Below are 55,944 nucleotides of genomic sequence, written 5' to 3'. Positions count from 1 at the left end.
GCCGATCGCGTCGCCGAGCAGCGCGCCGGCCAGCGTGAAGGCGTTCCACAGGACGTAGGTTCCGAGCCCGGCGGCCCAGAACCCGCGCCGCGTCTCGTCGGGGTCGCCCTCCTGGGCGACGGCCGTGGCGGTGGACTCGTCGATCGTGACGTGCGCCTGGAGGGGGCGCAGCGCCCACGGGGGCTTGAGCAGGGCATTCATCTGTATGCCGTACAGCGCGTTGCGGACACCGAGCAGGGCGGCGGTCGACAGCGCCGTCACGGTCGAGCCACCCGCACCGACCACCCCGATGAACCCGAACTGCGACCCGCCGGTGAACATCAGCAGCGACAGCGCGCACGTCTGCCAGATGCTCAGGCCCGCGCCGACGCCCAGCGCGCCGAAGGACAGGCCGTAGAGCCCGGTCGCGGCGGCGATGGACAGCCCCATGCGCACGGCGGGGGTCATCGTGGGCATGGCGGCACCCTCGCACAGCGGCACCGGCCTGGTCCCTCGGCGACCGTGTCGTGGGATGACACGGACGGCCGTTGACCTTAGTGTCAAGGAGGTTGACAGCCCTGGGCCCCGAACGGCCCATCCGCGGATCGGAGAGGTGCCATGACGGACGCCGACGAGACGTCCTTCGCGAGCCGGTTGCGACGTGCTCGGCTCGAGGCCGGGCTTTCTCAGGGCGAGCTGGCCGGGCAGGACCTCTCCATCAGCTATGTGTCCCACCTCGAGGCGGGTCGTCGCGAGCCGACGCCACGGCTCACCTCGCTGTTCGAGCGGCGGCTGGAGCTGCCCCGTGGCTACCTGGCGGGGGAGTCCTGGGGGCAGGGGCGCGACGAGGAGGTGCCCGAGGTGTCCACGGCAGATCTGGCAGCCCTCGCGTCACGGGTGGGGCGGATGCGGTCCGGCTCGTCGACGGAGGACCTCGCGGCCGAGGCCCGCCGCGCCGCGGAGCTGGCGCTGGGCCACGACCGGCCCGAGATGTGGTGGGCCATGACGATCGTCGAGGTCAGGGCCCTGATGCACATCGGTGACTACACGGCGGCGGCGGACGCGGCCACGGCCCTCACGGCCCACCCCTGGGTGCAGTCGCAGCCCGCGCTCGCGGCCGAGGCGCACACGCTGGCCAGCAAGACGAGCCGGCGGGCGGTCGACCGCACCTCGGCGACCCACCACGCGCACCGGGCGCTCGAGGCCAGCGCCGACGTCGGGGACCCCGCCCTGCGCGCCGAGGCCGTCATCGCGGCGCTGGCCACGCAGGCCCTGCCCGGCGACGGCCTGCTCGTCGAGCTCGAGACGCTGCACCACCGGCTCGCCGGCACCCACCTCGGTGGGCTCGTCGCCTGGACCATCGGCACGCACGCCTTCGAGAGCGGCGACGTGCGGGACGGGCTGCGGTGGCACAAGGTCGCCGCGACCGAGGTCAACCCCGACGTCGACCACCGCGACTGGGCGCGCTTCGTGGGCGCGACGTGCTGGATGCGGGTGAGCCGCCGCGTGGACGACGACGTGCCCGAGCTGATCACCCTGGCCCGCCAGCACCTGACCTGGCTGGGCTGCACCGACGAGCTCGCCGACCTCGCGCGCACCGAGGCGCAGTGGCACGAGCAGCACGACCGGCACGAGGACGCGCGCCGGGTGCTCGACGACGCGCTGCGGCTCCCGGGGCTGGCCGGGCTCGCGCGGGGGCGGCTGCGGCTCGACCGGGCGCGGACCCTGCGCAGCGCCGGCGACCAGGAGGAGGTGGCGCTCGAGGCCCTGTCCGCGGCGCGCGACCTGACCCTGGCGGGCGACGCCGAGGGGGCCCGGGTGGCCTGGCAGCTCTACGACGAGGTGTCGACGACCTGAGCGCCGCGCCCGCCACGGCGTAGGGTCGAGGATCATGCGAGGCGAGTACAAGGTCCCAGGCGGCAAGCTGGTCGCGGTCGAGCTCGAGACCGTCGACGGGAGGATCAGCGAGGCCCACGTCTCCGGGGACTTCTTCCTCGAGCCCGACGAGGCCCTCGAGGACATCAACGCCGCCCTGGTGGGGCTCCCCGCCGACGCCAGGGCGGACGACGTCGCCGCGTCGATCGCGTCGCGGCTCCCCGACGACGCCCAGCTCATCGGCTTCTCGCCCGAGGCGGTCGGCATCGCGGTCCGACGCGCGCTGGGTCACGCCTCCCGCTGGGAGGACCACACCTTCGACCTCATCGCGCCCGTGACGCTGGACCCGCGCATGCACGTCGCGCTCGACGAGGTGCTGGCGGGCGAGGTGGCTCGCGGCGAGGCCGGGCCGAGCCTGCGCTTCTGGGACTGGGACCGGCCGCTGGTCGTCATGGGCAGCTTCCAGTCCTACCGCAACGAGATCGACGAGGAGGGCCGCCGACGGCACGGGATCGACGTCGTGCGGCGGATCACGGGCGGCGGCGCGATGTTCATGGAGCCGGGCAGCTGCATCACCTACTCCCTCGTCGTGCCGGCCTCGCTCGTCGAGGGGCTGAGCTTCCAGCGCTCCTACGAGTTCCTCGACGACTGGGTGATGGGCGCGCTGGCCGAGCTCGGCATCCGGGCACGCTACGTGCCGATCAACGACATCGCCTCCGACCAGGGCAAGATCGCGGGCGCCGCGCAGCGCCGGCTCGCCGGAGGGGTCGTGCTGCACCACGTGACGATGGCCTACGACATCGACGCCGACAAGATGCTCGAGGTGCTGCGCATCGGTCGGGAGAAGATGTCGGACAAGGGGACTCGCTCCGCCAACAAGCGCGTCGACCCGATGCGTTCGCAGACCGGGCTGCCGCGGGAGCAGATCATCGACTCCTTCCTGCGCTCCTTCGAGAGCCGGTATGCCGTGACGCGCCGGACCTACACGCAGACCGAGCTGGACGCGGCCGCGACGCTCGTGGAGACCAAGTTCAGCACGCCGGCGTGGACGCACCGGATCCCCTGACCGGGGTCGACGCCACGACGTCACGTCGGGGCAGTACCGTGCGACCTATGCGTCTCATCCTCGTCCGCCACGGGCAGACCACGTCCAACGTCGACGGCCTGCTGGACACGGCGCGCCCCGGGGCGGACCTCACCGACCGTGGGCGCGAGCAGGCGGAGGCCGTCGTCCCCGCGCTCGCCGACGAGCCCGTCGACGCCATCTATGTCTCCAGCCTCGTGCGCACCCACCAGACCGCGGCCCCGCTGGCGGCCGCGCGGGGGATCACGCCGATCCAGCTCGACGACCTGCGCGAGATCAGCGCCGGCGACGTCGAGATGCGCGGCGACCGCGAGGCGGTCCGGACCTATCTCGAGGTCCTCTACTCCTGGGCGCGCGGCGACCTCGACGCCGGGATGCCCGGTGCCGAGTCGGGTCACGAGGTCCTCGGCCGGTTCGACGCGGCGGTGGAGGAGGTGGCGGACTCCGGCGCCGAGTGCCCCGTCGTGGTCAGCCACGGGGCGGTGCTGCGGCTGTGGACCGCGATGCGCTGCGCCAACCTGACGGGCGAGTTCCTGGCCGACCGGCTCATCAGCAACACCGGCGTGATCGTGCTCGAGGGCGGGCCCGACCTCGGGTGGACCTGCCTGACCTGGGAGGGCGACCCGGCCGGGGGCGAGCAGCCCGGCGACGAGGCCAACGACGGCCCCACGGCGTGACCGGTGCGGGAGCGCCGCGCCGGAACGCACGCCTGCGGCGGGGCGTCATACGAGGTATGACGACCACCACCCGCCCTGCCGCCGCTGCCGTCGGCACGGCGCTGCTCGCGCTCGTCCTCACCGCCTGCGGCGCCGACACGGGCTCGCCGCCGGCGACGAGCGGCCCCACCAGCCGGTCGACCTCGACCAGCGCCACCACCAGCGCGACAGCGACCACCAGTGCACCGACCACCAGCCCGGGAGGCACCATGACCTCGCCCCTCGTCCCCACGACCGACGTCTCCGACAACGGCAAGCCCACCGCGACGCTCACCGTCACCGGCGCCGTCACCGAGGGCGTCGAGCCCCGCTGCCTCGTCCTGACCGACCAGGCCACCGGTGAGACCTACCAGCCGATGGGCGGCGGTCTCAAGGTCGGTGACCGGGTCACCGTCGAGGGGCACGAGGCCAAGGGCGTCATGACGACCTGCATGCAGGGCAAGCCCCTGCGGATCACCCGGGTGGTCAGCCGCGAGGGCTGAGCGCGCACCGGCCACCAGACGCAGACGATCCCGCCGCCCGAGGAGGGCGACGGGATCGTCTGCGTGCAGGATCCGCGTGCAGGATCCGCTCGGTCAGCCGCCGGAGACGGCGCTCGCGAGCTTCTCGAGGGACTCCTCGAGGTCGTGCTGCGGGACCAGCGGGAAGTGGATCTTCTGCAGGAGCTGCTTGTCGGTGACCTTGCTCCAGTCGTAGGTCAGCGTCACGAGGGTGCTGTCCTGGCCCTGGGGCTCGAGCTCCCACATCCACTCCCAGCCCTTGGGCTCGGTGCCGGCGGGGGCGGTCTGCCAGGCCACGAGCTTGTTGTCGAGGTAGCCCGTGACGTGGTTGTCGGTCTGGTAGTCGCCGCCCATGTGGTCGCCGTGCATGTTCATCGTGAACACCTGGCCGGTGGCGGTGATGCGGTCGGTCTTGGAGTCGCTGCGGACGAAGCCCGAGCCGTCGAGCTCGGCGTGCCGCGACGGCAGCGTCAGGACCTCGAAGATGTCCTTGGCCGGCGCGTCGATGGTCCGCTGGACGGTGATCTTCTTGTCGTCAGTCATGCGGTCCCCTTACCCACGGGATGGTCGACATACGCCAGGTGTCGCGAGTCCGGCGCCCAGCCGTTGACGTTGGTGGCGCCCTGCCCGCCGAAGATGTCGGCGAGGACGTGCACGGGCAGCGCGGGGGTGCCGACGCGGGGGTCGGCGAGGTCGAGGAGCCGCATCTGGGCCGGCAGGTTGGGGGGGTGCTGCTCCACCCCGGGCTCGTAGGCGAGATAGGCCAGCCAGCGACCGTCCGGCGACGGGTGCGGGAACCAGCTGACCCGCTCGTCGTGGGTGAGCTGTTCGAGGTCGGTGCCGTCGGGGCGGACGCGATAGACCTGGGAGTGGCCGGGTCGCGTGGCGCGCAGCTCGCTGTTGAACCACACCCGGTCGTCGTGGCCCTCGCCGGGCCCGCCGGGACCGAGCTCGGTGCCGTCGCAGGCCGTGGTGTCGGTGAGCAGGGTCAGCTCGCCCGAGTCGAGGTCCAGCAGCCCGACATTGGTCCGTATGACGTCCCCGCTGCCCAGCCGGCCGCTCAGCACGGTCAGCCCGAGCACCCGCCCGTCCCGGCTCTGCCCGTGCAGGTAGTAGCGCAGCGGCTCGGAGCCCGGGTCGGGGGTGAGCCGCTGCGGCTCCCCGCCCTGCCGGGGCACGCGATAGACGTGGCCGTCCGCGGTGAGCAGGTGGTGGCGGCCGTCGGGGGAGACGAGATGGTCGTTGTTGGCGTTGCGGATCGAGCCCGTGTCGACCTCGGCGAGCGGGCCGTCGGGGCGCAACGACCGGGTCAGCGGCAGCACGTGCAGGCGCCCGGCGGCGTTGACGACCAGGTGCCGCCCGTCCGGCGCGAAGCTCGGCGCCTCCAGCACGAGCTCGTCGCTCTCGAGCAGGACGCGACGGGTGTCGTCGACGACGTCGTGCAGCCACACGACGCTGCGCTGACCCGGCAGGAGCGGACGGCCGAAAGGTGGAACGAACCCCACTGAAGACCCCCTAAGATTGACAGAAGGTGACGAGTTGGACACGGAATGATCACGCCGCGCCCGAGCGCCTTCCGTGGCCCCCGGGCGGCAGGACAATCGACCTGTCACACCCGTCACTGTGACACCACACGACCGCTGTCCGCACAGGATGGACGAGCGGTCCCGAGGGACTCCGGGGGGTCAACGGCATGCACCAGCTGACCGATGCAGAGCGAATGCGTCGTCGTCGCCGTCGTCGCGTGACGGCCTTCGTGACCTTCCCCGCCGTGCTGATCGCCACCGCCGGCGTGGGCAGCGCCGCCGGCATGGGCTGGCTCGACGCCCCCCAGCGGGACACCTGCCAGCCGACCGTGGTGCCGGCACCCGCCCGAGCGTCCTTCGCGACCAACGTCCTCAACGCGTCGGGCAAGCCCGGCGTGGCCGGCCCGGTCCACGCCGAGCTCGGCAAGCGCGGCTTCAAGGTCGGTCGGCTGGGCAACGACACCGAGCTGCGCGCGGTGACCCCGGAGGGCGAGATCCGCTACGGGCGCAAGGGATACGACCAGGCGCTGCTCATCCAGCAGCAGGTGCCGGGGGCCCGCATGGTCGAGCTGCCCGAGCGCTTCGACACCGTCGTGGACGTCGTGATCGGCACGGACTTCCGCGGGCTGGCCCCGCGTCCGCCGCGTCCGCCGGCCCGCCCCGGCCAGTTCACGCTCAACGTCTACAACACGACCTACTACGAGAACCTCGCCACCAACACCATGAACGACATGGTGAGGCGCGGGTTCAAGCAGGGCGGCGTCTCCGCCGACCCGCAGAAGTCCTGGGTCACCGAGGTCGCGGTCATCCGCTACGGCGAGAACGGCGACCTCAACGCCAAGCTCGTGCAGGAGCACGTGCCCGGCAGCACCCTGCTGCGCGACGACCGCAAGGACGCCTCGGTCGACCTGCTGCTCGGCATGAAGTGGAAGGGCCTGACCCCGCAGGACCAGGTCCCTGCGATCCCGCCGGAGCCGCCGAAGGTCGTGCCCACGGTCTCCCGCCCCTGCGCGAGCTGAGGTCAGCGGCTGCTGAGGTCAGCGGCCCTGGTCGCTGCGGTCGCGGACGAGCCTCGTCGCGACGACCACGGCGGCCGCGAGCACGACGGCGAGGAGCACGTGCAGGTCGGTGACCTGCGCCTGCCAGCCCTGGACGCGTGACTGCCACGCGAGCTGCGTGCCGCTGTCCGTGAGCGCCGGCAGCAGCGTCGTCCCGTCGCTGAGGACGAAGGTCAGGCCGATCAGCACGAAGACGCCGCCCGCCAGCAGGCTCGTCGTGTGCGTGCGCAGCGGCCCCAGCGTGACGGGGCGGCCCCGCAGCCAGCGCTGGTCGCGCAGCCCCGCCCGGTCCCACAGCAGCGCGAGGACGGCCAGGGGGATCGTCATACCGGCGGCATAGGTGGCCATGAGCAGGGCGCCGTATGCCGGGGAACCGCCCGCCATCGAGATGGTGAGGATGGACCCGAGCAGGGGACCGGAGCAGAACCCCGACAGGCCGTAGAGCGCGCCGAGCGCCAGGACCGACACGGTGGAGCCGGCCGGCCCCAGGCGCAGGCGACCCCTGGCGCGCTGGGCCGCCCCGAGCTCGAAGCCGCCGCCCGCCGCCACGAGCAGGCCGAGGGCGATGACGACGAGGCCACCGACGCGGGTGGCGGTCGTGCGGTGGACGGTGAGCAGGCTGCCCACCGCGCCGACACCAGCCCCGAGGGGTGCGAGGACGAGCACCAACCCGAGGTAGAACGCGAGGACGCGGCGCAGCAGCACCACCGGACGCTCGAACGCGAGGGCGAAGAAGGACGGGAGCAGCAGCGCCGAGCAGGGGCTGACCAGGGACAGCAGCCCGCCCAGGAGGGCGCCCAGCAGTCCGATGCCGGTCACGGGTGAGGCTCAGCCCTGCTGGGCGGCGGCCGCGGCCTGGTCGATCACCTGGGTGAAGACCTCTGCGGGCTGCGCCCCCACCACGGGTGTGCCGTTGATCACGAAGACCGGCGTGCTCGTCGCGCCCAGCTGGCGGGCGACCTGGGTCTCGCGGCCCACCGCCTCCTCGACGGCGGAGGACGTCATGGCCTTCTGGAAGGCAGCGAGGTCGCGCACCCCCGCCGTCCTGGCGAAGCCGAGGAGCCTGTCGTCGGTGAGGTCAGGGTGACCTGAGGTGGGCGAGGCCGCGAACAGCGCGTGGTGGAACTGCCAGAACCTGCCCTGCGCGCCCGCGGCCCGCGCGGCCTGGGCCGCCCGCTGCGACTTGTCGCCGAAGATCACGAGGTCGTGCCACTCGATGCGCAGCACGCCGGCGTCGACGTACTTCTTGACCAGCTCGGGCTGGGTCTCCAGGGCGAACTTCGCGCAGAAGGGGCACGCGTAGTCGGCGTACTCGATCATCACGACCGGGGCGTCGACCTTGCCCAGGGCGAGCGGGTCGCCGGGGATGCGGCGGGCCGTGTCGGTGACCTTGCCCTGGGTGGTGGGGGAGGACGGCGTCGCCGGCCGAGAGCCGGCCTGCTGCGTGGCGCCCGGCTGGGCCGGGGCCGCTGCCTGCTGGGCCGGGGGACGCAGGAGCAGCATGCCGATGATGACGACGGCGACGACGAGCAGGACCGACAGGACGACGACCTCACGGCTGCGCGTGGCGGAGCGGCGCGGCGGGCTGGACTGGCTGGTCAAGAGGGCCTCCCGGGTGGCACAGATCCTCCACAGGATAGGCGGCGGCGCTCTGGGGGCTGCGGCGCCCCTCCTGCGGCGTCCCCGCGAGGCAGCGTGGCGTCCGTCATACCGGCCTGTCGGTCCTCGCTGCTAGCGTCCGCGATGAGACCGAGCCAGACCGACGACGCCGTCAGCCAAGGAGCGACATGCGCAGCGCCAAGGACTTCTTCGCCCCCCTCGCCGTGGGGGCGCCCGCACCCCTGCGGGAGGTGCCCGCGCGACCCTCGCGGGCGATCCACTTCTTCGACCCGAGCAACGCCAAGATGGCCGCCAAGATCCCCGCGATGGTGGGGCAGGTCGACGTCCTGCTCGGCAACCTCGAGGACGCGGTCAAGGCCGACAACAAGGAGGCCGCGCGCCAGGGCCTGGTGGACATCGGCAAGGCGACGGACTTCGGGCCGACCCAGCTGTGGACGCGCCTCAACGCCCTCGACTCGCCATGGTTCCTGGACGACATCACCACCCTCGTGGCCGAGATCGGCGACAGGCTCGACGTCGTCATGATCCCCAAGGTGCAGGGCGCCGAGGACATCCACTACGTCGACCGGCTGCTCGCCCAGCTCGAGGCCAAGGCCGGGCTGCAGCGCCCGATCCTCGTCCACGCGATCCTCGAGACCGCGCGCGGCATGGCCAACGTCGAGGAGATCTGCGGCGCCTCCCCGCGCATGCAGGGCATCTCCCTCGGCCCCGCCGACCTCGCCGCCGACCGCCGCATGAAGACGACGCGCGTCGGTGGCGGCCACCCCGGCTACCTCGTCCGGCAGGACCCGCCACGCGGCGCCGACGGCACCTCGCAGGTCGACGCCGACCGCAGCACCTACCAGCAGGACCTGTGGCACTACACGATCGCGCGCATGGTCGACGCCTGCGCGATGCACGGGATCTACGCCTACTACGGGCCGTTCGGCGACATCACCGACGTCGTCGCCTGCGAGGACCAGTTCCGCAACGCGTTCCTGCTCGGCTGCGTCGGCACCTGGACGCTGCACCCCAAGCAGATCGAGATCGCGCGGCGCGTGTTCAGCCCGTCGGTCGAGGACATCGCCCACGCCTACAAGGTCAAGGAGGCCATGGGCGACGGCACGGGCGCGGTCATGGTCGACGGCAAGATGGAGGACGACGCGTCCCTCAAGCAGTGCCTGGTCATGGTCGAGCTCGCCGAGCAGCTCGCGGCGATAGACCCCGACCTCAAGAGCGCGTACGACGAAGCCCGCGCCGCGTCCGTCGGCGGACCCGACCAGCAGGAGAAGTGAGATCCCATGGCTGACACCGTCTTCCGCCCCCGCCGGTCCGTGCTCTACATGCCCTCCTCCAACGCGCGGGCGCTGGACAAGGCCAAGACCCTGCCGTGCGACGCGCTGATCCTCGACCTGGAGGACGCCGTCGCTCCCGACGCCAAGGAGGCTGCGCGCGAGGCCGCGTGTGCCGCGGCACGCTCGGGGGAGTACGCCCGCCGCGAGCTGACCATCCGCATCAACGGCATCGGCATGCCCTGGCACGAGGATGACCTGCGCGCCGCCGCTGCTGCTGGGCCCGACGCGATCGTCGTGCCCAAGGTCGGCTCCGCCGACGAGGTCCGCACGCTCGTGGCGGCGATGGAGGACGCCGGGGCACCCGACCGCACCACGTTGTGGGCCATGGTCGAGACCCCGGGGGCCATGCTGCGCGTCGAGGAGATCGCCTCGGCGTCCGACCGGCTCAGCGTGCTCGTCATGGGCACCAACGACCTGGTCAAGGAGCTGTATGCCGAGCACGTGCCCGGACGCCAGCCGCTGCTGGCCGGTCTCGGGCTCGCGCTGCTCGGTGCACGCGCCGCGGGCAAGGCGATCCTCGACGGCGTCTACAACGACGTCAAGGACACCGAGGGCTTCCTCGCGGAGTGCGCGCAGGGTCGTCAGCTGGGCTTCGACGGCAAGACGCTCATCCACCCCGGTCAGGTCGCCGGCGCCAACGAGGCCTTCGCCCCGTCGTCGCAGGCGGTCGAGGACGCCCGCGGCATCCTGCAGGCGTGGGAGGACGGCCAAGGCTCCGGCGTCGTGACCTACAACGGCAGGATGATCGAGAACCTCCACGTCGAGTCCGCCCAGCGCGTGCTCACCATGCACGAGGCGATCACCGCCCTGGAGGCTGAGGCCTCCTAGATCCCGGCGCACCTCGGACCCCGCCGTCCCCCAACGGCCAGGCCTATGCTCGACGGGTGTCGTCCCCCGTCCTCGCGACGAAGCTGTTCGTGCCGGCGCGGCGCCCGAGGCTGGTCCCGCGCCCACGGCTGGCAGCGCGGCTGGACGGCTCTCTCGAGGGCGGTCATCGCCTGACGCTGGTGTCCGCGCCGGCGGGTTTCGGCAAGTCGAGCCTGCTCGCGGACTGGGCGGCGCAGCTGGCGCGGCGGGAGCCGCCGGTCCGGGTCGGGTGGATGAGCCTTGGCGACGAGGACGACGATCTCGCCGCCTTCCTCGCTCTGCTGGCGGCCTCGCTGGCGGGCCTGGACATCCAGGTCGACGGTTCGGCCCTGGGGCGGCACCGTGACGCGACGGCGGCGGCATCCGCCGTGATCGATGCCGTGGTCCGTGCCGACGCCCTCAGGCCGGGCGCCGTGCGGGTGCTGGTGATGGATGACGTCCACCTCGTGCGCGCCCCCGAGGTGCACCAGGCGGTCGCCTTCCTCGTGGACCACCTGCCCGCGGGGCTGCACCTGGTCCTCTCGACCCGCTCCGACCCGCCTCTCGCCCTGGCGCGGCTGCGCGCACGCGGCGAGCTCATCGAGCTGCGTGCGGCCGATCTCCGCTTCACCCGGGCCGAGGCGGAGGACTTCCTGGTCGCGGCGATGGGGCTGACCCTGGACGCCCACGACGTGGATGCCCTCGAGGGCCGGACGGAGGGCTGGATCGCCGGTCTGCAGCTGGTGTCCCTGGCCCTGGGTGGCCGGTCGGGTGGTGGCCAGGCCCACGACTTCGTCCGTGACTTCGCGGGCAGCCACCGCTTCGTCCTCGACTACCTCACCGACGAGGTGCTCGACCGTCAGCCCGCCCCGGTGCGGGAGTTCCTGCTGCGCACGGCAGTCCTGGACCGGCTGTGCGGCCCCGCGTGCGACGCACTCACGGGCCGGACCGACGGCACCGCGATGCTCGAACGGGTCTGGGCCGACAACCTGTTCCTCGTCTCCCTCGACGACGATCGCTCGTGGTACCGCTACCACCACCTGTTCGCCGACGTTCTACGCGCACGACTGAGCGCCCAGGAGCCTGACCTGGTGGCGGACCTGCACCGGCTGGCCAGCCGATGGTTCGCCGCCAACGGATACCTCGTGGAGGCCGTGGGGCAGGCGTTGGCGGGCTCGGACGACGAGCGCGCCGCCTACCTGGTCGAGGACGCCGTTCCCCTGCTGCGACGGAGCCGCCAGGACAGCCTCCTGCTCGGCTGGATCCGGGCTCTCCCACGGGCCCGCGTTCGCGTCAGCCCCGTCCTCTCTCTGGTCTGCGCGTGGTCGTTGATGCTGGAGGGCGACCTCGAGGGCGCCGACGCCCGGCTGGACGACGCTGACGCCGTCCTGGCTGCAGGACGAGCAGACGCATCCCTGGCGGCCGGGTGGGCCCCGACCGACGACCTGCGCTCGGCGCCCGCGACGGTGTCGGTGTATCGCGCTGCGCTCGCCCAGGCTCGCGGCGACCTGGTCGGGGCGGCCTATCACGCGCGCGGCGCCCTCGCCCTCGCCCTGCCCGACGACCACCTCACGCGCGGCGCTGCCACCGGCCTGCTGGCCCTGGCGGCCTGGGCCGCAGGGGAGATGGACGAGGCGCTGTCGACATACGGGCTCGCCCTCGACTGCCTGCGCAGGGCCGGCAACGTGGTGGACGTGCTGGACGGCGGGGTCGTGCTCGCCGACCTGCGGGTGGCGGCGGGTCACCCGGCCAGAGCGCGGAGGGTGTGCGAGGAGAGCTTGCGCGAGGCGCCCCTGCGGGGCGGCCCGCACGCCCGGTCCGTCTCCGACCTTCACGTGGCCCTGGCCGAGCTCGACCACCGCCGTGGTGCCCGTCCGGAGGCGCTGGATCACCTGGAGGTGGCTCGCGAGCTGCGCGAGCGGGCGTCGATCACCGAGAACCGCCACCGGTGGTTCGTGGTGATGGCGCAGGTGCTGGCCGCCGACGGCGACCACGAGACCGCGCTGTCGCAGCTCGACCAGGCGGAGGGGCTCTATCGGCGGGGTTTCTACCCCGAGCTGCGACCCATCCCTGCCATGAGAGCCCGGATCCGGATCGCCTCCGGCGACCTGTCCGGGGCCCAGGCCTGGGCGGACGAGACGGGCGTGCGGGTCACGGACGAGTGCTCCTACCTGGCGTCGTACGAGCAGCTGACGGTGGTCCGGCTCCAGCTGGCCCGCTGCGCGCCGACCCGTCGGACAGGGCGACCGCAGACGCCGTCCTTGCCCTGCTGGACCGCTGCGAGCACACGCTTCCCGCAGGCAGCCGGGCCGAGATCCTGGTGCTGCGGTCCCTGACCCACCTCGCGCTGGGCGACCTCCCGCACGCCGCGTCCGCCTTCGGCCGGGCCTGGAGCGAGGCGCCCGAGACCGGCAGCGACGTCCGGGTGTTCCTGGACGAGGGCGCCCCCATGTCGAGGCTGCTGGAGCACGTCGCTGCTGGTGGGGCCGGACAGGGGGCGGGGACGGTGGCGCGGGAGGCGGCTCGCGGCCTGCTCGACCGACTGCATCGGGGGAACACGTCGGGGGACGGGTCGGGCCTGGTCAGCCCGTTGAGCAGCCGGGAGCGGGACGTGCTGCGGCTCCTCGACTCCGAGCTGACCGGGCCGGAGATCGCCCGCGAGCTGTTCATCACCGTCAACACCCTGCGCACGCACACCAAGCACATCTTCGCCAAGCTCGGGGTGAGCACGCGAGCCCGGGCCGTGCGCCGGTCGCGCGAGGACGACCTGCTGGGTGACCGTCACCGCTGACCCCACCGGCCAGGGGTCACCACGATGATCACCTCGTGTGGTGACGCCAGGGTCACGTCCCGCTCCTAGGTTCAGGTCATCCCCGCAGCACGGGCTACGGGCCGACCGAACAGGAACCGGCATGAACGTCACCTCGACCGCACTCTTCCGGACCTCCGCCGTGTCGGCGGTGGTGGCGGGCCTCCTCTACGCGGGCGTCCAGATCGGGCACCCGCACGCCGACGCCACGACCGTCCTCACGACGGAGTGGGCCGTCCGCAACGCCATCAAGGTGCTGATGGCGGCCACGGCCCTGGTCGGCATCACCGGGATGTACCTGCGCCAGCGACTGGAGATCGGCCTGCTGGGGCTCGTGGGGTACGTCGTGCTGGCCATCGGCTACCTGACCATCATGTGCGTCACCTTCGCGAGCGCCGTCGTCCTCCCCGAGGTGGCCGCGGCGTCCCCGGCCTATGTCGACGACGTCGTTCGCGCAGCCACAGGCGGCCGGGCCGCGGGCGACATCGGCGCGATGCAGGCCGTCCTGGCGGTGTCCGGAGCCACCTTCCTCGCAGGTGGGTTGATCTTCGGTGCCGCGATGTTCCGGGCCCGTGTCCTGGCCCGCTGGGCCTCGGCGCTGCTCGCGCTGGCCAGCGTCCTGACCGCCTCGCTGGCACTCCTGCCCGACTCGTTCTATCGGCTGCTGGCCTATCCGGACTCCCTCGCCCTGGTCGGCCTCGGCCTGTCCCTCTGGGCGTCCGCCCGAACAGCGGGCACCAGGCAGACCGGCGCCTCTCGGCCCGCGGCTCCGGCGGGACGTCCTGCCCCTGCCCGCGCGTCATGAGCTCGGACGACAGGGCCGGCGCTCACGGCATACCGGCCCGGCCTGTCGAGGTGCAGCTGAGGATCGACGGCCACCTGGACGCCCACTGGTCCTCGTGGTTCGACGGTCTGGACATCGTCCGCGAGCCGGACGGCACCACCACGCTGAGTGGCCTGGCAGCTGACCAGGCCGCGCTCCACGGCCTCCTCGCCAAGGCCCGTGACATCGGTGCCGAGCTCATCTCCCTCGACACCCGCGCACCGACAGGGCGATGAGCCCGCACCCACCTCGGCGCACCCCGTCCGGGATCCGCCCACCCACCCACCGCACCGGAGGAAACCATGTCCCAACCCGCACCCGCGACGCTCTTTCGCGTGTCCGCCCTGGCCGGCGGCGCCAGCGCCTTCATCCTGCTCGTGAACGCAGCCAAGCGGGCAGGGGTCGTCCCGACCTCGGCCCTCACCCAGCTGGTGGCACCCCTGGCGGAGGTCCTGGCCCTCGCCCTGGTCGCCGGGCTGTACCTCGCGTTCGGCCGGCGCAGGGGCACCTTCGGACTCGTCGCCTACCTCGTCAACTCGGCTGCCCTCGCAGGGCTGGTCGGCGTCGAGCTCGTCATCAACCTGGTCTTCAGCGAGCTCCCGCGTGGCGCCGTCGCGTCGCTGCGCGCGGGCCCGCTCGGCCTTGCCCTCGTGGTGGTGTCCGTCGCGTTCCTCCTCGGCACGATGGCCTTCGTCGCTTCGTTGCTGCTGTCCCGTGAGGTGCCGGCGGTCCCGTTGGTCCTGTATGCCGTCGGAGCGGTCCCGGTCGCGCTGCGGGCCTCGGTGCCGGAGATCGCCCTGGACCTGGGGCTGCTGACCATGGCCGTGGGGATCGCTGCGCTGTCCGACTGGATGTACTCCAGGTCGGCCGTCCTCCGCACCTGGGACGCACAGCCGGCCACGATCGGCCCGGCCCAGGCCACCGCCTGACGGTGTGGTCAGCCGAGGCGCCCGTCCCCACCCCTGGGGCCGGGCGTCCTCGGCCCTCCGGTCGAGGTGCCGCCCGCCCGGGCTCGTGACAGGGTGTCACCATGGCCGTGTTCGAGGAGCTGGACCTGCCGATGCCGGACGGGGTGTGCGACGCCTATGTCGCCCGCCCCGCCGAGGACGGACCCCACCCGCCGGTGCTCCTGATCATGGACGCCATCGGGCTGCGGCCGCGGATCCGGGAGATGGCCGAGCGCCTGGCGGACGACGGCTACGTCGTGCTGGCGCCCAACGTCTACTACCGGGCCGGGCGCCAGCCGCTGATCGACCCCTCGTTCCTGTCCGCCGAGCGGGGGGAGGAGCGGCATACGATCATCTCCCGTCTGCTCGCCAGCCTGACCCGAGAGCACTGGGAGGCCGAAGGCCCCGCCTATCTCGAGCACGTCCAGGGTCTCGACGACGTCGCTGACGACGACGTGCGGGTCGTGGGTTACTGCATGGGCGGGGGGCTCGCGCTGCGGCTGGCGGCACAGTGCCCCGACGACGTGTCGGCGGTCTGTGGGTTCCACGCCGGACGGCTGGTGACCGACGGCCCCGAGAGCCCGCACCACGTGCTGCCCGACGTCGAGGCCCGCATCTACTTCGGCTTCGCCGACCAGGACCCCAGCATGACCAGGTCGCAGATCGAGCGCCTGCGGCTGGCCGCCGAGGAGGCGGACTGCGACTACGAGGGCGAGATCTATCCGGGCGCCGCTCACGGGTTCACGATGAGTGACCTCCCGGCCTACGACGAGCGCGCCACCGCGCGGCACTGGGAGGCGCTGCTCCAGGTCTTCGACGAGGCCTGACCCGTCATCCGACGGTTCGTTCGAGCGCTGCCTCGACCAGCCTCCTTGCCGCCCGCAGGGCCCGCACACGGTCGGTGTCCGAGATGAACGCCGATCCGTAGTGCGCTCCAGGCTTGAGCCGGACGAGCTTGCTCAGCTCGTTTCCCAGGGCGCGGTCGACGCGCCCGAGGACCCGCGCGGCCTCGGCGTGGTCATCGCCGGAGTACCGCGATCCGGTCGCAGCGATGCAGATGGCATCAGAGGCAGCGATGCCAGACAGGACCGCGATCCCGATCACGACGTTGTTGGCGCCCGGCCCCTCCTCGGTGGCTGCGAGCTCTGCGACGTCGAGGTAGCGCGCGGCAATGATGCGACGGGCCTTCGCCTGACCTCGGTCGCCGGGGCTGGACCGCGTCGGTGTCATGCCGGGCTTCTCTCTGTGGCCAGTCGCGCGATCAGGGGCCCGAGGGATTCTCCCGCCAGCGTGATGGAGTCCTCGCGCCAGGACCTGATCAGCGGTTCGTCGGCCTCCACGGCTCGGCGCAGGTCCTCCTGCGTGGTGTCGAGCCAGGACAACGTGTTGCCCGTCCACTGCCAGACGAGGCGCTCCAGCTCGGCCAGCTGATCGCTCCACGCCTCGGCTTGTGCCTCGTCGAGGTGCGGAGGGCGGACGACCAGGACGTCGATGTCCGAGTCCGAGCCGGCCTCTCCTCGCGACAAGGAGCCGTAGAGAGACGCGTGGAGGCAGGGCACCCGCCACCCCTCGATCTGCTTGGTGAGCCTCGAACGCACCTCGGAGGCCGCCTTGGACGCCGCGAGCACGACAGGGGCGAGAAGGTGCTCACGGTTGAGGCGGTAGAGGTGGGCGCGACCGGCCGGCTCCACGATGACGAGTCCCTGGTGGGCAAGACGTCCGAGGGCCTGCGTCATCGCCGTGTGGCTACCTCGTCGTGCGAGCTCGGCGATGCCTCGGCCGGTGAGGGCGCTCTCGGTCCCGGCGAGGACGGTCAGGGCCTCGCCCTCGAGCGAGGGCGTGATGGCGCTCAGGGGATGTGACAGGTCCATGGAACCATGATGGCAGGTCAACGCTCCATGTGGAAGGCTTGGACGCCATACGGGCCTCTGGCGCCTTGCCCCCGCGACGGGTGCCGTGGGAAGTCGGGTCGTTCAGGGACGAAAGACCTTGCCGGGATTCATGATTCCGTGCGGGTCGAGCGCCGCCTTGATCGCTCGGTGCAGGTCCACGACCGGTTCGCCGAGCTCGGCGTGCAGCCCGTCCCGCTTGAGGGTGCCCACGCCGTGCTCGCCGGAGATGGTGCCGCCGAGCTCGAGGCAGGCCGCGATGATCTCCTCGGAGGCCCGGTGCGCTCGCTCGAGCTGCTCGGCGTCTCCCGGGGTGGTGACGAGCAGCGGGTGCAGGTTGCCGTCGCCCGCGTGGGCGGCGTTGGCGATCGTGGTGCCGTGGCGCACGCCGATCTGCTGGATGCGCTCGAGCATCGGGACCACCTGGTCCTTGGGCACGCAGACGTCCTCGGTGAGGATCGTGCCGAGGCGCTCGGCGGCGGGATAGGCGAGGCGGCGCGCGGCGAACAGCAGCTCGCCCTCCTCCTCGTCCTCCGCCACCGCGGCGTCGACCGCCCCCGCGGCGCGGAACACCTCGGCCATGGTCTCGGCCTCGGCGTCGCCCCGCTCGCCGGGGGTGTCGACGCGGCCGAGCAGCATCGTGTCGGCCTCGGTGGTCAGGCCCATGTGCTTCCAGTCGTCGACGGCCCGCAGCAGGGTCCGGTCCATCAGCTCGAGCAGCGAGGGCGTGAGCCCGGCCTCCGCCACGGCGGTGACGGCCCGCCCCGCCGACAAGAGGTCGGGGAAGAAGCCCGCGACGGTGCGCTCCGGCTCGCGGGCCGGTCGCAGCCGCACGGTGACCTCGGTGATGATGCCGAGCGTCCCCTCCGAGCCCGTCATCAGTCCGACGAGGTCGTAGCCCACGACCCCCTTGGCGGTGCGCCGACCGACCCGCACGATCTCGCCGGTCCCCGTGACGACCTCCAGCGCCAGGACGTAGTCCCTGGTCACGCCGTACTTCACGCAGCACATGCCGCCGGCGTTGGTCGCGACGTTGCCGCCGATGGTCGACCAGGGCGCGCTGCCTGGGTCCGGGGGATACCAGAGCCCCTGCTCGGCGGCGGCAGCGCGCAGCCGGTCGTTGACCACGCCGGGCTGGACGACGGCGAGCCGGTCCAGGGTGTTGATCTCGAGGACCTGGTCCAGGCGCTCGAGGCTGAGCACGATCCACCCGGCCTCGGCGTTCGCGGCGCCGGACAGGCCGGTCCCCGCTCCTCGGGCGACGACCGGGGTGCCGTGCTCGAGGCACGCCTGCACCGTGGCCTGCACCTCGCTCGTCGACCGGGCTCGCACGACGGCGGCCGGCGATCCCCAGGCTCCCCACTCGGCCTGGTCACGGGCATAGGCGATCATCGCGTCGGGGTCGGTCATGACCCGGTCGGCGGGGAGGCGCGCGAGGAGGGAATCAACGATCGAGGTCACGGTCCGACCCTAGGGGAACCACCCGACAGGTGCGGCACAGGGTGCCATCGGTCAGGGCACCACCGCGGTGTAGGCGTTGAGCGCCAGCTGCCCGCCGAGGTGGGCGTAGAGGACGGTGCTGCTCGCCGGGATCTCCCTGCTGGAGACGAGGTCGATCAGGCCGGCCATCGACTTGCCCTCGTAGACGGGGTCGATGATGACGCCCTCCAGCCGGCCGGTGAGGCGGATGGCCTCGATCGTCGACTCGACGGGGATGCCGTACTTGTCGCCGGCCCACCCCGCCAGCACGGTGATCTCGTCGTCGCGCAGGTCGCGCCCCAGGCCGAGGAGCCCTGCCGTATGCCGGGCGATGCGCCCCACCTGGTCGCGGGTCTTGTCGAGGGTGGCCGACGCGTCGATGCCGATGACCCGGCGCGGCCGTCCGCCCGCGGCCTCGAGCTCGGCGAAGCCCGCGATCATCCCGGCGTGGGTCGAGCCGGTGACCGTGCACACGACGATGGTGTCGAAGAAGACGTCGAGCTCCGCCTCCTGCTGAGCGACCTCGTGCGCCCAGCCGGCGAAGCCCAGTCCGCCGAGGGGGTGCTCGGACGCCCCGGCCGGGATGGGGTAGGGCTTGCCGCCCCGCTCCTCGACCTCCCGCAGCGCGTCCTCCCAGCTGCTGCGGATGCCGATGTCGAAGCCGTGCGGGTCGAGGCGCACGTCGGCGCCCATGATCCGTGAGAGCTGGATGTTGCCGACGCGGTCGTTGAGGGGGTCTGGCCAGTCGACCCAGGTCTCCTGCACGAGGAGGGCCTGCAGCCCGAGGTGGGCGGCGACGGCTGCGACCTGGCGGGTGTGGTTGCTCTGGTAGCCGCCGATCGAGACCAGGGTGTCGGCGCCGGAGGCGAGCACGTCGGGGACGATGTACTCCAGCTTGCGAGTCTTGTTGCCGCCGAAGGCGAGTCCGGAGCTGACGTCCTCTCGCTTGGCCCACACCTGGGCGCCACCCAGGTGGGCGCTGAGGCGCTCGAGGGGGTGGATCGGGCTGGGTCCGAAGGTCAGCGGATAGCGGTCGAAGTCGGCGATGCCCATGGGGAGCTCCTTTGCTCGGCGGTGAAATTTAATATATTGCCAGCCTCCAGGCCCGGCAAGGGGGCCTATATTCGCTCCATGCCGATCCCCGAGTCACCGGGCCTGCCGCAGCGCTCGCTGCTCCGCGACCACGCCTACGAGGCCATCCGGGACGCCATCGTCGCCGGGACGCTCGCTCCGGGGGAGCGGCTGCGCGATCCCGAGCTGGAGGGATGGCTCGGCGTCAGCCGCACCCCGATCCGAGAGGCGCTGCTGCGCCTCGAGCGGGCCCGCCTGGTGGTGGCGACGCCCGGCCGGGCCACGATCGTCGCACCGGTCGACCAGGAGTCGACGCGGGACGCCCAGCAGGTCGCGGCGGCCATGCACGAGCTCGCGGCGCGGGTCGCCGCGCCTCGCCTGGCGGCCTCGGACCTGGAGCAGCTCGAGGAGGTCAACGCGGCGTTCGCGGAGGCGCTCCACGCCCTCGACGCCGAGCGAGCCATCGAGGCGGACGACGCCTTCCACGGGGTCTTCGTCGCCCGCAGCGGCAACGTCGTCGTGCCCGAGGTGCTCGAGCGGGTGGTCCCGGTCCTGCGGCGGGTGGAGCGGATGCGGTTCACGACCTACGCCGGCCGCGGCAGCGCCGACCAGCACGCCGCCATCATCGCGGCCGCCCGCGCGGGCGACGCAGAGCGAGCCGCGACCCTGAGCCGCGACAACTGGCTCTCCCTGCGCTTCACCTTCTCGGGCTGATGAGGGCCGTATGACGAAGGAGCGGCCCCCCGTCATACGGGGAACCGCTCCTCGCTCTGTCCGTGAGACCCGAGACGGGTCAGTCCTCCCACTCGACGAGGACCTGACCACCCTGGACGGCATCGCCGACGGCGACGTCGACCGCGGCGATCCGGCCGTCCTTGGGCGCCGTGACCTCGGTCTCCATCTTCATGGCCTCGAGGACGAGCAGGGTCTCGCCCTCCTTGACCTCCTGGCCCGCCTCGACGAGCACCTTGACGACGGTGCCCGCGATGTTGGCGGTGAGGGCGTTGGACGCGCTGGCCGGGGCCTTCGCGCTGGTGGGGGCCACGCCGTGGGCGGACATGCTGCCCACGAGGACGGCACCCAGGCTCGGCCGGGGCTCCTCCTCCACCTCGACGTCGACGTCGTAGACCGATCCGTTGACGGTCACCTTCAGCTTCATGTCAGTCCTTCGGTTGCGTCGGCGGTCAGCGCACGCCGTGCTGGATCGTGTGCGAGTGGTGGATGTCCGAGCGGCCCTGGGACGCCCACGCCGAGCCGCGACGCAGGTGGACCTGCTTGACGGTGGCGCGCTTGCCCAGGTAGGCCGCGACGGCGGCGGAGATCGCGAGCAGCACCTCGGGGCTGACCTCGTCGTCCCGGGCGGAGACCTTGGCCTCCAGGGCCTCGAGACGGGCGGTGAGATCGGCGACCAGGGCCTGCAGCTCGGCGACGGTGGGTTCGCTCATGATGTGTCCTTCCGTGGCAGCCGGTCGATCAGAGCGGGATCAGGCCGTGCTTCTTGGCCGGACGCATGTCGCGCTTGCCGGCGAGCATCTCCAGCGAGCGCGCGATGTGACGACGCGTGTCCGCCGGCTCGATGATGTCGTCGACGAGACCACGCGAGGCGGAGACGTACGGCGTGGAGAAGGCGTCGCGGTAGAGCTGGACCAGCTCCGCCCGCTTGGCCGCCGGGTCGTCCGCCTCGGCGATCTCCTTGCGGAAGACGACGCCCGCGGCACCCTCGGCGCCCATGACGGCGATCTCGGCCGTCGGCCACGCGAACACCCGGTCCGCGCCGAGGTCCTTGGAGCACATGGCGAGGTAGGCGCCGCCGTACGCCTTGCGCAGGACCACGGTGATCTTGGGGACCGTCGCGGAGGAGTAGGCGAAGAGCATCTTGGCGCCGTGGCGGATGATGCCGCCGTACTCCTGCTGCACGCCCGGCAGGAAGCCCGGGACGTCCACCAGGGTGACCAGGGGGATGTTGAAGGCGTTGCAGAAGCGCACGAACCGCGCGCCCTTGTCGGAGGAGTCGATGTCGAGGACGCCGCTCATCACGCTGGGCTGGTTGGCGATGATGCCGACCGTGCGTCCCGTGACGCGGGCGAAGCCCACGACGATGTTGGGCGCGAAGCCCGCGTGCACCTCGAGGAAGTCGGCGCCGTCGACGATCGAGCCGATGACGTCGCGGACGTCATACCCCTTCTTGGGATCCTCGGGGATGACCGTGGTGAGTGACTCGTCGGGCTCGACGTCCTCGAACCCGTCGACCAGCGGCGGCTCCTCGGTGTTGTTGCTCGGCAGGAAGCTCAGGAGCTTCTGCGCGATCAGCACCGCCTGCTCGTCGTCCTCGGCCATGAAGTGGGTGACGCCGGAGCGAGCCATGTGCGCCGCCGGGCCGCCCAGCTCCTCGGCCGTGACCTGCTCGCCGGTGACCTGCTTGATCACGTCGGGGCCGGTGATGAACATCCGGGAGCTCTTGGTCTGGATGATGAAGTCGGTGAGGGCGGGGGAGTATGCCGCTCCACCGGCGCACGGCCCCGCGATGATCGAGACCTGCGGGACCACGCCCGACAGCGCGACGTTCTGGAAGAACACCTTGCCGTAGCCGGACAGCGAGTCGATGCCCTCCTGGACGCGGGCGCCGCCCGAGTCGTTGATGAAGACGAACGGGGTGCCGTTCTCCAGGGCTGCGTGCAGCGTCTTGGCGACCTTGGTGGAGTGCATCTCGCCGGCGGAGCCGCCCGCCACCGAGAAGTCCTGGCTCGCGACGTGGACCGGGCGGCCGAAGACCGTGCCGGTGCCGGTCACGACGCCGTCCGCCGGCATGACGGCCTTGTCCATCCCGAACAACGTGGTCCGGTGCTGGGCGAACAGGCCCATCTCCTCGAAGGAGCCGGGGTCGACCAGGTCGGCGACCCGCTCGCGCGCGGTCTTCTTGCCGGCCTCGTGCTGCTTGGCGTGACGCTTCTCGCCGCCGCCGGCCTCGACCGCGGCGCGGCGCTCGCGGAGCTCCGTGAGGCGGTCGGCCATCGTCTTGGGTGACTGGGGTGCCTTGCTCATGGTGAGGTTCCCTCTCCTGCCGTCAGGCCGGCTTCACGGCGACGGAGTGCTTCTTGCCGTCGATGGTGATCTCGTAGGTGATCGGGCCACGGACCGGGCCGGTCTTGCCGTCGCCCTTGGCGGCCGCGGCCTTCTCGGCCTCGAGCTCGGCGGGGTCCTTGCCGACGTTCTTGGGGCCCTCGGCGCGGCTGGTGAAGAAGCCGGGCGCGACCTTGGGGAACATCGCGTAGGTCAGGACGTCCTCGTCGCTGCCGTCGAAGCCCTCGAGCGCGGCGGCGTCGGTGCGGAGCTGGTCCCACTCGTCCTCGATCAGGTCGGCGGGCCGCACGTCGATCGGCTCCTTGCCGGTCTGCTGCTTGGCCTTGTCGACGACCTCCTGGTCGAGCTCGCCCATGACCGAGCCGTAGTAGCCGAGCATCAGGTCGGCGAACTCGGCGGTCAGGACCTTGTAGCGGCCCATGAGGACGTTGAAGACGGCCTGCGTGCCCACGATCTGGCTGGACGGGGTGACGAGGGGCGGGTAGCCGGCGTCCTTTCGCACGCGCGGCACCTCCTCGAGCACCTCCTTGAGCTTGTCGCCGGCGCCCTGCTGCTTGAGCTGGGACTCCATGTTGGAGATCATGCCGCCGGGGATCTGGCTGTCGAAGATGTCCGTCTCGACGTTGAACGAAGACATGAACTGCGTGTAGCGGGGCCGGATCCCGGCGAAGTGGTTCTTGATGCGACCGAGCCGCACCTTGTCCAGGTCGGCGATGTAGCCCGTGCCCTCGAGCATCTCCTGCAGGGACTCCGTGGGGTTGTGCCCCGGGCCGAGGGACAGCGAGGAGATGGCGGTGTCGACGACGTCGGCGCCCCCCTCGACGGCCTTCATCAGCGAGACGAGCGTGACGCCCGTGGTCGCGTGGCAGTGCACGTTGACCTGCATGTCCGGCATCTCGGCCTTGATCGCCCGGACCAGGTCGTAGGCCGGCTGCGGCTTGAGCAGCGCCGCCATGTCCTTGATGGCGATGGAGTCCACGCCGACGTCGCGCAGCTCGCGCGCCTGCCGGAGGTAGACGTCCACGTCGTGCAGCGGGCTGGTGGTGTAGCAGATGGTGCCCTGCGCGTGCTTGCCGGCCTTCTTGACCGCGGCGATCGCGCGCTCGACGTTGCGGGTGTCGTTGAGGGCGTCGAACGTGCGGAACACGTCCATGCCGTTCTCGGCGGCCTTCTCGACGAAGTGGTCCACCACGTCGTCGCCGTAGTGGCGGTAACCGAGGAGGTTCTGCCCCCGCAGGAGCATCTGGAGGCGGGAGTTCGGCAGCAGTCGGCGGAAGGTCCGCAGCCGCTCCCACGGGTCCTCGTTGAGGAAGCGGATGCACGCGTCGAACGTCGCCCCGCCCCAGCACTCAACGCTCCAGTACCCCGCGTTGTCGATGTCCTCGCAGGCACCGACCATGTCCTCCAGGGCCATGCGGGTCGCCATCAGACTCTGGTGCGCGTCCCGCAGGGCCAGCTCCGTCACGCCGATCTGTCGCTGCTGTGTATCCACGCCTGCAATCCTGCCCCACGGGCCGCGGCGCGGCATCAGCGGGGTGGGTCTTAGCGGGGATCCTCAGGTGGTGTCGGCGGCGGTCATGACGCGGTCCCGGCCTGCGGCCTTGGCGGCATACATCGCCCGGTCCGCCCGGCGCAGCAGGTCGCGGGGCGTCTCCCCGCCGGAGGTGCTCGCGACGCCCGCGCTCACCGTGAGGTTGAGGGGGACCCCGACGATCTGCAGCCAGTCCAGCGCCGCGATCCGTGCTCGCAGCCGCTCGGCCAGCACGGTGGCCGCGTCGAGGTCGGTGCCCGGCTGCAGCACCGCCAGCTCCTCCCCGCCGTAGCGGGCCGCCACGTCCGACACCCGCACCTCGGTCTGCAGCATGCGGCCGAGGGCGTGCAGCACCTGGTCGCCGACCACGTGGCCGTGCGTGTCGTTGACGCGTTTGAAGTGGTCGAGGTCGAGCAGGATCAGGCTGACCGGGTGGTCCGCGTCGGCGGCGCGCACGTCGACGAGAAGGCGGTCGTTGAGCAGCCGACGGTTGTGCAGTCCCGTGAGGTCGTCGCGGATCGAGATCTCCTGCACCATGCGGTGCTCGGACTTGAGCTCGCTGAACTCCGCCTCCAGCCGCTGCTGGCGCTCGCGGGCGCGGGCCGCCTCCCGCTCGACCATCTGCACCCGGTGCAGCACGACCAGGGCCGATGCCCGGCGGCGGGCCATGGCGTCCTCGTGGGCGTCCTTGAGCTCCAGGTGGGACCGCAGCGTCCAGTAGGCCGACTCGTGGTCGCCCCGTCCGGCGTAGGCCTCGGACAGGATGTCGGTGAGCGCCAGCGTCTGCCGATCGGTGAGCGCGGACCCCGTGAGCAGCGGCTCGAGCAGCAGCACGGCCTCGTCCGGCCGCCCCAGCGCGGTCCACGCCCGGGCGACCTCGATGGTCACGTCGATCCGCACGGGCTGGCGGGCGGACTCGATCCGGTGCTGGGCGTCGGCCAGGAGCGCCTCGGCCTGCAGCGGGTGCCCGAGGTGGGCCGATCCGTAGGCCTGGAGCGCCACGGCGTGGGCCACCACGTCGTTGGTGTGGGCGCGGGCTGCGTGGTGCTGCGCGCGCCGCGCCTCGACGGTGGCCTCCAGCAGACGCTGCTGGTCGACGAGGGCGTGCGCGATGTCGAGGTGGGCATAGGCCTGGCCCTCCGCGTCGTCGATGCCCTCGAAGATCGCCAGGGCCCGTCGGAAGTCCCGCACCTGGTCGACCACGTCGACCCGGTCGAGGGCGGCGTTGAGCAGGCACTGCGCGACGAGCTGCACATCGTTGGCCTGCCGGGCGATGCTGACCGCCTGGTTGAAGAAGCCCGCGGCATGGGCGGGCTCGCCGATCTCCGCGCTGACGTTGCCGAGCACGAGCTGGAGCCGGCCGAGCCAGACGTCCTCGAGCGAGGTGAGCGTCACGAGTCCCTCGTTGGCGAGGGTGAGGGCCTGCTCGTAGTCCTGGACCGCGAACCGGCAGGCCGCCTGCACCACGCGGGCGCGTGCCTCGAGCAGGTGGTCGTCCGTGGCGACCGCGTGACGGGCGGCCCGGTCGGCCAGGGCGGACGCGGTCTCCTGGTCCCGGTGACGGGCGTGCCAGGCCCGCTCGACCATGGCGCTGTGGTCGATGGCCGGTCCGCCGCCGGGCACGGGCAGAGCGTTCCGGGGCAGGCAGGGCTCGGTGGGCACCGGCCTCACCTCCGTCTCCGACCCCCGGCCGGCTACTTCCTCGTACTTCCTCGGCGCAGGCATCATGACAAAGCGTGGCCGCCCCCGCCAGGGTCCGACGCGCGCCGAGGCTGGAATCCGGCCGGTGCTACCTTGAGGATCCCGTCCGGACCCTCGCCGAGGAGCGCCCGTCATGACCGTGCCCGAGCCCGTCGTCCTCGTCGCCTGCGACAAGTTCAAGGGCTCGCTGGTCGCGACCGAGGTGGCCGAGCGGATCACCGTCGGGGTTCGTGGCGTCCTGCCCGGCGCCACCGTGCGCACGCTGCTGGTCGCGGACGGCGGTGACGGCACCATCGAGGCGGCCCTCGTCGCCGGCTACGAGGGGCGGACCACCACGACGTCGGGTCCGACGGGCCGACCGCTCCAGGCCCGGTATGCCGTGCTGGGGGCCACCGCCGTCGTCGAGCTCGCCGAGACCTGCGGGATCGTGCACCTGCCCGGGGGCCGGCTCGAGCCCCTCACCTCCACCAGCCGCGGGGTCGGCGAGGCGGTGCGTGCGGCGCTGGACGAGGGGTGCGCCGAGATCGTCCTCGGGATCGGGGGCTCGGCCAGCACCGACGGCGGCACAGGCATGCTGTCCGCCCTCGGCGTCCGCTTCCTCGACGCCTCGGGCCACGAGATCCCCGACGGCGCAGGGGGGCTCGCGTCCCTCGCCAGCGTCGACCTGTCGGGTCTGCACCCTGGCCTGGCCGACGCCCGCGTCGTCGTGGCGTGCGACGTCAACAACCCGCTGCTGGGCGACCGGGGCACCGCCGCCGTGTTCGGCCCGCAGAAGGGGGTCACCGCCCAGCTCCGTCCCCAGGTCGACGCCGGGCTCGAGCGCCTCGCGGACCTGCTCGCCGAGGCGATAGGCCGCGACTCGCGCGACGAGCCGGGTGCAGGCGCGGCCGGTGGCGTCGGGTATGCCGCCCTGCAGGTCCTCGACGCCGAGATGCGGCCAGGCGTCGAGCTGGTCCTCGACCTCGTCGGCTTCGCCGAGCAGGCCGACGGCGCAGACCTGGTCATCACCGGGGAGGGCTCCCTGGACGAGCAGTCGCTCATGGGCAAGACACCCGTCGGTGTCGCCGAGGCGGCAGCGCGCGTGGGTGTGCCCGTCGTGGCGGTGTGCGGGCGCTCCCTGCTCGCCGACGGCCAGGCGGAGGCGTCGGGCATCCGCCGCGTCTACGCCCTGACGGACCTCGAGCCGGATCCCGCGCGGTGCATGAGCGAGGCGGGGCCGCTGCTCGAGGCGCTGGCCGGCACCGTGGCGCGCGACCTCGCCGACGGCGGTCTCTGACGCGCTCGCCGCCCCTGCATCGTTGGCGGCTGCCGTCCGCTGGCGCCGTTGGCGAGGGTGTCTCGGGTTGCAGGGTGAGACGGGTGCGGTGGGGTGAGACGGCGGCGCGACGCCCCCCGACCCCGCGTCGCGGCGGGGGCCAGGGGGCGTCATACGAGCCGGGGTCAGGCCTGGGTGACCGGGGTGACCGGAGGCCTGCCGGCCAGGACGTCGAGGACGTTCTGCGCCGCGAGCTCGGCCATGGCCGTGCGCGTCTCGACCGTCGCCGAGCCCAGGTGGGGGAGCAGCACGACGTCGTCGCGGTCGATCAGATCCTCGTGCACGGTCGGCTCGGCCTCGAAGACGTCGAGCCCCGCACCCGCGATCTCGCCGGCCTCGAGCGCCGCGACGAGGGCGGCCTCGTCGACGATGGGTCCGCGGGCGGAGTTGATCAGGTAGGCGGACTTCTTCATCCGCTTCAGGGCGTCGGCGTCGACGAGGTGGTGCGTCGAGTCCATCAGCGGGCAGTGCAGCGAGACGACGTCCGAGGTCGCGAAGAGCTCGTCCAGCTCGACCTTGCGCGCACCCAGCTCCCCGGCCACGTCCGCGGCCAGCTCGTAGGCGTCGGAGTAGACGACGTCCATGCCGAAGGCCTTGGCGCGACGGGCCATGGCGATGCCGATCTGCCCCATGCCGACGATGCCGAGGGTCTTGCCCTGCAGGCCCATCCCGAGCAGGTAGAACATGCCCCACTGCCACGGCGTGCGGGAGCGGATGACCCGCTCCCCCTCGCCGAACCGCCGCGTGACCATCAGCATCAGGCCGAAGGCCGTGTCCGCCGTGGTCTCGGTCAGGACCTTCGGGGTGTTGGTGGCGATCACGCCGCGGCGCTCGCAGGCCGGGACGTCGATGTTGTTGTAGCCCACAGCGACGTTGGCGACGACCTTGAGCTGGTCGCCGCACGCGTCCAGGAACTCGTCGTCGACCTTCTCGGTCAGCAGGGTGACGACGGCGTCGGCGCCGCGGACGGCCTCGAGGCAGGCCTCACGCGTGATGCAGTCGTCGGCGTCGTGGTAGAAGACGTCGTGCTCGGCCCGGAGGGCGTCGACGGCCGACTGCGGGATCTTGTTGGTGATGACGACCTTCATCGCGTTGTCCCCGCTCACTTGCTCTCGATCCAATCCTTGAGCTTGCCGAGGCCCTCGCGGATGCGGTCCTCGCTGATGCCGGAGTAGGCGAACCGGATGTAGTCGCGGTCCTCGCCCGGCTGACGGCGTCCGAAGTGGTTGCGCGTGCAGAAGGACACGCCCGTGGCGTGCAGCGCCTGCGTCGCGAAGTCGTCGACGTCCGCGGCGCCCACCTGCCGGACCGCCTCGGTGACGTCCGGGAACAGGTAGAACGTCGACTCCGGGGTCGCCACGTCCACGCCCGGGATCTGGTTGATGACCTCGCACGCGGCGTCGCGACGGCCGCGCAGGACGTCGAGCATGTCCTGGACCGGCTGCTGGTCGACGGTGAGGCCGGCGATCCCCGCGTGCTGGATGAAGTGGGTCGTGCACGACTCGTTGTTGGTGTTCATGGTCGAGAACACCTGGGCCACCTCGACGGGAGCGATCCCCGCGCCGAGCCGCCACCCCGTCATCGCGAACTTCTTGGAGAAGGTGTAGAGGATGACGGTGCGGTCCGCCATCCCGTCGATCGACGAGATCGAGTGCGACTCACCGGAGTAGCGCGTCTCGAAGTAGGCCTCGTCCGACAGCACCCACAGGTCGTGCTCCTGCGCGATCGCGGCGATGGCCTCGCGCTCCTCCTGGGTCGACTCGGCGGAGATGGGGTTCTGCAGGTCGTTGTAGATGATCGCCCTCGTCCGGGGCGTGATCAGCGACCGCACCTGCTCCAGGTCGATCGCGAAGCCGCGCTCGGTCGGGAGGTAGCGATAGGCCTTGGCCACGCCGCCGAGGTACTCGATCTGCGACTCGTAGATCGGGAACCCCGGGTTGGGGTAGAGGACCTCGTCGCCCTCGTCCATCACGGCCTGTAGGAACTTGGTGATCACCGGCTTGCCGCCGGGCTGGATCGCGACGTTGTCGGCCGTGTATGCCGTGCCGCGGAGCCGGTTGATGTCGGCGGCCATGGCCTCGCGCAGGGCCGGGATGCCGGGGCCGGGGCAGTAGCCGGTCTTGCCGTCCGCGATCGCCCGGTTCATGGCCTCGGTGATGTGCGCCGGGGTGGCCAGGTCGATGTCGCCGAGGTGGAAGGGGTAGATGTCGTTGCCCTTGGCCCCCCAGGCCGCCGCCGCGGCCGAGACGGCGAAGGCCGTCTCGGTGCCGAGGCGAGAAAGTCGTCGTGCCAGCGCCATTGCTGAATCTCCCTACGAGTGGTGTGTCGTCGGTGACGTGGGTCGACCCCGGGTGCGGGGCCGTCCTCCCACGCACTGTAGCGACCCGGGGGCCGGACCCCGCATCCCGGCTGCCACGAGACCGGTCAGGGCAGCCGGCGCACCGTCAGGATCTGCTCCGCCCGACCGACGGGTCCGTGCTCGTCGTAGAGGTCGGTCGAGGTCAGCCCGAGACCCGTCTCGCCGAAGGTGACCTCGGTGTCGAGGCCCAGCCAGCCGTGCGCCGGCGTGCGGAACAGGTGCACCGTGAGGTCGACGTTGGGGAACATCCACTCCCCGGGGTGCTGCCGCACCGCCACGCCGTTGGCGGTGTCGACCAGGCCCAGCAACCGCGCCACGTCCGAGGTCTCCTCGCCGCTGACGAGGTCCAGGTCGGTGCTGATCCACACCCGCCCCCGGCCGGGCTCGCCCCCGTCGACGGACCGGAAGTGCAGCGACCCGATGAAGCCGCCGCCCCAGACGCCCTCATAGCTGCGGGCCGCGACCTCGTCGTGGTGCGGCATCCCGGCGTGGAAGCCCCCCGCGACCTCGGCGGTGTCCTGCCGGACCAGCCGCCAGGCGGTGGCCCGCACCACGGCCTTGCTCCCGGCATACAGGGTCGCCTCGACGAGCTCGATGGTCCGCCCCGGACGCACCGTCTCGCACCGGACCTCGACCTCGGAGGCGGGGATCACGCCGAGGATGTCGTAGGTGATGCGCGCCAGCTGCATGTCCTCGCGCGGAGCGTGCCGTTCGACGGCGTGCGCGAGCAGGCCGGCCACGGGTCCCATGTGCTGCTCCCAGGGGTTCCAGGCGCCCTGGGCGTGCAGCGTGGGCTGGTACCTCCCGTCGCCGAGGGCGAGGTAGTAGGCGGGGGTGGTGGAGTCGAGAAGTGAAGGGTCCGGGCGGGTGGGTCCCGCACTGTCCGGGTGGGCGGGTGGCGCGGGCGTCATACGGCCACGCTAGACGGGCGAGGGGGCCTCTGACACCCTGTGGCCATGCCGGAGACCGAGCCCCGACGCCCCACCCCCGAGGGGTTGACCATCCGACCCGAGGACACGCGTGACCACGCCGCCGTGCGCGACCTCGTGGCGCGCGCCTTCGTGGAGGAGCCCACCGTCGCGGACCTGGTCAGCCTGCTGCGCGCCGACTCGGCGGCCGAGGCGGGGCACTCCTACGTCGCCGAGATCGGCGGCGAGGTGGTGGGGCACGTCATGATGACGCGGGCCTGGGTCGACGCCCTGCCGCGACTGGTCCGGGTCCTGGTGCTGTCACCCCTCTCGGTGGCCCCGGAGTGGCAGTCCCGCGGGATCGGCGGCGCCCTGGTCGAGTTCGCGCTCGCGGAGGCCAGCGGGGGCGACCACCCCCTGGTGTTCCTCGAGGGATCCCCGCTCTACTACACGCGATTCGGCTTCGAGCGTGCCTCGCGGCTCGGCTTCGTGGCCCCGTCCCGACGGATTCCCGACCCGGCCTTCCAGGTGGTCACCCTGCCGGCCTACGAGGACTGGATGACCGGCGCCCTCGTCTATCCGGACGTGTTCTGGCGCCTCGACGCCGTGGGGCTGCGCGGCGAGCAGCTCGCCGACGTCGGGGCCGCGCTGGGGGAGTAGTCCGGGTTGGATAGGGTCGCGCCATGAGCACCCGCAACCTCCTGCGCAGCGAGGCGCAGCACCGGTCCGAGCACCTGCGCGTCGCGACCTACGAGGTGGAGCTGGACCTGTCGGGGGCCGATGATCTCGCCCGGGCGACCTTTCCCACCCGCACCACCGTGGCCTTCGCCGCCACGACGCCGGAGACCTTCCTGGACTTCCTCGGGCCGGTGGTCCACCGCGTCGAGGTCAACGGCACGGACGTCGAGGTCGAGCATGACGGCAACCGGGTGCAGCTGCGGGGCCTGCTCGTCGGTGGGGACGGCGTCGGTGGGGACAACGTGGTGACGGTCGAGGGCGAGGGAGCCTACTCGCGGTCCGGGGAGGGTCTGCACCGCTACCAGGACCCCGTGGACGACGAGGTCTATCTCTACACGCACTTCGAGCCGACCGACGCCCGCCGCGTGTTCGCGGGCTTCGACCAGCCGGACCTCAAGGGCCGGTTCACGGTCGTGCTCACCGGCCGCGCCGACTGGGAGCTGCTCGCAAACCAGCCTGTGGCGTCACGGGACTCGGCCGGCACCAGGGACGACGGGGTCCAGCTGGTGCGACAGGTGCACGCGCCCACGCCTCCGCTGTCGACCTACATCACCTGCGTGGCCGCCGGCCCCTACCACCGGGTCGAGGACGTATGGCGCCGCGGCGGCCCCGACGGCACGCAGCTCGAGGTGCCGCTGGCCGCCCTGTGCCGCCGCTCCCTGGTGGGGTCCTTCGACGGCGAGCGGATCCTCGACACCACGCGCCGCGGCCTGGACTTCTTCCACGAGCACTACGACTTCCCTTATCCCTGGGGCAAATACGACTCGATCTTCGTGCCGGAGTACAACCTCGGCGCGATGGAGAACCCCGGTCTGGTGACCTTCCGCGACGCGGGCTACGTCTTCCAGTCCGCGGCGACGCGCTCCCAGCACGAGCTGCGCTCCAACACGATCCTGCACGAGATGGCGCACATGTGGTTCGGCGACCTCGTGACTCCGCGCTGGTGGGACGACCTGTGGCTCAAGGAGTCCTTCGCGGACTACATGGGGACCGAGGCCAACGCGCGCGCAACGGAGTTCACCGACGCGTGGACCCCCTTCTGCGCACGGCGCAAGGCCTGGGCCTACCTGCAGGACCAGCTGCCGACGACCCACCCGATCGTCGCGGACATCCCAGACGTCGAGGCCGCCAAGCAGAACTTCGACGGGATCACCTACGCCAAGGGCGCGTCCGTCCTCAAGCAGCTCGTGGCCTACGTCGGCAAGGACGAGTTCTTCGCGGGCGCCCGGCAGTACTTCCGGGACCACGCCTACTCCTCGACCGGGCTCGCGGACCTGCTCTCCGCCCTGGAGGCGGCGTCCGGCCGCGACCTCGGCGGGTGGAGCCGGCTCTGGCTGCAGACGGCCGGCATCGGCACTCTCACGCCGGAGGTCGTGGAGCGCGACGGGGTGGTCGAGCGCCTGGTGCTGCGCCAGGAGGCGGTCGACGCGATGACGGGTGAGCCGGTGACCCGCCCGCACCGTCTCGTCGTGGGTCTGTATGCCCTGCAAGGAGACTCGCTGGAGCGCACCTCGCGGATCGAGCTGGACCTGACGACCGACGAGCACGAGGTGACCGAGGCGGCCGGCCTGCCGGTGCCCGACCTGGTCGTGGTCAACGACGACGACCTCACCTACGCCAAGGTGCGGCTCGACGACCGCTCGCTGGCCGCCGCTCGCGGTCACCTGAGCTCGATCGGGTCGTCCCTCACCCGCGCCGTGCTCTGGTCGGCGTTGTGGAACTCCTGCCGCGACGGAGAGCTCCCCGCCGAGGACTACGTGCGCCTGGTGCTCGACCACGCGCCCCGCGAGGAGGACGTGGCCCTGCTGGCCAACGTGACCGCCAACGCCCAGACCGCGGTCGAGGCCTATGCCCCGGCCTCCTCCCGCCCGGCGATCCGCGAGGCCTTCCTCGACGGGGTGGTGCGCGAGCTCGAGGCGGCCCAGCCGGGGTCCGGGGCGCAGCTGGTGTGGGCACGCGTGCTCGCGTCCGGGTCGGCCACGAGCCCGCGGCACGCCGACCGCGTGCGTTCGCTGCTCGAGGGGGCGGCCGAGGTCGAGGGACTGGCCCTGGACCCCGAGCTGCGCTGGGCCTTCCTGCAGTCGCTGGCCGCGCAGGACCGCGTCGCGCCGAGCGAGCTGGACGCCGAGCTGCAGCAGGATCGCACGTCCCTGGCGCCGGTGCGGCACCGGGCGGCGCTCGCGTCATACCCGCGGGCCGAGCTCAAGCGCGAGGCCTTCCGCACGGTCGTCGAGGACACCAGCCTCACCAACGATCTCGTGTCGGCCTGGACCACGGGCTACGCCCAGCCGGGTCAGGCGGCGCTGTCGGCAGAGTTGGTGCCCGCCTACTTCGCTGCGCTGGAAGGCATCTGGGACTCCCGCAGCCAGGAGCTCGCGTCCCGAGCGGTGCTCGGGCTGTTCCCACGTGGCGCCGACCTGGAGCCGGGGCAGGAGCCCGAGGCGCACCCGGTCCCGGTCGCCGCGCAGGCCTGGCTCGACGAGCACCCGTCGGCGCCGGGCGGGCTGCGGCGGCTGGTGATCGAGCAGCGCGACCACGTCCTGCGCGCGCTCCGCGCCCAGACCCGCCGGGGGTAGAGGCATCAGCCTGCGGTGCGAAGGCCGGTCGATGCCCTCGCCGCCGGTAGGTTCGAGGGCATGACGACCGTCACCGGCGACACCTACCGGATCACCGTCCTCACCCCGCAGCTCGTGCGTCTCGAGCAGTCCCTCGACGGGAGGTTCGAGGACCGCCCGACCCAGGTCGTGCTGCACCGTGATCTCGGAGAGGTGCAGACCGAGGTCACCCGCACCACCCAGGGGGTCGAGGTGGTCACCGACGGCTTCCACCTCAGCTACGACGAGGGGCCGTTCAGCCCCGAGGGGCTCTCGCTCCAGGTGCGCGGGGGCGTGTCCAGCTACCACTCCGTATGGCGGTTCGCCGAGCCCTTCGAGACGCTCGGGGGCACGGCGCGGACCCTCGACAAGGCCGACGGAGAGATCCCGCTGGAGCCAGGTGTCCTGTCCCGCAACGGTTTCGCCGTCCTCGACGACTCCCGGTCGCTCGTGCAGGGCGAGGACGGGCTCGAGCCCCGCCCTGCCGGCGCCATCGACCTCTACGTCTTCGCCCACGGCCGCGACTACCGCGCCGCGCTGCGCGACTTCTACGCCCTCACCGGCCCGACGCCGCTCGTTCCGCGCTACGCCCTGGGCAACTGGTGGAGCCGCTACCACCGCTACTCCGACGACGAGTACCGCCGTCTGGTCGAGCGATTCGCGAGCGATCGGCTGCCCTTCTCGGTCGCCGTCCTCGACATGGACTGGCACATCACGGACCCGGACCCGCGGTTCGGCAGCGGGTGGACGGGCTACACCTTCGACCGCGAGCTGTTCCCCGACCCGGCGGGCTTCCTTGACTGGCTTCATGATCGGGGCATGCGCGTCACGCTCAACGACCACCCGGCGGACGGGGTGCGGGCGTTCGAGGAGGCCTATCCGCAGATGGCGCGGTCGCTGGGCGTCGACCCCGCGACGGAGGCGCCGCTGTCCTTCGACGTCACCGACGAGCGTTATCTCGCAGCGTTCTTCGAGCACGTCGCGCACCCGCTGGAGCGTCTCGGCGTCGACTTCTGGTGGATCGACTGGCAGTCGGGGCCCTACTCGCGGCTCCCCGGCCTGGACCCGCTGTGGGCGCTCAACGATCGCCACTTCCACGAGCTGGCCTCGACGGGCGTGCGGCCCATGATCTTCAGCCGCTACGCCGGGCCGGGCTCGCACCGCTACCCGGGGGGATTCTCCGGCGACGCGGTCATCTCGTGGGCGTCGCTGGCCTTCCAGCCGTACTTCACCGCGACGGCGTCCAACATCGGCTACGGCTGGTGGAGCCACGACATCGGTGGCCACATGTGGGGCGTCAAGGACGACGAGCTGGCCGTGCGCTGGGTCCAGCTCGGGGTCATGTCGCCGATCACGCGCCTGCACAGCGCGGCGAACCCGTTCAGCGGCAAGGAGCCCTGGCGCTACGGCCCGCTCGCCGAGCGGGTCATGGGCGAGTGGCTTCGGTTCCGGCACCGCCTCGTGCCCTACCTCTACACGATGGCCGAGCGGGCGAGCGTCCAGGGCCGGCCGCTCGTGGAGCCGCTCTACCACGAGCTCCCTTGGCGCGAGGAGGCCTACGAGGCGCGCAACACCTACCTCTACGGCTCCGAGCTGCTCGTCGCGCCGATCACCGAGCCCGGCGACGCGCGCTGCGGTCTCGGGCGCGTCCAGACGTGGCTGCCGCCGGGTGACTGGTGGGACGTCACCACCGGCTGGAGGTATGCCGGCGACCGCCGCCTGGTCGCCTACCGCGACCTGTCGACGATCCCCGTGCTCGCGCGCGCCGGCGCCATCCTCCCGCTGGCCGCGGACGGCGGGGACGACTTCTCCGTCGACGAGGCCGACGACCTCGAGATCCGTTGCTACGCGGGCGCGGACGGCTCGTTCACGCTCTACGAGGACGACGGGGCACCCCAGGCGGCGCTGCGGGCTGCGCGGACGCCGATCCGCCTCGGGTGGGAGGCGCGCACCGTCGTGGTCGGCCCCACCGAGGGCGCGACCGACGTCGTGCCCGCCTCGCGCACCTGGCGGCTCGCGGTGGTGGGGGTGCCCGCAGGCACCCGTCTCGCGATCACGGTGGACGGGGTCCCGGTGGACTGCGACACGGTGACCGACGAGGGACGGCATACGGTCGTCGCCGTCGTCACCGGGGTGACCCCTGCCCAGCGGGTCGAGGCCCGGATCCTGGGCGCAGATCGGCTGGCGGACAACGACATCCACGCCGCGACCTATGCCGTCCTCGACGCCGCGCAGGTGGAGTTCGAGGCGAAGTCCGCTGCGCTGCAGGTGATCACGTCCGGTGCCGCCCCCGCGCACGTGGTCTCGCAGCTGATGGCCCTCTCCCTGGACGAGGCCCTGCTCGGTCGCCTGGTCGAGCTCGTCACGGCCTCGGAGCCGGTCACCTGACGGCAGCTCCTGACAGGGCGTCCAGGCTGACCATGGGTGCGCCGTCGACCCAGTCGGCGCGCGTGGATCCCTGCGCGGCGTACCACGGTCGGACCCGCCACGCGGTGTCCGTGAGGCGCGCCCGTTCGGTCGGGTGACGCACGATGCTCGCGACGACCTGGAGGTCCAGGTCCGGTTCGTGCAGGCGCAGCCGGGCGTTCGGGTCGGCCGCGAGGTTCGCCAACCAGTGGCGAGGGCCAGGGGTTCCGACGACGTGCAGGCGTCCCTCGTGAACGACGTACCAGATCTCGAGGGTGCGCGGGCGCCCGCTGCGTCGGCCCGTCGTGGTCAGGTCGCAGACGCCCGTGGGTGGCAGAGCGGCGACATCGAGTGGGCTGGGAGCCGGGTGGACGCCCCCGTCGCTGGTCGGCCCGGCGCGTGCTCGTGATCCCATGCACCCCAGCCTGGATGGTCAACCTGGGTTGAGGTCAAGGGCGTCCGAGTTCGCACCCACCGACATCGTGAGTGTTTCGTCCAAGATTCTTGGACGGAACACTCACGATCATGGAGGTGGGGAGGGCCGTCCGGGGCGGAGATCGGCGGGCCACGTGGGCCGACCGGCTAGGTTGGGTCCGACGAGCAGAGGGAGGGTGCCGTGCGCCGCACGACGACGAGCCTGGCCGGTGCGGGGGCGATCGCGCTCGCTCTGGGGGTGGCGGGCTGCACCTCGGACACCCCGGCCCCGCAGGACGTGGCCAGGCAGTATGCCGAGGGCCTGGCCCGCCTCGACCTGACCGGCGTGCCCGTCGACGGCGTCGACGCCGCCACCGCCACGACCCGCCTGACCGCCCTGACCAAGCCCCTGGCCGGCACGAAGCCGCAGGTCAGCGTGCGACAGGCCGGTCCCGACGAGGGGGAGTCCACGACGGCCCGCCTCGCGGTGACCTGGCCCGGGACGGGGGCGAAGCCCTGGAGCTACGAGACGACCCTCCCCCTGGTCAAGCGGGACGGGACCTGGCGCGCGCAGTGGAGCCCCGCGACGGTCGTGGCGGGGGGGGCGGAGGGGGACACGATCCGCGCGGAGCGCACCGCCGCCCGCCGTGGTCGGGTCCTCGGCGCCGGCGGCGCAGCCATCGTCCAGCCCCGGCCGGTGCGTCGCGTCGGCGTCGACAAGGTGACCGTCACGCCCGAGCAGGCCCTGGCGGCAGCGCCCAAGGTCGCGGCCTTCGCCGGGCTCACCGACACCGCTGCCTACGCGGCGCGGGTCAGGGCGGCGGGGCCCAAGGCCTTCGTCGAGGCGATCGTCCTGCGCCAGGGCGACCCCACCCTGGCCCGGCTCGACGCCCTCACCGCCTCGACGCCGGGGGTGGGGGTCGTGGACGCCGAGCTCCCCCTCGCGCCCACCCGCACCTTCGCCAAGCCCATCCTCGGGACCGTGGGGGAGGCCACCGCCGAGGTCGTCGAACGGTCCAAGGGTGCGGTCGCGGCCGGCGACGTCGTCGGCCTGTCCGGACTGCAGCAGGCGCAGGACGCGACGCTGCGAGGCACCCCCGGGCTCACGGTCTCGCTCGTGCACGCCGGCACGGCCAAGCCGGTGCACAGCACGGAGCCGGTCCCCGGCCGGGACGTCACGACGACGCTGGACGTCGCCCGGCAGACCCGCGCCGAGCAGCTGCTCGCGGGGATCAAGCCTGCTAGCGCCCTCGTGGCCGTCCGCCCCTCCACCGGTGAGGTCGTCGCTGCCGCGAGCGGCCCTGGGGGACAGGGATACTCGACCGCCACGCTCGGCAAGTACGCCCCCGGCTCGACCTTCAAGATCGTCAGTGCGCTGGCCCTCCTGCGCGGCGGCGTGACCCCCACGACGCCCGTGCCGTGCACCCCGACCCTCACGGTCGACGGCAAGCCCTTCGAGAACTACGACGCCTATCCCGCCGACGGCCTCGGCCAGGTGCCGCTGTCCACGGCCTTCGCCAAGTCCTGCAACACGGCGTTCATCGCCTCGCGCGACAAGGCGTCCGGCGACGCGCTGCCGCGGGCCGCCGCGTCGCTGGGCCTGACCGCGACCCCGTCCGCCGGCGTCCCCGCCTATCTCGGCGGCGTGCCGGCGCCGGGCAGTCAGGTCGAGGCCGGCTCCGAGATGATCGGCCAGGGCGAGATCACGGCGAGCCCGCTCGGGATGGCCACGGTGGTCGCCAGCGTGGTCAAGGGCGGCCCGGTGACCCCGCGGATCGTCATACCCACCAACGAGACCGGCGCCACGACGCCCTCTGCCAGCGCGACGCCCCCGACCACGGCGACGCCCTCGGCGGCGACGGCTCAGCCGGTCACGGCCGCCGAGGCCGCCACCCTGCGCACCCTCATGCGCGGGGTCGTCACGGGCGGCAGCGGCGCGTCGCTCGAGGACCTGCCCGGCGATGTGATCGCCAAGACGGGCACCGCGGAGTTCGGCACGACGACCCCGCCCAAGCTCCACGCCTGGATGGTCGCGGCCCGAGGCGATCTCGCCGTCGCGGTCTTCGTCGACGAGGGGGAGGGCGGGTCGCGCACGGCCGGCCCGATCCTCAGGGCCTACCTGCAGGGATGAGGAGCGACATGACGACCACCTCTGGAGCGCGGTCACACACCTCCCCCTGGGAGCTGTATGACGGCCTGACGGCGCTGGTGCCTCGCGGCGTCACCGTCACCACCTGCGTGGTGTCGCGGTGGGCGCTCGTCGAGACCGACGCCGGCGGGGCGGGGCTGTCGAGCGTGCCCGACGACGGCCGCGACGACCCGCACGGGCCGCAGGACGTGGTCGGTCAGGACCTCGCCGACGTGGCCGCGCTGGTGCGCTCGTGGGACCGACGCCTCGCCGCGATCGGGCTCGCCGCCATCAACGCCTGGTGCAACACCCAGGAGCGGCTCGAGGCGCACGCCGGTGACGTGATCGACTGGGACGCCTCGGCGTTCGAGCGGTCGGGGGAGCTCGTGCAGGGGCGCCGGGTGGCCGTCGTGGGGCGCTTCCGCCACCTCGACCAGCTCGCGTCCCGCTGCGACCTGACGGTCCTCGAGCGCCGCCCCCAAGGTCGTGACCTGCCCGACGCCGCAGCGGAGTTCGTGCTGCCGGAGGTCGACCACGCGTTCATCACGAGCATGACGCTGGCCAACAAGACGCTGCCGCGGCTGCTCGAGCTGAGCGGCGGCGCCCGCACCACGCTGGTGGGGCCGAGCACGCCGCTGGCGCCCGAGGCGTTCGCGGGGCGGGTCGACGAGATCAGCGGGTCGCTGGTCTACGACGCGCCCTGGTGCCGCCGCGCCCTGATGCAGGGGCAGGGGATGGCCTCGATGCGGGGCGCCCTGACGCTCTTCAACCTCCGCGTCCCCGCCTGACCGCCCGCCCCAGACCACCCGCCATTGGTCACCAATGACGTGTCGAGGGGTGTTATGAACGATCCAAAACGTCATTGGTGACCAATGGCGCGAGCCGGGTGAGCCGCGCGAACCACGCGAGCCGGGGGAGGACGCGGCAGGTCAGATCAGGTCAGGTCAGGGGCAGCGGACGACCTGGCCGGCATAGGCCAGCCCGCCGCCGAAGCCGAACAGAAGGATCGGGGCGCCGCTCGCGACCCGTCCGCTGCGCACGAGCTTGGACAGGGCGAGGGGCACGCTCGCCGCCGACGTGTTGCCGGACTCGACGACGTCGGTGGACACGACCGCGTCGGTGGCCCCGATCTTGGCCGCGAGCGGCTCGATGATCCGCAGGTTGGCCTGGTGCAGCACGATCCCGGCGAGGTCGCTCGGCGCGACGTCGGCCCGCTCGCAGATCTGTCGGGCGATGGCCGGCAGCTGCGTCGTCGTCCAGCGAAAGACGGCCTGGCCCTGCTGGCTGAACCCGTCGGGCAGCTCCTTGATGACGACGGCGTCGCCCATCTCCGGCGCCGACCCCCACACCACGGGGCTGACCCCCCGCTCCGACGATGCCTCGAGCACCACGGCACCGGCGCCGTCGCCCACGAGGATGCACGTCGTGCGGTCGTTCCAGTCGATGAAGTCCGTGAACTTGTCGACACCCACGACGACCGCGCGCGTGGCGCTGCCCGTGGCGATCGCCTGTTCCGCGAGCGCCAGCGCGTGGCAGAAGCCCGAGCAGACGGCATTGACGTCCATGACCGCGGGCGCCGAGCCGAGCCCGAGCCGGCGGGCCACCTGGGCGGCGGTGCTGGGGGAGCGGTCGTGGTTGGTGCAGGTCGCGACGATCACGAGGTCGATGCCCGCGGGGTCGATCCCCTTGTCCTGCAGGGCGTCCCGTGCGGCCTCGGTGGCCATGTCGGCGACCGTCTCGTCCGGGGCGGCCACCCGGCGCTGCGCGATGCCGACCCGGCGGGTGATCCACTCGTCGCTGGTGTCGACCAGGCGGGACAGCTCGTCGTTGTCCAGGATGCGCGCGGGCTGGTAGTGGCCCACGGACACGATGGTCGAACCGATCACGGGTGGGCTCCTCGGGCAACGGTGGACGGGATGCGTCGGTTCGCCCCAGCATGCGCGTTACCCCTGGGTACGCAGAATCGGCGTCGTCTCGCCGGAGGTTGACGGATTGTGGCGACGCGTGGTCACGGATGCCGCTCCCCCCTATGGCGTAACGGGCGGGGGCGTCATACGCTCGCGAAGCGACCAACGTCGGTCGCACGCCATCTCTGGGAGGAACCGTGCACAAGCACCCATGGACCGGTCGAGGGAGACCGGTCATCGTCTCGGCGGCTGCTGCAGCCGTCGCGTTCGGCCCGCTGGCGATCGCCGGCGCGCCGGCCAACGCCGCAGGCCAGGGTTCTGCAGAGCTCTACATCGTCCAGGTCGCGGGCGCGCCGCTCGCCACCTACACCGGTGGGGTCGAGGGGATCCCCGCCACCAAGCCCGGCAAGGGCAAGAAGGTCAAGGTCCGGTCCAGCGCGGGGCAGCGCTACGCTCAGCACCTCAAGGCCGACCACACCGACACGCTCAAGGCCGCGGGGGTCCCCGCCTCGGCCAAGACGCGCGACTACACCACGTCCTTCAACGGCATGGCCGTGCGCCTCACGCCGGCTCAGGCGGCCAAGCTGGAGAAGTCCGGCGACGTCGTGCGCGTGTGGAAGAACGAGATCCGCACGATGGACACCAACACCACGCCGCAGTTCCTGGGCCTCGACGGCCCGAACGGCGTGTGGCAGAAGCAGTTCGGCGGCAACGCCAACTCCGGCTCCGGCATGATCATCGGCGTCATCGACTCGGGCATCTGGCCCGAGAACCCGTCCTTCGCCCCGCTCGCCAACCCGACCGACCAGTGGCGCATCGACCAGAACTGGAACGGCGTCTGCGACGGCGGCACCGGACCCAACAAGGTCACCTGCAACAACAAGCTCATCGGCGCGCGTGCCTACTACAGCGCCTCGACGGTCGAGCCCTTCGAGTTCAAGACCCCGCGCGGCTACAACGACCACGGCACCCACACCGCGGGGACCGCCGCCGGCAACTACGGGGTCCCGGCCTCGATCAACGGCATCTCGGTCGGCAAGATCTCCGGTATGGCGCCTGCCGCCCGCATCGCGGCGTACAAGGCCCTGTGGGCGACCCCTGACGGCCGCGCGAGCGGCGCCACGGTCGACCTCGTGGCCGCCATCGACCAGGCGGTCGCGGACGGCGTCGACGTCATCAACTACTCGGTGTCGGGCTCCAGCGTCTACTCCGTGACGCCGGACGAGATCGCGTTCTTCAACGCCGCCGACGCCGGCGTCTTCGTCTCCGCGTCGGCCGGCAACTCCGGTGACACCGTGGGCGAGTCGTCGGTCGCGCACAACTCCCCGTGGGAGATGACGGTCGCCGCCAGCACGGCGCCCAAGGCCGTCAGCAAGAAGGTCACGCTCGGCAACGGCCAGACCTACACCGGTGTCGGCACCGGCGGCAAGATCGGCCCCGCGGCCGTCATCGACTCCGAGAAGGCCGGCCTGCCGGGCGCGGACGCGACCAAGGTCAAGTACTGCTACTCCGACGTCGACGACAACCACGGCAACGGCATCACGCCCGTCCTCGACCCCGCCAAGATCAAGGGCAAGATCGTCCTGTGCACGCGCGGCGGCAACGCCCGCGTCGACAAGGGTGAGGCGGTCAAGGCCGCCGGCGGCATCGGCATGATCCAGGTCAACACCGCGGACAACCAGTCGCTCAACGCCGACTTCACGCCGGTGCCGATGATCCACCTGTCGGCCACGGACGGCGCCAAGGTCAAGACCTACGTCAACGCCGACGCCAACCCCACCGCGACGCTGGGCGACCCCTACCTCGACCCCGCCGCGCGCAACCCCGAGATGGCGGGCTTCTCGTCATACGGCCCGTCCCTGGCCGGTGGTGGTGACCTGCTCAAGCCCGACATCACCGCCCCGGGCGTCGACATCATCGCCGCCGTCTCGCCCAAGGCCGACGGTCACAACAACTTCAACTCCATGTCCGGCACCTCGATGTCGGCCCCGCACATCGCCGGCATCGCCGCGCTCATCAAGCAGGCCCACCCCGAGTGGACCTGGTCCCCGATGGCCGTGAAGTCCGCGATGATGACGACCGCGTCCCCGCTCGACGACAAGGGTCAGCCGATCCAGCGCTCGGGCGAGAACGCCACCCCGCTCGACATGGGCTCCGGTCACGTCCGTCCGGCCCAGGCCCTCAACCCGGGCCTGGTCTACGACTCCTACTCGCCCGACTGGCTGATGTACCTCTGCGGGATCAAGCAGCTCGAGCTCGTGCAGGCGCCCGGCACCTGCGACCGGGTCGGCACCATCGACCCGAGCGACCTCAACTACCCGAGCATCGCGGTCGGCGACCTCGCCGGCTCGCAGACGGTCACGCGCTACGTGCGCAACGTCGAGAGCAAGACCGCGACCTACAAGGCTCGCGTCCAGCAGCCGACCGGCGTCAAGGTCTCCGTCTCGCCGTCGACCATCACCGTCAAGCCGGGTGAGACCAAGAAGTTCACGGTCACCTTCACCCGCAGCGCGGCGCAGATGAACCAGTACGGCTTCGGCGCGCTGACCTGGCAGGGCAACCGCGGCCAGGTCGTCCGCAGCCCGCTCGCGATCCGCCCGGTGGCCCTGGCCGCCAGCACCAGCGAGATCAAGAGCGCGGCGACGTCCGGCTCCGAGGTCATCAAGGTCACGCCCGGCTACTCGGGCACCCTGACCGCCAAGCCCGCCGGCGCGATCCCGTCGCAGGTCAGCACCGGCACCGTCACCAAGGGCGCCGTCCTCACGACGACCGTCCAGGTGCCGGCCGGCACCAAGGCCGCCCGCTTCGCGACCTTCGACGCCGACTACCCGCAGGGTGTCGACATCGACCTCGTGGTCAAGAAGGACGGCAAGGAGATCGGCAACAGCGGCGAGGCCACGGCCCAGGAGCAGGTCACGCTGATGAACCCGGCGGCCGGCACCTACACCGTCGAGGCCAAGCTCTTCGCCGGTGCGGACTCGCTCGCGATCAAGCAGCACTCGTTCGTGCTGGGCGACAAGGCCGAGGGCAACCTCACGGCGACCCCGGCCACCCAGTCCGTCACGATGGCCCGACCGACCACCGTCACGGCCGCCTGGAAGGGCCTGACCGCGGGGCAGCACTACTTCGGTGCGATCTCCCTCGGCAACGGCGCGGCCACGGTCAAGGACGTCTTGGTCAGCCTGGACCCCAAGTGACCTCAGCCCGCTGAGTCACCGACGAGGGCCCGTCACCTCCGCGAGGAGGGGGCGGGCCCTTCGGCATACCTGCTCTGCTCTGGTCAGGCCGGGGAGGTGAGACCGTTCAGGTCGGGCAGCACGACGTCGGCGCCCGCCTCGCGGAGCGCCTCGGCCGAGAAGCTGGTGGTGACGCCGACGACGGTCCCGACGCCCGCGGCTCGCCCGGCCCGGACGCCGGCTGGGGTGTCCTCGGCGACCAGGCAGTCCTCGGCGCGGACCCCGAGGGTGCGTATGGCGAGGAGGTAGCCGTCGGGCGCCGGCTTGCCCTCGGTGACGTCCTCGCGGGTCACCATCGCCGCGAACCGCTCGGAGCCGCCGAGGAGCTCGAGCGCGGCGACCGCCCAGCGACGGCCGGCCGAGGTGACGAGCACGCACGGGATGCCGCGGGCGCAGGCGTCGTCGACGAGCTCCCGTGCCCCGGCGACCGGCTCGGGGAGCAGGTCGTGGGGGTGGTGCGACACGACCTCGTGGAAGAGGGCGGTCGGGTCCTCGGCGGACCAGGGGCCCGGGGTGCTGGCAAAGACGTCGTCCGCGCGGCGACCGGTGAACAGCGAGAGCAGCGCGTCGTCGTGCTCCCACCCGCGGGCGCGGAAGAAGCGCCGGTAGGCCTCGCGGTGCACGGGCTCGGAGTCGACGAGCGTGCCGTCGAGGTCGAGCAGCAGCGCGGCGGGTCGCCTCAGCTCGGCCACGTCAGCAGCGTCTCGCCCACGGCGACCGGCGATCCGGCGCGGTCGGTCGGCACGGCGCCGGCCAGCTGGTCCAGGACGCACACCATGACGATGGGGGAGCGGTCGCCCGCCTCGACGGTGGTGGGATCCCAGCGGACCACGGCGGCGCCGGCGTCGACGTGGGCGCCCTCGGTGGCGAGGACCTCGAAGCCCTCGCCGCCGAGCTGGACGGTGTCGATGCCCAGGTGGACGAGCACCGCGATCCCGTCCCCGGCGATGGCGAACGCGTGGGGGTGCAGCTTGGCGATGGTGCCGGAGATCGGCGCGACGGCGGTCTGCGGCTCGCGCGCCGGGTCGACGGCCAGGCCGGGGCCGACCATCTCGGCGGCGAAGACCGGGTCGGGGGCCTCTGCCAGCGGCCGGATGGTGCCGGTCGCCGGGCTGAGGACGTCCGTCACAGCAGGTCCTCGATGTCCTCGGCGAGGTTGTCGGCCTCGGGGCCGACGACGACCTGCACGACCGTGCCGGCGGCGACGACGCCGTGCGCGCCGGCGGCCTTGAGGGCGGCCTGGTCGACCACGGAGGGGTCCTTGACCTCGGTGCGCAGGCGCGTGATGCACGGCTCGATCTCGACGATGTTGCCGGCGCCGCCGAGGGCGGCCAGGATCTGCTCGGCCTTGGTCATGTCAGGGGTCCTTTCGGGATCACGCGCGGTCGTCGGAGGACGAGTCTGCTTCGGTCTGGGTGACCTTGGCGAGCCCGCGCGGGCTGTCGGGGTCCAGGTCCAGCCGGGCGGCGAGGCGTTCGACGACGAGCTGGGCGGGGACGATGGTGCCGATGGGGGCCAGCGTCTCAGGTGCGGCGGGTGCCGGCACGTGCAACCCGCAGGCCCGGACGAACTCGTCGTCCCCACCGATGCCGATCACGGTGGCGCCACGCTCGGCCAGCGCTCCGGCGAGCTCGGTCATCGGACCGGTGAGCGGGCCGTCCTGGGCGCAGACGAGCACCGCCACCGCGCCCGGACGGACGACGGCGATCGGCCCGTGCCGCAGGTCGGCGTAGGAGTAGCCGCGCACCGGGCGCAGGCAGGTCTCCTCGATCTTGAGCGCCGTCTCGAGCGCCGTGCCGAGCAGCAGGCCGCGGCCCGTGACGATCGTGGGGCCCATGGCCTCGGCCAGGGCGCACGCGGCCTCGTCCACGCCGGCGCCGGCCTCGATGACCTGCGCGATGCGCCGGGGGAGCTCGGCGAGCTCGGCGTCGAGCGTCGTCGGGGTGGGCGAGAGCGCGGTGGCGAGGACGGCCATGGCGATGGTCTGGCCGAGATAGGTCTTGGTCGCGGGGACGGCGAGCTCGGGACCGGCCTGGGTGACGAGGGCGAGGTCGGCCTCGGCCGCGAGGGGGGAGTCGGCGACGTTGGTGATGGCGACCGTCGCAGCGCCCTGCGCGCGCACCAGCGCCTGGGTCTCGACCAGCTCCTGGGTGCTTCCGGACTGGCTGACGGTGACGACGAGCGTGTCGGACAGGTCGACGGTCGCCTGGTAGTGCGTGAACACGCTCGGTGCCAGCATCGCGGCGGGACGCCCGGCATACGTCTCCAGCAGGTAGCGGCCGTAGAGGCCGGCGTTGTCGCTGGAGCCGCGCGCCGCGAACAGGACGTGGCGCCGGCCCTCGGCGAGGGCGGCGATCTCGGGACGCATCGGCACCAGCGCCTCGATGGTGCGCGTGGCGGCGGCGGGCTGCTCGTGGATCTCGCGCAGCATCTGGCTCTCGATCATGACGTCTCCTTCGAGTCACGAGTCGGCATCGGCACGGTTGGGCGCGTTGACAGCGATGGCGACGAGGTGGATCCTACAGGTCCGTACTGGTACGGACCAGTATGCACCACACTGCCGGACGAGAGGACCCCGATGCCACCGCGAACCCGCCTCTCCGACGGCCCCGTCCCCAAGCACGTCCAGCTCCGCGAGGCCCTCGCGGGCCGGGTGCGCACCCTCGGGCCGGACGACGCCATCCCGTCCGAGCGGGAGCTCATGACGGCCTACGACGTCAGCCGGGCCACGGTGCGCCGGGCGATCGAGGGGCTCATCGCCGACGGCGTCCTGCACCGCATCCAGGGCAAGGGGACCTTCGTGACCCGGCCCCGCGTCCAGTCCCACCTGCACCTGGCGTCGTTCACCCAGGACATGCGCCGCCGGGGGCTGACCCCCTCGACCCGGCTCGTCGGGATCAGCCTCGAGGAGCTGCCCGGCGAGGTGGCCGGGGACCTGCGTCTCGAGGCGGGCGTGCCGGCCTGGCTCGTCCAGCGGGTGCGGCTCGCCGACGACGAACCCATGGCCTTCGAGCGGGCCTGGCACCCCGCGGACCTGCTCCCCGGCCTCGACCAGCACGACCTGACCGGCTCGCTCTACGACGTGTTCGCCCACGAGTACTCCCTGACCGTCGACACGGCCGAGCAGACCGCCTGGGCCGACCAGGCCCAGTCCGCCGCCCGCCACCTCGGGGTGTCCACCACCGCCCCCGTCATGATCTTCGACCGGCTCTCCCGCTCCGGGGACCGGCCGATCGAGCGCGTACGCAGCTGGTACCGCGGAGACCGCTACCAGGTGCACATGACGCTCGACCGCACGATGACGCCCTGACGCCGTCGCGCCGCACCACCCCGCACCCCCGAGAGGAACATCCGATGAGCACCACCAGCACGACGACGGCGTCGGCGCCCCGAGAGCGCAAGGGCCTGGCCGCCGCCCAGAAGCTCGGTCGCAGCCTCATGCTGCCGATCGCCGCCCTGCCCGCCGCGGCCATCCTGCTGCGCCTCGGCCAGCCCGACATGCTCGGGGCCGACGGCGCCGGGTGGACCCAGGTCGCCCCCGTCATCGCGGCGGCCGGTGACGCACTGTTCGCCAACCTCCCGCTGATCTTCGCCGTCGGCGTGGCCATCGGCTGGGCCAAGAAGGCCGACGGCTCGACGGCCCTCGCCGCCGTGATCGGCTACCTCGTCTTCAAGGGCGTGGGCGACGCCATGTCGCTCCTGGTCCTCGACCAGCCCACCAAGGCGGGCGAGAAGCCTGCGCTGATCAACTACGGCGTGCTCGGCGGCATCCTGATCGGTCTGCTCGCCGGCTGGCTGTGGCAGCGGTACTACCGCATCTCCCTGCCGCCCTACCTCGCGTTCTTCGGCGGCCGACGCTTCGTGCCGATCGTGACGGCCTTCGCCGCCCTGCTGCTGGCCGTGCTCACCGCGTTCATCTACCCCGCCTTCAACACCGGGCTCACCTCCGTCGGTGAGTGGGTCGCCAAGAACACGATCCTCGGCGGCTTCGTCTACGGCACGCTCAACCGCCTCCTGATCCCGCTTGGCCTGCACCACATCCTCAACTCCGTGCCGTGGTTCATCCTCGGCGACTACACCGCCGCCTCGGGCAAGGTCGTGCACGGCGACATCGCCCGCTTCCTGGCCGGCGACAAGACGGCCGGCGCCTTCATGACCGGCTTCTTCCCGATCATGATGTTCGCCCTGCCCGCAGCGGCGATCGCCATCTGGCAGGAGGCCAAGCCGGCCGCCAAGAAGGTCACCGGCGGCATCATGCTCTCGGCCGCGCTGACCGCCTTCCTCACCGGCGTGACCGAGCCGCTCGAGTTCGCCTTCATGTTCGTCGCCTGGCCGCTCTACGTGATCCACGCCGTCCTGACCGGCACCTCGCTGGCCCTGGTCAACGCCCTGGGCATCAAGGACGGGTTCGGCTTCTCCGCCGGCGCCATCGACTTCGGGCTCAACCTCGGCATCGCCACCAACCCCTGGTTGCTCGTGCCCATCGGGCTCGGCTACGCCGCGCTGTACTACGTCCTCTTCCGGTTCGTCATCCGCAAGTGGAACCTCAAGACCCCCGGCCGCGAGGACGAGGGCGAGGAGAGCGGCGTGCTCGACTCCGACGCCCGCCGATGATCCTCACCGCGCAGCGTCTGCTCACCACCCGGGGCATCACCGGCCCCGGGTGGGTGCGCGTCCAGGGGGACACGATCGTCGAGGTGTCGTATGCCGAACCGCCCGCACCCGGGGCCGGTCCCGACGCAGAGGACTGGCTGGACCTCGGGGACGTGCTCCTCGCGCCGGGCTTCGTCGACGCGCACAGCCACGGAGGCGGCGGTGCGGCATACACCGATGGCACCCAGGACGCCGCACGCCAGGTGATCGCCACGCACCTCGCGCACGGGACGACCACGATGATGGCGAGCCTGGTCACCGACACGATCGACGAGCTCGCCCGGCTGGTGGGGGTGCTCGCGCCGCTGGTGGCGGACGGCGAGCTGGTGGGCGTGCACCTCGAGGGGCCGTGGCTGAGCCGCTGCCACAAGGGCGCGCACGACCCCGACAAGCTCGTGCCCCCGACCCGGGCAGACCTCGACCGCCTGCTCGGCTCCCATCCCGGCACCGTCCGGATGGTCACGCTGGCACCCGAGCTGGAGGGCGGCCTCGACGCGGTCCGCACCGTCGTGGGGCGCGGCGTCGTGGCGGCGATCGGCCACTCGGACGCGACCTACGACATCGCGCTCGACGCGATGGATGCTGGGGCGACGGTGGCGACGCACCTGTTCAACGCGATGCGGCCGCTGCACCACCGCGAGCCCGGCATCATCGGCGCCTCGCTCACGGATCCCCGCGTGGCGGTCGAGGTGATCTGCGACGGCATCCACGTGCACCCGGCGATGGTGCGTCACGCCGCCGACACCTGCCCCGAGCGGCTCGTGCTCGTCACCGACGCGATGGCGGCGGCGGGGGCACCGGACGGTGAGTACCTGCTCGGGCCCCTCGGCGTCGAGGTCATCGACGGCGTCGCGCGGCTCGTCACCAACGGCGCCATCGCCGGCAGCACGCTCACGCTCGACCGGGCCGTCCGCTACGCGGTGCACGTCGCCGGCGTCCCGCTGGAGGTGGCGCTCGCCGCCGCGACGGCCAACCCGGCCCGGGTGCTGGGGCTGGACGACCGCGGCACGCTCGAGCCGGACAAGCGGGCCGACCTGGTGGCTCTCGACGCCGACCTGCAGGTCACCACCGTGGTCCGCGCCGGGATCCCGCTCGGGGACTGACCCCGGGCCGATGTTCCTACCCCAGGCGCGGGAAGGGCCGGTCACCGTGATGCGGTGACCGGCCCTTCGTCATACGGGCTCGAGCGTGAGACTGGGTGCAGGATCCGGTGTCAGCCCGGCGTCAGTGACCCGCCGGGCGACCGGTGTCCTCGGCGTCGTCGGTGTCGACGTAGTCCGGGACCACGATCGGCCGCAGCCGCGCCCACGCCATGAAGCAGCAGGCGACGACCAGCAGGGCGAGGCCCGTCCACAGGTTAGCGTTGACGCCACCGGTCTTGTCGAGCTCCTTGTCCCCGAAGAGTCCCATCAGGGTGAGGACCAGGCCGTAGAGGCCGAGCAGGTAGCCGATGAAGTTGCGGATGTCGAACGCGCCCGCCTTGTGCTTTCCCTTGCCCGGGCGAGCGGCTGAGGTGCTGGTGCTGGAGCTCATCGGTGCCTCCTCAGGCGAAGATCGTGTTGAGGATGATGACGAGGACGAGAGCCAGGCCGGCCAGCGGCACCGGGCGCGCCAGGAGCGGCAGCGACGCCGCGTCCGCGTCGGTCAGGCTCTCCTTCGGCGTCTCGGAGTAGACCAGGCCGACGAGGGACTCCCGCGGCTTGGGCTTGGTAAACATCGTGACGACGACGCTCACGACGATGTCGACGACGAACGCCGTCGAGGCCGCGAGGAAGGCCAGGCCCTGCCCCGCCATCTCGAAGGCACCACCGAACTTCGAGGCGTACCAGAGGCCGATCGCCGAGACGGTGCCGGCCACGAGGCCCGCCCAGCCGGCGGTCGCGGACATGCGCTTCCAGAACATGCCGAGGATGAACGTCGCGAACAGCGGGGCGTTGAAGAAGCCGAACAGCGTCTGGAGGTACTCCATGACGTTGCCGAACTGGCCCGCGATGCTGGCGGTGAACACCGCGATGACGGTCGCCGCGACGGTGGCCAGACGGCCGACGCGCAGGTAGTACTCGTCCGGCTTGTCCTTGACGGCGTACTCCTGCCACAGGTCGTAGCTGAACACCGTGTTGAAGGCCGAGATGTTGGCGGCCATGCCGGCCATGAACGCCGCGAGCAGACCCGCGATCGCCAGGCCGAGCAGACCGTTGGGGAGCACGTCGCGCATCAGCAGGAGCAGCGCGTCGTTGTAGGTCGCCGTCGTCTCGCCGCCACCCTTGAGGGTCTTGATCTCGCCGACCAGGACCGCCGCCACCATGCCGGGCAGGATGACGATGAACGGGATGAACATCTTGGGGAAGGCGCCGATGATCGGTGTCTTGCGGGCCGCGGTGATGGAGTTGGACGCCATCGCGCGCTGCACCTCGACGAAGTTGGTCGTCCAGTAGCCGAAGGACAGCACGAAGCCGAGGCCGAAGATGATGCCGACGACCGACAGGATCGGGCTGTCGAAGCCCGACAGCGCCTGACCCGGCCAGGAGGACAGCTGCTCGCCGCCACCGGGCGAGGCCGTGACCTTCTCGGTGAAACCGTTCCACCCGCCAACGCGGTGCAGACCGATGAGGGTCAGGGGCAGCAGCGCCGCCACGATCACGAAGAACTGCAGCACCTCGTTGTAGATCGCGGCCGACAGGCCACCGAAGGTGATGTAGGACAGCACGATCACGGCGGCGACGATGAGGGACACCCACTGCGGCCAGCCCAGCAGCGCCTCGACGATGCGGGCGAGCAGGAGCAGGTTGACGCCCGCGATCAGCAGCTGCGCCAGCGCGAACGAGATCGCGTTGACCAGGTGCGCTCCGGGACCGAAGCGGCGGAGCATGAACTCCGGCACCGACCGCACCTTGGAGCCGTAGTAGAACGGCATCATCACGACGCCGAGGAAGAGCATCGCCGGGATGGCGCCGATCCAGAAGTAGTGGAAGGTCGGCATACCCATCTCGGCGCCGGTGGCGCTCATGCCCATGATCTCGACGGCACCGAGGTTGGCCGAGATGAAGGCCAGGCCGGTCACCCACGCGGGGAGCGAGCGGCCGGACAGGAAGAAGTCGATGGAGCTGGAGACCTGGCGGCGCGCGGCGAAGCCGATGCCCAGGACGAACAGAAAGTATAGCGCGATCAGGAGGTAGTCCACCCAGGTCGCGTTGATCAAGGTGTCCTTGGCGGCGAGGGCCGCGGCCGGAGCGATTGCAGTCATGGGACCACCCTTGCGTCGGTGGAAAGGTACGGCGGGACATTACCCCCGCCTCGCGGTGACCGCCCTCCGGGCCGATCGTGGCACTCGCACTGTGGCCGAACCGTCATACTGGGCGGGCCATGTCATCGCTCGCGCCGCCGCCCGCAGGGGCGCGCATCCCCCGTGAGATCTGGGTCCTCGTCGCGGCGGCCCTGGTCATCGCGCTCGGCTTCGGCCTGATCGCGCCCGTCCTCCCCGCCTATGCCCGGTCCTTCGACGTGGGCGTGACGGCTGCGTCGGTCGTCGTCAGCTCGTTCGCGCTGATGCGGCTGGTGTTCGCGCCCGTCGGTGGGCGACTCGTCGGCCGGCTCGGGGAGCGCCCCGTCTATCTGGTCGGCCTGCTCATCGTGGCGGTGTCGACGGGGGCGTGCGCCTTCGCGGGGACCTACTGGCAGCTGCTGGTCTTTCGCGCGCTCGGTGGCATCGGCTCGACGATGTTCACCGTGTCGGCGGCGGCGCTGATCGTGCGCCTCGCGCCGCCGACGCTGCGCGGGCGGGTCTCGTCGGCCTACGCGTCGGCCTTCCTGACCGGCAACATCCTCGGCCCGGTCGTCGGTGGGGCGCTGGCCGGCCTGGGCTATCGCGTGCCGTTCATCGTGTATGCCGTCACCCTCGTCATCGCGTCCGGCGTCGTCGCGGTGTTCCTCTCCGGCGCATCGTTGCGGCCCGCGCCCGGCTCGGTGCCGCTGCCGCCGATGACGCTGCGCGAGGCGTGGGCGCACCCGACCTATCGCGCCATCCTCGGGGCGGGCTTCGCCAACGGGTGGTCCAACTTCGGCATGCGCGTGGCGATCCTGCCGTTGTTCGCCGTCGCCGCGCTCGGCACCTCTCCCGCGGTCGCGGGGCTCGCGCTCGCGGTGTTCGCCGTCGGCAACGCCGCCGCCCTCACCGTCTCCGGCCGTATGACGGACCTGCGGGGCCGCCGCCCCCTCGTGGTCGCCGGGCTCGTGGTCAACGGGATCTTCACCATGCTCGTCGGGGTCACCGGCTCGCTGTGGTTGCTCTTCGCCGTGTCCCTGCTGGCGGGGGCCGGGGCCGGGCTGTTCAACCCCGCGCAGCAGGCCGCCGTCGCCGACGTGGTGGGCAACGAGCGCTCGGCGGGCGAGGCGCTCGCGAGCTTCCAGATGGTGCAGGACGCCGGCACGATCGTCGGGCCGGTCCTCGCGGGCCTGATCGTCGACCACTACGGCTACGGCTGGGCGTTCGCGATGGCGGGGGCGATCACCCTGCTGGCAGCCGTGCCGTGGGTGCGCGCCCCCGAGACCGCCCCCGCCACCACCTGACCCACCCTCATCCCCTCACCACCCCATCGCTCCCGCCCCCATCGTTGGGGAGCTTCGGTGCCGCCATAGCGACACCATTCCTCCCCAGCATCGGGGTGGCCGTCACGCGGCCTTGCTGGCCCGACACCGGTGACAGGTCGGCATGGGCTGGTCCCGGCCCCGCGTGCGCAAGACCGCCGCGACCTGCCGAGCGATCGCACACGGCTCACGGGTCACCTGGCGCCAGCCGTAGCGCAGGGTCGTCCACTCCAAGACCGTGTGTGCGTTGTCGCGATCCATGTCCCGGAACGCTCCCTGCCCGGTGTGACCAGCCTTGCCGTCCAGCTCGATCACGACGCGTTCGAGCGGGTAGGCCGCGTCGGCGACCCGACCGGTGTGGGGCACCGAGAACTGTCGCACGCTCTCCGGCAGCCCATGGGCGCGCTCGACGTCACGGAGATAGGCCAGCTCGAGATGTGTCGTGGTGCCGGACGATATGTCTGCGAGGAGCGCCTCGAGGATGGCGCGGTGCGGGTGGCGGTGTCGTCCGTCCAGCCGCCGCTCCACGTGGTCCGCGGTAGTCAGCCCCTTCTGGCAGGCGTCGAGCAACGGGGTGATGGCGTCGGCCGCGGTGTCCGCGGCAGCGGCCAGGTCGAGGACCACGTCGACGACCTGCAACCGTGGGAGCTCGCTGGGGCGAGGGGGCAGGTGTACGCCGCGCCGATGACGAGTGAAGCGCCACCCAGCGTGTGGCTCGACCCGGCGCCGGTGCGGCACAGCGATGTCCACCACCGGCGGTTCGTCCTTCACCAGCCCCCAGAGGAAGGCCGCTGCCCGTCCGGCGACCACAGCGCCCTGGCCGGCATGGAGCAGGCCTGCCCAGATGCGGGTCGCGAGCGCAAGGTCGGACGTCGGGGTGCCGGGTCTCGCGTCCACGCAGTAGATCCCGGGCATCACCGTGGCCCAACCCTGGGACCTCCAACGGATGGCGCTCGTGCTGAGCCCCGCCTCCAGGAGCTCGGCGCGCGTGAGAACGCCTGCGCGTGAGGCCGAGAGCTGCATCAGCTCGGGTGGGAGTTCCAGCATGCGTCGAGGATGGCCTGTCGGGGGGAGGACGGTCAGCCTTCCTGGAGCGCCTGTGGATCGCGACGCGGATGACGCGTCGCGCTGTGGACAAGGTGGGCGGCGACAGGGTTCGGGACAGCTGTGTGGTGCTCGCCCCGTTGCCGGGGAGCTTTGGTGCCGCTATGGCGACACCAAAGCTCCCCGCTGATGAGGCAGTCAGCGGGAGGGGTAGGGGCGCGGCAGGCGCAGCCCGTTCAGCGCCATCACCCGACGCCCCAGGTCGGGGTAGTTCGTGATGAAGCCGTCCACCCCGTTGTCGATCAGCGTCTGCATCGTCGCCGGGTCGTCGACGGTCCACGGCACGACCTTGAGCCCGCGCGCATGGGCCGCGTCCGTCATGGCGCGGTCGGCATACAGCCGGAAGCCGGGCTCGCCGACCTTGCCGTCCTGCGGGAAGCCGTAGGTGGGGGAGAGGGTCGTCACCCCCGGGATCGACGCAGCGGCCGCCACGAAGTCGCCGCCGAAGTCGTCCGCGTCGATGCCGCCCAGCCACGGCGAGGCCCCCGGCTTCCCGACCTGCAGGAAGTCATGGTTGGTCAGCGCCACGAGGGGCAGCGACCGGTCGAGGCTGTGCATGACCTTGAGCGCGCCCCAGTCGAAGCTCTGCACCGTGACCTGCTTCTTCAGGCCGGAGCGCCGGATCTCGGCGTGCACCGCCCGGACGAAGAGGTTGCGCTGCATCGTCTGCTCCGGCGCGCCCGCCTCGACCTTGGTCTCGATGTTCATCATGACCTTCTTGGCCTTGTGCTCCCGCACCACGGCGAACACGTCGCGCAGCTCGGCGAGCCGGTTGCCCCAGACCACCTCCTGGCGGGGGTGGTCGGGCAGCTGCTGGTAGCCGCAGTTGAGCGTCTTGACCTGGGCCAGCGTCAGGTCCTTGATGAACTTGCCGACGTACGGGAACTGCGGGTCGCCGGCCCGCACCGGTGCCGTGTCCGCACACTTCACGCCGGACACCTGGCGGTCGTGGGTGACGACGACCTTGAGGTCGCGGGTGACCTGGGTGTCGAGCTCGAGGGTGGCGACGCCCAGCTCGAGCGCCTTCGCGAAGGCCTCCGGCGACTCCTCGGTCGTGAGGCCGAGCCCGCCTCGGTGGGCCTGCAGGTCGAAGGCCTTGGCGGGCTTGGGCTTCGGCTTGGCGGACGGCTGGGCGGTGGCGGACGGCGCGGCGAGGCCGGCCAGGGCGAGGGTGGCGAGGGTTGCCGCGGCGGTGCGGGTGAGGCTCACGAGGGCTCCTGCGAGGTATGGCGAGCGCGCTGCTCGCTCGACGGGTCCTGCCTGGTGCGCACGACGCTAGGTCTCGCCGATGACCTCCCGCCCATCACCGGTTGAACGTCAGGGGGAGGATGAAGCCATGGACCATCGACCGAAGCACGTCGACGCCGATCCTGACGAGGATGGGCACGAGCACGAGCACGAGCACGTTCCCGTGCCGGCGGGGATCCTGCAGGCCGCCCGTGCCGCGAGGCGGGTCACGGTCCTGACGGGCGCGGGCATGAGCGCCGAGAGCGGCATCCCGACCTTCCGCGACGCGCAGTCGGGCCTGTGGGCGCGGTTCGACCCGATGCAGCTGGCCACCCCCGAGGCGTGGGAGGCTGACCCGGCGCTCGTGTGGGCGTGGTATCGCTGGCGGGCCGCCCTCGTCCGAGGCGTCGAGCCCAACGCGGGGCACCGGGCGCTCGCGACCTGGGCCGACGAGACCGCCACGCAGGTCCGCGTCGTCACCCAGAACGTCGACGACCTGCAC

General features: G+C 72.0%; 53 protein-coding genes (1 of these 53 running past the window's edge). 26 read left to right on the top strand and 27 right to left on the bottom strand.

Annotation, left to right across the window (positions count from 1 at the left end; all coding sequences use genetic code 11):
• Window positions 1–447 carry the 5' portion of an AzlC family ABC transporter permease gene (locus B2P18_RS17345; RefSeq protein WP_029211543.1) on the bottom strand. Its footprint begins 240 nt before the window's first position, so only the first 447 of its 687 coding nucleotides appear in the window; it begins with the start codon at window positions 445–447; its stop codon lies off the left edge, out of view.
• Between the two features lie 150 nt (window positions 448–597).
• On the opposite strand from B2P18_RS17345, the gene B2P18_RS17340 reads away from it, so the two are divergent.
• The 4 genes from B2P18_RS17340 to B2P18_RS17325 are packed head-to-tail and all read left to right on the top strand — an operon-like array spanning window position 598 to window position 4,136.
• Window positions 598–1,836, top strand: coding sequence for a helix-turn-helix domain-containing protein (locus B2P18_RS17340; RefSeq protein WP_029211542.1), 1,239 nt, complete (start codon window positions 598–600; stop codon window positions 1,834–1,836).
• A gap of 34 nt (window positions 1,837–1,870) precedes the next feature.
• On the top strand, window positions 1,871–2,920 hold the full coding sequence (locus B2P18_RS17335; protein ID WP_286961716.1) for a lipoyl protein ligase domain-containing protein: 1,050 nt from the start codon (window positions 1,871–1,873) through the stop codon (window positions 2,918–2,920).
• Window positions 2,921–2,967: 47 nt separating this feature from the next.
• Complete coding sequence (locus B2P18_RS17330) at window positions 2,968–3,615, top strand: histidine phosphatase family protein (RefSeq protein WP_029211540.1); 648 nt, start codon at window positions 2,968–2,970, stop codon at window positions 3,613–3,615.
• Between the two features lie 56 nt (window positions 3,616–3,671).
• Complete coding sequence (locus B2P18_RS17325; RefSeq protein ID WP_286961715.1) at window positions 3,672–4,136, top strand: hypothetical protein; 465 nt, start codon at window positions 3,672–3,674, stop codon at window positions 4,134–4,136.
• 93 nt (window positions 4,137–4,229) lie between these two features.
• Here the strand turns inward: B2P18_RS17325 and B2P18_RS17320 are convergent, their stop codons facing one another.
• Window positions 4,230–4,697 carry an SRPBCC family protein gene (locus B2P18_RS17320; RefSeq protein ID WP_286961714.1) on the bottom strand — a complete coding sequence of 156 codons (468 nt, stop codon included), beginning with the start codon at window positions 4,695–4,697 and terminating at the stop codon, window positions 4,230–4,232.
• Window positions 4,694–5,605 carry a TolB family protein gene (locus tag B2P18_RS17315; protein WP_286961713.1) on the bottom strand — a complete coding sequence of 304 codons (912 nt, stop codon included), beginning with the start codon at window positions 5,603–5,605 and terminating at the stop codon, window positions 4,694–4,696. Before B2P18_RS17315 ends, B2P18_RS17320 begins: the two co-directional genes overlap by 4 nt.
• Before the next feature lie 242 nt (window positions 5,606–5,847).
• Between B2P18_RS17315 and B2P18_RS17310 the strand changes: the two genes are divergently transcribed.
• A complete protein-coding gene (locus tag B2P18_RS17310; protein WP_286961712.1) occupies window positions 5,848–6,699 on the top strand; it encodes a LytR C-terminal domain-containing protein in 852 nt (283 codons plus the stop codon).
• A gap of 18 nt (window positions 6,700–6,717) precedes the next feature.
• Here the strand turns inward: B2P18_RS17310 and B2P18_RS17305 are convergent, their stop codons facing one another.
• The gene (locus B2P18_RS17305; RefSeq protein WP_029211536.1) at window positions 6,718–7,557 is read right to left on the bottom strand and encodes a cytochrome c biogenesis CcdA family protein; all 840 of its coding nucleotides are present in this window, start codon (window positions 7,555–7,557) and stop codon (window positions 6,718–6,720) included.
• A 9-nt stretch (window positions 7,558–7,566) separates the two neighbouring features.
• A complete protein-coding gene (locus B2P18_RS17300) occupies window positions 7,567–8,340 on the bottom strand; it encodes a DsbA family protein (RefSeq protein WP_029211535.1) in 774 nt (257 codons plus the stop codon).
• 185 nt (window positions 8,341–8,525) lie between these two features.
• Between B2P18_RS17300 and B2P18_RS17295 the strand changes: the two genes are divergently transcribed.
• The 8 genes from B2P18_RS17295 (at window position 8,526) to B2P18_RS17260 (ending at window position 15,944) form a co-directional block, all read left to right on the top strand.
• Window positions 8,526–9,632, top strand: coding sequence for an HpcH/HpaI aldolase/citrate lyase family protein (locus tag B2P18_RS17295; protein ID WP_286958513.1), 1,107 nt, complete (start codon window positions 8,526–8,528; stop codon window positions 9,630–9,632).
• Window positions 9,633–9,638: 6 nt separating this feature from the next.
• The gene (locus B2P18_RS17290) at window positions 9,639–10,520 is read left to right on the top strand and encodes an HpcH/HpaI aldolase/citrate lyase family protein (protein WP_029211533.1); all 882 of its coding nucleotides are present in this window, start codon (window positions 9,639–9,641) and stop codon (window positions 10,518–10,520) included.
• A gap of 56 nt (window positions 10,521–10,576) precedes the next feature.
• Window positions 10,577–12,874: a helix-turn-helix transcriptional regulator gene (locus B2P18_RS17285; protein WP_286961711.1), complete on the top strand. Its 2,298-nt coding sequence runs from the start codon at window positions 10,577–10,579 to the stop codon at window positions 12,872–12,874.
• Complete coding sequence (locus B2P18_RS17280) at window positions 12,859–13,329, top strand: helix-turn-helix transcriptional regulator (protein WP_286961710.1); 471 nt, start codon at window positions 12,859–12,861, stop codon at window positions 13,327–13,329. Before B2P18_RS17285 ends, B2P18_RS17280 begins: the two co-directional genes overlap by 16 nt.
• A 121-nt stretch (window positions 13,330–13,450) precedes the next feature.
• Complete coding sequence (locus B2P18_RS17275; RefSeq protein WP_286961709.1) at window positions 13,451–14,152, top strand: hypothetical protein; 702 nt, start codon at window positions 13,451–13,453, stop codon at window positions 14,150–14,152.
• Window positions 14,149–14,406, top strand: a complete 258-nt coding sequence (locus B2P18_RS17270; protein ID WP_286959131.1) for a hypothetical protein — start codon at window positions 14,149–14,151, stop codon at window positions 14,404–14,406. Before B2P18_RS17275 ends, B2P18_RS17270 begins: the two co-directional genes overlap by 4 nt.
• Window positions 14,407–14,472: 66 nt before the next feature.
• Window positions 14,473–15,099 carry a hypothetical protein gene (locus tag B2P18_RS17265; protein ID WP_286961708.1) on the top strand — a complete coding sequence of 209 codons (627 nt, stop codon included), beginning with the start codon at window positions 14,473–14,475 and terminating at the stop codon, window positions 15,097–15,099.
• A 101-nt stretch (window positions 15,100–15,200) separates the two neighbouring features.
• A complete protein-coding gene (locus tag B2P18_RS17260; RefSeq protein WP_286959128.1) occupies window positions 15,201–15,944 on the top strand; it encodes a dienelactone hydrolase family protein in 744 nt (247 codons plus the stop codon).
• Window positions 15,945–15,948: 4 nt separating this feature from the next.
• Here B2P18_RS17260 and B2P18_RS17255 read toward each other — a convergent pair whose 3' ends face one another.
• The 4 genes from B2P18_RS17255 to B2P18_RS17240 all read right to left on the bottom strand — a co-directional run bounded on the left by B2P18_RS17255 (window position 15,949) and on the right by B2P18_RS17240 (window position 19,538).
• Window positions 15,949–16,347, bottom strand: coding sequence for a hypothetical protein (locus B2P18_RS17255; RefSeq protein WP_029211529.1), 399 nt, complete (start codon window positions 16,345–16,347; stop codon window positions 15,949–15,951).
• Window positions 16,344–16,988, bottom strand: coding sequence for a nucleotidyltransferase domain-containing protein (locus tag B2P18_RS17250; RefSeq protein WP_029211528.1), 645 nt, complete (start codon window positions 16,986–16,988; stop codon window positions 16,344–16,346). The genes B2P18_RS17255 and B2P18_RS17250 overlap by 4 nt, the downstream gene beginning before the upstream one ends.
• A gap of 102 nt (window positions 16,989–17,090) precedes the next feature.
• Window positions 17,091–18,467: an FAD-binding oxidoreductase gene (locus tag B2P18_RS17245; RefSeq protein ID WP_286959127.1), complete on the bottom strand. Its 1,377-nt coding sequence runs from the start codon at window positions 18,465–18,467 to the stop codon at window positions 17,091–17,093.
• Between the two features lie 51 nt (window positions 18,468–18,518).
• The gene (locus B2P18_RS17240; protein ID WP_286961707.1) at window positions 18,519–19,538 is read right to left on the bottom strand and encodes a 1-aminocyclopropane-1-carboxylate deaminase; all 1,020 of its coding nucleotides are present in this window, start codon (window positions 19,536–19,538) and stop codon (window positions 18,519–18,521) included.
• Window positions 19,539–19,616: 78 nt separating this feature from the next.
• On the opposite strand from B2P18_RS17240, the gene B2P18_RS17235 reads away from it, so the two are divergent.
• On the top strand, window positions 19,617–20,270 hold the full coding sequence (locus B2P18_RS17235; RefSeq protein ID WP_286959125.1) for a GntR family transcriptional regulator: 654 nt from the start codon (window positions 19,617–19,619) through the stop codon (window positions 20,268–20,270).
• A 79-nt stretch (window positions 20,271–20,349) separates the two neighbouring features.
• Here the strand turns inward: B2P18_RS17235 and B2P18_RS17230 are convergent, their stop codons facing one another.
• The 5 genes from B2P18_RS17230 to B2P18_RS17210 form a co-directional block, all read right to left on the bottom strand.
• Window positions 20,350–20,715 (bottom strand): biotin/lipoyl-containing protein, encoded by a 366-nt coding sequence (locus B2P18_RS17230; RefSeq protein ID WP_154593819.1) that lies wholly within the window; start codon window positions 20,713–20,715, stop codon window positions 20,350–20,352.
• Between the two features lie 25 nt (window positions 20,716–20,740).
• Window positions 20,741–21,001, bottom strand: coding sequence for a hypothetical protein (locus tag B2P18_RS17225; protein WP_286959123.1), 261 nt, complete (start codon window positions 20,999–21,001; stop codon window positions 20,741–20,743).
• A gap of 28 nt (window positions 21,002–21,029) precedes the next feature.
• Window positions 21,030–22,598 carry an acyl-CoA carboxylase subunit beta gene (locus tag B2P18_RS17220; RefSeq protein ID WP_286959122.1) on the bottom strand — a complete coding sequence of 523 codons (1,569 nt, stop codon included), beginning with the start codon at window positions 22,596–22,598 and terminating at the stop codon, window positions 21,030–21,032.
• A gap of 22 nt (window positions 22,599–22,620) precedes the next feature.
• Window positions 22,621–24,129: a methylmalonyl-CoA carboxytransferase subunit 5S gene (locus B2P18_RS17215; RefSeq protein WP_286959121.1), complete on the bottom strand. Its 1,509-nt coding sequence runs from the start codon at window positions 24,127–24,129 to the stop codon at window positions 22,621–22,623.
• 63 nt (window positions 24,130–24,192) lie between these two features.
• A complete protein-coding gene (locus B2P18_RS17210; RefSeq protein ID WP_029211521.1) occupies window positions 24,193–25,830 on the bottom strand; it encodes a GGDEF domain-containing protein in 1,638 nt (545 codons plus the stop codon).
• Window positions 25,831–26,002: 172 nt separating this feature from the next.
• Between B2P18_RS17210 and B2P18_RS17205 the strand changes: the two genes are divergently transcribed.
• Complete coding sequence (locus tag B2P18_RS17205) at window positions 26,003–27,145, top strand: glycerate kinase (RefSeq protein WP_286961705.1); 1,143 nt, start codon at window positions 26,003–26,005, stop codon at window positions 27,143–27,145.
• 164 nt (window positions 27,146–27,309) lie between these two features.
• On the opposite strand, the gene B2P18_RS17200 is transcribed toward B2P18_RS17205, so the two are convergent.
• From B2P18_RS17200 to B2P18_RS17190, 3 genes are all read right to left on the bottom strand, one after another.
• Complete coding sequence (locus tag B2P18_RS17200) at window positions 27,310–28,272, bottom strand: 2-hydroxyacid dehydrogenase (RefSeq protein WP_286961720.1); 963 nt, start codon at window positions 28,270–28,272, stop codon at window positions 27,310–27,312.
• A gap of 14 nt (window positions 28,273–28,286) precedes the next feature.
• Complete coding sequence (locus B2P18_RS17195) at window positions 28,287–29,483, bottom strand: pyridoxal phosphate-dependent aminotransferase (protein WP_286961704.1); 1,197 nt, start codon at window positions 29,481–29,483, stop codon at window positions 28,287–28,289.
• 125 nt (window positions 29,484–29,608) lie between these two features.
• Complete coding sequence (locus B2P18_RS17190; RefSeq protein ID WP_286961703.1) at window positions 29,609–30,454, bottom strand: thioesterase family protein; 846 nt, start codon at window positions 30,452–30,454, stop codon at window positions 29,609–29,611.
• 45 nt (window positions 30,455–30,499) lie between these two features.
• Here B2P18_RS17190 and B2P18_RS17185 point away from each other — a divergent pair, with 45 nt between their 5' ends.
• From B2P18_RS17185 to B2P18_RS17175, 3 genes are read left to right on the top strand one after another with little or no spacing between them, the layout of a single operon-like run.
• Window positions 30,500–31,111, top strand: a complete 612-nt coding sequence (locus B2P18_RS17185; RefSeq protein ID WP_286961702.1) for a GNAT family N-acetyltransferase — start codon at window positions 30,500–30,502, stop codon at window positions 31,109–31,111.
• A 23-nt stretch (window positions 31,112–31,134) separates the two neighbouring features.
• The gene (gene pepN, locus B2P18_RS17180) at window positions 31,135–33,765 is read left to right on the top strand and encodes an aminopeptidase N (RefSeq protein WP_286961701.1); all 2,631 of its coding nucleotides are present in this window, start codon (window positions 31,135–31,137) and stop codon (window positions 33,763–33,765) included.
• Window positions 33,766–33,825: 60 nt separating this feature from the next.
• Window positions 33,826–36,171: a TIM-barrel domain-containing protein gene (locus B2P18_RS17175; protein ID WP_286961700.1), complete on the top strand. Its 2,346-nt coding sequence runs from the start codon at window positions 33,826–33,828 to the stop codon at window positions 36,169–36,171.
• Here the strand turns inward: B2P18_RS17175 and B2P18_RS17170 are convergent.
• Window positions 36,164–36,604, bottom strand: coding sequence for a nitroreductase/quinone reductase family protein (locus tag B2P18_RS17170; protein WP_286961698.1), 441 nt, complete (start codon window positions 36,602–36,604; stop codon window positions 36,164–36,166). The genes B2P18_RS17175 and B2P18_RS17170 overlap by 8 nt on opposite strands.
• A 201-nt stretch (window positions 36,605–36,805) precedes the next feature.
• On the opposite strand from B2P18_RS17170, the gene B2P18_RS17165 reads away from it, so the two are divergent.
• On the top strand, window positions 36,806–38,734 hold the full coding sequence (locus B2P18_RS17165) for a penicillin-binding transpeptidase domain-containing protein (RefSeq protein WP_286961696.1): 1,929 nt from the start codon (window positions 36,806–36,808) through the stop codon (window positions 38,732–38,734).
• 8 nt (window positions 38,735–38,742) lie between these two features.
• A complete protein-coding gene (locus tag B2P18_RS17160) occupies window positions 38,743–39,519 on the top strand; it encodes a Rossmann-like domain-containing protein (RefSeq protein WP_286959113.1) in 777 nt (258 codons plus the stop codon).
• A gap of 156 nt (window positions 39,520–39,675) precedes the next feature.
• Here the strand turns inward: B2P18_RS17160 and B2P18_RS17155 are convergent, their stop codons facing one another.
• The gene (locus B2P18_RS17155; RefSeq protein WP_286959112.1) at window positions 39,676–40,617 is read right to left on the bottom strand and encodes a beta-ketoacyl-ACP synthase III; all 942 of its coding nucleotides are present in this window, start codon (window positions 40,615–40,617) and stop codon (window positions 39,676–39,678) included.
• A 218-nt stretch (window positions 40,618–40,835) separates the two neighbouring features.
• Here B2P18_RS17155 and B2P18_RS17150 point away from each other — a divergent pair, with 218 nt between their 5' ends.
• Window positions 40,836–43,835 (top strand): S8 family peptidase, encoded by a 3,000-nt coding sequence (locus B2P18_RS17150; RefSeq protein ID WP_286961695.1) that lies wholly within the window; start codon window positions 40,836–40,838, stop codon window positions 43,833–43,835.
• A gap of 83 nt (window positions 43,836–43,918) precedes the next feature.
• Here the strand turns inward: B2P18_RS17150 and B2P18_RS17145 are convergent, their stop codons facing one another.
• From B2P18_RS17145 to B2P18_RS17130, 4 genes are read right to left on the bottom strand one after another with little or no spacing between them, the layout of a single operon-like run.
• Complete coding sequence (locus B2P18_RS17145; RefSeq protein WP_239265798.1) at window positions 43,919–44,566, bottom strand: HAD family hydrolase; 648 nt, start codon at window positions 44,564–44,566, stop codon at window positions 43,919–43,921.
• Window positions 44,554–45,003 (bottom strand): PTS sugar transporter subunit IIA, encoded by a 450-nt coding sequence (locus tag B2P18_RS17140; RefSeq protein WP_029211510.1) that lies wholly within the window; start codon window positions 45,001–45,003, stop codon window positions 44,554–44,556. Before B2P18_RS17140 ends, B2P18_RS17145 begins: the two co-directional genes overlap by 13 nt.
• Window positions 45,000–45,230: a glucose PTS transporter subunit EIIB gene (locus tag B2P18_RS17135; protein ID WP_019285096.1), complete on the bottom strand. Its 231-nt coding sequence runs from the start codon at window positions 45,228–45,230 to the stop codon at window positions 45,000–45,002. Before B2P18_RS17135 ends, B2P18_RS17140 begins: the two co-directional genes overlap by 4 nt.
• Before the next feature lie 19 nt (window positions 45,231–45,249).
• Window positions 45,250–46,320 carry an SIS domain-containing protein gene (locus B2P18_RS17130; RefSeq protein WP_239265796.1) on the bottom strand — a complete coding sequence of 357 codons (1,071 nt, stop codon included), beginning with the start codon at window positions 46,318–46,320 and terminating at the stop codon, window positions 45,250–45,252.
• A gap of 132 nt (window positions 46,321–46,452) precedes the next feature.
• Here B2P18_RS17130 and B2P18_RS17125 point away from each other — a divergent pair, with 132 nt between their 5' ends.
• The 3 genes from B2P18_RS17125 to nagA are packed head-to-tail and all read left to right on the top strand — an operon-like array spanning window position 46,453 to window position 49,630.
• On the top strand, window positions 46,453–47,184 hold the full coding sequence (locus tag B2P18_RS17125; protein WP_029211508.1) for a GntR family transcriptional regulator: 732 nt from the start codon (window positions 46,453–46,455) through the stop codon (window positions 47,182–47,184).
• Window positions 47,185–47,228: 44 nt separating this feature from the next.
• Entirely contained in the window at window positions 47,229–48,488 is a 1,260-nt protein-coding gene (locus tag B2P18_RS17120; RefSeq protein WP_019285093.1) for a PTS transporter subunit EIIC, read from the top strand.
• A complete protein-coding gene (gene nagA / locus B2P18_RS17115) occupies window positions 48,485–49,630 on the top strand; it encodes an N-acetylglucosamine-6-phosphate deacetylase (protein ID WP_029211506.1) in 1,146 nt (381 codons plus the stop codon). The genes B2P18_RS17120 and nagA overlap by 4 nt, the downstream gene beginning before the upstream one ends.
• A 121-nt stretch (window positions 49,631–49,751) precedes the next feature.
• Here nagA and B2P18_RS17110 read toward each other — a convergent pair whose 3' ends face one another.
• Complete coding sequence (locus tag B2P18_RS17110; RefSeq protein WP_029211505.1) at window positions 49,752–50,060, bottom strand: hypothetical protein; 309 nt, start codon at window positions 50,058–50,060, stop codon at window positions 49,752–49,754.
• A gap of 10 nt (window positions 50,061–50,070) precedes the next feature.
• Window positions 50,071–51,771 carry a sodium:solute symporter family protein gene (locus B2P18_RS17105; RefSeq protein WP_029211504.1) on the bottom strand — a complete coding sequence of 567 codons (1,701 nt, stop codon included), beginning with the start codon at window positions 51,769–51,771 and terminating at the stop codon, window positions 50,071–50,073.
• A gap of 119 nt (window positions 51,772–51,890) precedes the next feature.
• On the opposite strand from B2P18_RS17105, the gene B2P18_RS17100 reads away from it, so the two are divergent.
• Window positions 51,891–53,093 carry an MFS transporter gene (locus B2P18_RS17100; RefSeq protein WP_239265790.1) on the top strand — a complete coding sequence of 401 codons (1,203 nt, stop codon included), beginning with the start codon at window positions 51,891–51,893 and terminating at the stop codon, window positions 53,091–53,093.
• Window positions 53,094–53,195: 102 nt separating this feature from the next.
• Here B2P18_RS17100 and B2P18_RS17095 read toward each other — a convergent pair whose 3' ends face one another.
• Complete coding sequence (locus tag B2P18_RS17095) at window positions 53,196–54,158, bottom strand: hypothetical protein (protein ID WP_286961693.1); 963 nt, start codon at window positions 54,156–54,158, stop codon at window positions 53,196–53,198.
• Window positions 54,159–54,353: 195 nt separating this feature from the next.
• Complete coding sequence (locus B2P18_RS17090; protein WP_286961691.1) at window positions 54,354–55,424, bottom strand: glycerophosphodiester phosphodiesterase family protein; 1,071 nt, start codon at window positions 55,422–55,424, stop codon at window positions 54,354–54,356.
• A gap of 127 nt (window positions 55,425–55,551) precedes the next feature.
• Here B2P18_RS17090 and B2P18_RS17085 point away from each other — a divergent pair.
• The coding region (locus B2P18_RS17085; RefSeq protein ID WP_286961689.1) for an SIR2 family NAD-dependent protein deacylase at window positions 55,552–55,944 on the top strand (393 nt) is incomplete at its 3' end.

The sequence above is a fragment of the Arsenicicoccus sp. UBA2120 genome (assembly GCF_002330965.1).
Classification (GTDB): Bacteria; Actinomycetota; Actinomycetes; order Actinomycetales; family Dermatophilaceae; genus Arsenicicoccus; species Arsenicicoccus bolidensis.
This window is presented reverse-complemented; position numbering and strand designations above follow the sequence as displayed.

Excerpts from the sequence above, each read along its gene's own strand:
- B2P18_RS17265 (WP_286961708.1), top strand. The coding sequence starts at position 14,473 with ATGTCCCAACCCGCACCCGCGACGCTCTTTCGCGTGTCCGCCCTGGCC.
- B2P18_RS17105 (WP_029211504.1), bottom strand. The coding sequence starts at position 51,771 with ATGACTGCAATCGCTCCGGCCGCGGCCCTCGCCGCCAAGGACACCTTG.
- B2P18_RS17320 (WP_286961714.1), bottom strand. The coding sequence starts at position 4,697 with ATGACTGACGACAAGAAGATCACCGTCCAGCGGACCATCGACGCGCCG.
- B2P18_RS17230 (WP_154593819.1), bottom strand. The coding sequence starts at position 20,715 with ATGAAGCTGAAGGTGACCGTCAACGGATCGGTCTACGACGTCGACGTC.
- B2P18_RS17190 (WP_286961703.1), bottom strand. The coding sequence starts at position 30,454 with ATGACGCCCGCGCCACCCGCCCACCCGGACAGTGCGGGACCCACCCGC.
- B2P18_RS17160 (WP_286959113.1), top strand. The coding sequence starts at position 38,743 with ATGACGACCACCTCTGGAGCGCGGTCACACACCTCCCCCTGGGAGCTG.
- B2P18_RS17225 (WP_286959123.1), bottom strand. The coding sequence starts at position 21,001 with ATGAGCGAACCCACCGTCGCCGAGCTGCAGGCCCTGGTCGCCGATCTC.
- pepN (WP_286961701.1), top strand. The coding sequence starts at position 31,135 with ATGAGCACCCGCAACCTCCTGCGCAGCGAGGCGCAGCACCGGTCCGAG.
- B2P18_RS17120 (WP_019285093.1), top strand. The coding sequence starts at position 47,229 with ATGAGCACCACCAGCACGACGACGGCGTCGGCGCCCCGAGAGCGCAAG.
- B2P18_RS17185 (WP_286961702.1), top strand. The coding sequence starts at position 30,500 with ATGCCGGAGACCGAGCCCCGACGCCCCACCCCCGAGGGGTTGACCATC.
- B2P18_RS17135 (WP_019285096.1), bottom strand. The coding sequence starts at position 45,230 with ATGACCAAGGCCGAGCAGATCCTGGCCGCCCTCGGCGGCGCCGGCAAC.
- B2P18_RS17270 (WP_286959131.1), top strand. The coding sequence starts at position 14,149 with ATGAGCTCGGACGACAGGGCCGGCGCTCACGGCATACCGGCCCGGCCT.
- B2P18_RS17175 (WP_286961700.1), top strand. The coding sequence starts at position 33,826 with ATGACGACCGTCACCGGCGACACCTACCGGATCACCGTCCTCACCCCG.
- B2P18_RS17110 (WP_029211505.1), bottom strand. The coding sequence starts at position 50,060 with ATGAGCTCCAGCACCAGCACCTCAGCCGCTCGCCCGGGCAAGGGAAAG.
- B2P18_RS17290 (WP_029211533.1), top strand. The coding sequence starts at position 9,639 with ATGGCTGACACCGTCTTCCGCCCCCGCCGGTCCGTGCTCTACATGCCC.
- B2P18_RS17325 (WP_286961715.1), top strand. The coding sequence starts at position 3,672 with ATGACGACCACCACCCGCCCTGCCGCCGCTGCCGTCGGCACGGCGCTG.
- B2P18_RS17205 (WP_286961705.1), top strand. The coding sequence starts at position 26,003 with ATGACCGTGCCCGAGCCCGTCGTCCTCGTCGCCTGCGACAAGTTCAAG.
- B2P18_RS17260 (WP_286959128.1), top strand. The coding sequence starts at position 15,201 with ATGGCCGTGTTCGAGGAGCTGGACCTGCCGATGCCGGACGGGGTGTGC.
- B2P18_RS17095 (WP_286961693.1), bottom strand. The coding sequence starts at position 54,158 with ATGCTGGAACTCCCACCCGAGCTGATGCAGCTCTCGGCCTCACGCGCA.
- B2P18_RS17240 (WP_286961707.1), bottom strand. The coding sequence starts at position 19,538 with ATGGGCATCGCCGACTTCGACCGCTATCCGCTGACCTTCGGACCCAGC.
- B2P18_RS17335 (WP_286961716.1), top strand. The coding sequence starts at position 1,871 with ATGCGAGGCGAGTACAAGGTCCCAGGCGGCAAGCTGGTCGCGGTCGAG.
- B2P18_RS17275 (WP_286961709.1), top strand. The coding sequence starts at position 13,451 with ATGAACGTCACCTCGACCGCACTCTTCCGGACCTCCGCCGTGTCGGCG.
- B2P18_RS17195 (WP_286961704.1), bottom strand. The coding sequence starts at position 29,483 with ATGGCGCTGGCACGACGACTTTCTCGCCTCGGCACCGAGACGGCCTTC.
- B2P18_RS17235 (WP_286959125.1), top strand. The coding sequence starts at position 19,617 with ATGCCGATCCCCGAGTCACCGGGCCTGCCGCAGCGCTCGCTGCTCCGC.
- B2P18_RS17330 (WP_029211540.1), top strand. The coding sequence starts at position 2,968 with ATGCGTCTCATCCTCGTCCGCCACGGGCAGACCACGTCCAACGTCGAC.
- B2P18_RS17295 (WP_286958513.1), top strand. The coding sequence starts at position 8,526 with ATGCGCAGCGCCAAGGACTTCTTCGCCCCCCTCGCCGTGGGGGCGCCC.
- B2P18_RS17220 (WP_286959122.1), bottom strand. The coding sequence starts at position 22,598 with ATGAGCAAGGCACCCCAGTCACCCAAGACGATGGCCGACCGCCTCACG.
- B2P18_RS17310 (WP_286961712.1), top strand. The coding sequence starts at position 5,848 with ATGCACCAGCTGACCGATGCAGAGCGAATGCGTCGTCGTCGCCGTCGT.
- nagA (WP_029211506.1), top strand. The coding sequence starts at position 48,485 with ATGATCCTCACCGCGCAGCGTCTGCTCACCACCCGGGGCATCACCGGC.
- B2P18_RS17250 (WP_029211528.1), bottom strand. The coding sequence starts at position 16,988 with ATGGACCTGTCACATCCCCTGAGCGCCATCACGCCCTCGCTCGAGGGC.
- B2P18_RS17125 (WP_029211508.1), top strand. The coding sequence starts at position 46,453 with ATGCCACCGCGAACCCGCCTCTCCGACGGCCCCGTCCCCAAGCACGTC.
- B2P18_RS17200 (WP_286961720.1), bottom strand. The coding sequence starts at position 28,272 with ATGAAGGTCGTCATCACCAACAAGATCCCGCAGTCGGCCGTCGACGCC.
- B2P18_RS17170 (WP_286961698.1), bottom strand. The coding sequence starts at position 36,604 with ATGGGATCACGAGCACGCGCCGGGCCGACCAGCGACGGGGGCGTCCAC.
- B2P18_RS17130 (WP_239265796.1), bottom strand. The coding sequence starts at position 46,320 with ATGATCGAGAGCCAGATGCTGCGCGAGATCCACGAGCAGCCCGCCGCC.
- B2P18_RS17100 (WP_239265790.1), top strand. The coding sequence starts at position 51,891 with ATGTCATCGCTCGCGCCGCCGCCCGCAGGGGCGCGCATCCCCCGTGAG.
- B2P18_RS17255 (WP_029211529.1), bottom strand. The coding sequence starts at position 16,347 with ATGACACCGACGCGGTCCAGCCCCGGCGACCGAGGTCAGGCGAAGGCC.
- B2P18_RS17340 (WP_029211542.1), top strand. The coding sequence starts at position 598 with ATGACGGACGCCGACGAGACGTCCTTCGCGAGCCGGTTGCGACGTGCT.